Origin of the sequence: Halorubrum sp. BV1 (assembly GCF_000746205.1) — an archaeon.
In the GTDB taxonomy this organism is placed as follows: Archaea; Halobacteriota; Halobacteria; order Halobacteriales; family Haloferacaceae; genus Halorubrum.
On record NZ_JQKV01000008.1, the window covers coordinates 1 to 57,206 of the forward strand.

The window sequence follows — 57,206 nt, forward strand, 5'->3', positions numbered from 1 at the left end:
CTGCGACTTCCAGGCACAAATCGGTCCGGCGTCGTTTCTTCACCTGTTCGCTCCGCTCACAGGTTCAGAATATGCCGCCTCCCCGATTTGAACGGGGGACAGCTCGATCTTCAGTCGAGTGCTCTCCCAATCTGAGCTAAGGCGGCGCGCATTCGGAGTAACGCCGATTCGAGACAAAAGGATTTCGAAAGGCGGCAGGCGGATCGAGGGGTCCGCACGTCATCCTCGCCGCTCCACACTCTGCTTCGAATCCGATTCACGACTGCGGCGCTCGCGCCGCAGAAGTGGGACCGCCCGGATTCGAGCTCGATAGTGAGACTCGTTCCGCTCGTCTCGCGTAGTTCGATCCCGAAATCTATACTCGCGGCTCACGGGACTGTTCGCCGCGAGAAGTGGGACCGCCCGGATTCGAACCGGGGTCACGGGCACCCAAGGCCCGGAGTATACCACTAACCCACGGTCCCACACCTATATCTATCCGCATCGGCCGCTAAAGCGTTTCGTTGCGTCTCGACCCGCGTGGACGGTTCGCACGCATCTCCCGTCGGTTCGCCGCGGGCTCACTCCTCGTCGTCGCGCAGTTCGAGATCGGCGACGATCTGGTACGGATCGGTCCCCTTCCGGATCGCATCGAGGATGAAAAAAGCCTCGTCGGGTGCGAGAAAGTGCCTCGTGATCCCGCGACCGAGCGGCGTCGGATCGAACCCGTCGATGAACTCCCACTCCAGCAGCTTCCCGATCGCGTGTTTTGTCGGAACCTCGCCGATCATCCGATCGTTGAGGCGCTTGGCCTTCTTGCCGGCGACGACGACGTTTGCGAGCGTCTCCTCGACCGCCGCCGTCTCGTCGTAGTGCGTCGAGACGTCTTCCATCTCGCCTTTGAGCAGGGTAAAAGCGACCTCGTCTTCCGTGCGCTCCATGGAGTTGTGGTAGACGCCGTCGGGCTCGACGAGGAGGTACACTCGCCCGCGGTCGTGATAGTCCGGTCGCCCGGCCCGACCGAGCATCTGGGAGAACTCCTGTACGGAGAGCCACTCGATCCCCATCGCCAGCGAGTCGAAGATCACCTGCGAGGCGGGAAAGTCGACCCCAGCGGCGAGCGCCGCCGTCGTAACGACCGCGGACAGATCCTGATTTCCGAACTGTCGTTCCACCTGCTTGCGGCGTTTATAGTCGAGGCCGGCGTGGTACGGCGCGGAGTCGTACCTGAGCTTCCGGCTGATCTCGTGGCATCGGCGGCGGGAGTTGGTGAAGATGATCGTCTGCCCGCGGTACCCCTTCGACGACTTCTGATCGAACTCCCGCTTGACGAGCTTGTCGGCGATGTCGGCTTTCTCCCGGCTGTCGGCGAAGGTGACGTGGCGCTCGATCGGGACGGGCCGTTCCTCGAACTCGATCAGCGTCGCCCGCAGCTTCTCGGCAAGCCACTCGGGATTCCCGACCGTCGCCGAGAGGTAGACGAACTGCGTGCCGTCGTACCCCGAGTGCGTCTCCATCCGGTCTTCGCTGTAGTACTTCAGCCGCGAGATGAGCCCGTCGAGCCGGTGGCCGCGCTCGCCTTCCTTCAGCGTATGGACCTCGTCGATGACGACCGTCCCCACGTCGCCGAGGTCCTTGCCGGTCCGGAGCGCGTGGTCTATCCCCTCGTAGGTGCCGACGATCACGTCGGCGTTCGGGTCGAATCGGTTGCCGTCATCGTTCACCCGGGAGGATCCGACGCGGATCGAGACGTCGAGCAAGTGGCCGTAGCGGTCCTCGAAGTCCTCGTGCTTCTGGTTGGCGAGCGCGACGAGCGGGACTAAAAAGAGGAGCTTCCCGTTTCCCTTCAGCGCGCGGTCGATCCCGGTCAGCTCGCCGACGAGCGTCTTCCCCGTCGCGGTCGCGCTCACGACGAGCTGGTCGTCGCCATCGAGCAGACCGTTCCGCACCGAGAGGCTCTGTACCGGAAGCAGTTCGTCGAACCGTCCCTGGACGTGGTCCGCGAGATCGGGGTGGAGATCCAGATCGGCGGTCGACACCGGCGAGACGTCGTCGACGTTCGCAGACACTTCGTCGTACTTCGTGAGGTCGGGATCGAGCCCGCCCTGTAGCAGATTGACGATCCGGTCTAAATCACCGGACTCGTACAGCAGTTCTTCGAGACGCTCCTCGGCCGCGCCCGTGAACTCCCCTTTGTACGACAACTCCCGCTCCAGTTCCCGCCGAGCACAGTCTTGACAGATCAACTCGTCGTTGTGCTCGATCGCGGTGTCGGCCGTGATCGGGCCGTACCGCCCGTCGTTCGCACACCGCCGACAGGTTCGCACGGTGAGCGACTCCAGCTGGTAGCCGTCAAACATCGCTTCGAGGCGCTCGCGGTTCTCCGGGGCAGTCTGCTCTGATATCCGAATTCGATCGGCCGCACGCGCGAGATCGACGAACTCGTCGGGGCGGCGGGGATGGTCCTCCCCGTCGCGAACGACGCGGAACTTTCCCGGTCGGGGGCCAGCCGACGTCTCCTTGAGTTCGAGCCGCCCGCGGAGCACGCGGCTCCCGTCGCGGGTGGCGACAACGGTGTAGTCGCTCCGCGCCTCGTGGAGAAAGAGCGTCTCGACCTCGGCCAACTGCTGTGACACTACTCGCCGGTACGCGAGCGAGGTATTTCAGGAGTTCGGCTCGTCGTCTCTCCGCCGTCGCCGCCGGCGCGTCGTCGCCGCGAGCGCGGCTCTGGCGGCGCGGCTGATGACGTTCGAACTAGTCTGGAAAACGCCGCGCGGTCGTCTACGAGACGAGCAGCTTCTCGCCGCGTTCGACCGTGATGCGGCACGGCGGCGAGAGCTTGTTGTACGCGCGGCGGAAGGCCTCCTTTACGACGGGTGCCTGCTCGACGTCGCAGTAGGCGGTGAAGACGATGTCGTCTTTGTTCAGTCGCGCGGCGGTCCCGACCGGCTTGCCGAACGCCTGTCGCATTCCGTCGGAGACACGGTCCGCGCCAGCGCCGGTCGCCTGCTTGTTCTCCCGAATGACTTGGTGGGGGAACTTGCGCAGCGTCATCTTGTAGTTGCCCTCGCCGAGCTCTTTGATGAGGTGGCGGTTCGCGGAGAGGCGCGCGCTCTCTAGGGACCCGTGTCGGATCTGAAGCTCCTCTTCGACGCGAAGGCTGATCTGGACGGGGTAGTCGTCCGGCTCCGTGGAGAGGTCGCCCATGTTGTGCTGTGCGATCTTCGAGCCCGGGATACCCGTGATGTATTCGCGGCGGGTGTAGGACGGCTTGTCGATCGTCCGATACATAGAGGCGGGTTTATCAGACATGGTTACTTGTCCGATGTAGCCTCCGCTGCGTCGATAAAGCCTTCGATACGGCGGCGTCGCCCCCGTCAGACCGGTCGGTCGCGGATACCGCCGTGCTGGCGTCACTCCGGCGACGGATCGAGGGCGACGTGGTCGAACCGCCTCTCTGCCAGCCGCTCTGCGGCCCGGTCCGTTACCGACGGCGCGACGAGAACCCCGCGAACCGCGAGATCGCGCTCTTCGGCTTCCACCTCTTCCTCTAGCGCCCGCACGTACCGCGCGAGCTGTCCGACCGCGTCCGGGCCGACCCGCCGCCGCTTCAGTTCGACGACGACTGGCGTGCCGTCGGCGTCGACGCCGAACACGTCCATCGGGCCGGCGCTGGAGGGGCGTTCGGTCGCTTTCGGCTCGAATCCCTCCTCGACGAGGTCGGGGCGTTCCAGAATTCGCGTTCGGAGGTCTTCCTCGCTGCCGTGGAGGGTGAGGTCGCGCCCGCCGGTGACGGCCATCGCCGAGAGCTGTTGTACGTCCTCGAAGGCGACGGTGAGCGTCTCGGCTGGATTGGTTCTCGCAGAGACCACGCGGAGCCGCCCCTCGCGCACCGCGGCGCGGTGCTCCGAGCCCGGCGGCTGCCAGTTAACCGGCTGGCGTCCCTCGTCGGTGTGGACCAAGGCGGCCCCGTCGGGTTTCAACACGAGAAGTCGGTCGCCCGCACCGAGGTCGGAGGCGGCGCGGCCCTCGTAGGTGACCGAACAGCGCCCGAACAGGCTTATCAGGTCGCCGCGCTCGAAGGCGTCCTCCAGTTCCCACAGCGCCTCGCGGTGGCTCGGGTCGTGGACGCTGGTGACTGTCACTGCTCCCCGTACGCGTCTGTCGTTCAAAAAGGGAGCGCGTGAGCGCCGGTCGCGTCGGTCGCGCGGTCGACGTTTATACTATCCGGGAGCGGATCGGCGGAGAACGTCTCCAAAGCCCCAGTCTTGAGTCCCGCCCGCGCAGCACCGCCCCGAACCTCACGCCTCCCCAGCCTCGTCAGTCGCCTCCCCTTCGCTCCGTCGACCGACTCCAGCGAGAATCGAAGATTCTCTGGCAGCCGGCGCTACGCGCCGGCGACCTCGCGGGCTCCTCGCGGCCGCCGGTGGCGGCCGCTCGGAAGCGCGCCACTGCGTCTGTCGAATAGATACACCTGTTCAATAAATGCACAAAACGTCCGATCGACCGCTTAGGTCCCGTGCTCCCAGCTGTCCATGTACTCGCGCTGTTCGTCGGAGAGCGTGTCGTGTTCGACGCCCTCCGCGGCGAGTTTGATCTCGGCGACCTCCCGGTCGAGTTCGTCGGGCACGTCGTGGACGCCGGGCTCGTACGTATCGCCGTTCTCGGCCAGTTCGCGCACCACGACCGCCTGCACGCCGAAGCTCTGATCCATCACTTCGACCGGGTGGCCGAGGGCGATGGGCGCGGCGAGGTTGACGAGCCGCCCCTCCGCGATGACGTTCAGCACGCGGCCGTCCTCCATCTCGAACCCCTCGACGCCGTCACGGACCTCGTAGCGGTCCACGGCCAGATCGTCGAGGTCCTCCAAGTTCACCTCCACGTCGAAGTGGCCGGCGTTCGCGAGCAGCACGCCGTCTTGCATCTGTTCGAAGTGCTCGCGGGTGATCACGTCGCGGTTGCCAGTGGTCGTGATGAACACGTCGCCCGTCTTCGCGGCTTCGGTCATCGGCATGACCTCGTACCCCTCCATGTGCGCCTCCAGGGCCTTCCGCGGGTCGACCTCGCAGACGATGACGTTCGCGTTCTGGCCTGAGGCCTTCTTCGCGACGCCCTTCCCGCACTGCCCGTACCCGCCGACGACGACGTCCTTGCCGGCCCACGAGAGGTTCGTCGTCATCGCGATGGTCGCGAGCGACGACTCCCCGGTGCCGTGGACGTTATCGAACAGCTGTTTCATCGGCGTGTCGTTCACGGCGAAGACTGGGTAATGGAGTTCGCCGTCGGCGTCCATCGCGCGCAGGCGATCGACGCCGGTGGTCGTCTCCTCGGCCCCGCCGACGATCGAGTCGATCAGGTCAGTGTACTCCTCGTGAACGAGTTTCACCATGTCCATCCCGTCGTCGACGGTGATCGTCGGATCGTGGGCGAGACAGGCGTGCATCGCGTCGTAGTACGCCTCGTCGTCGACGCCGCGCACCGCGTACGAGGTGATCGACTCGTGGGTGTCGAGCGCGGCCGACACGTCGTCGTGCGTCGAGAGGGGGTTACAGCCGGTGATCGCCACCTCGGCTCCGCCGTCCGCGAGAAGTTCGACGAGGTTCGCCGTCTTCGCCTCGACGTGCATCGCCATCGCGATCGTCTCGCCCGCCAGCGGCTGCGCCGCCTCGAACTCCTCGCGGAGCGCGGCTAAGATCGGCATGTGCTGGAGCGCCCAATCCATCTTCCGGCGTCCCTCCTCCCGAGCCGCCTCCACGTCTGAGAGGTGCTGTGATACCGGCGCGTACGCGGTTTCGCTCATACCCGCAGTTCGCTCACGCCGCACTAAACCCTGCCGACAGGAACCTGATAAAACGAATCTGCTCCGCCCGCGATCGCAGTTCTATTTCTCAGGCCGCTCCGAACTCCTGTCTACGGCGGTCCGTTTCCGTTTCCGTTTCCATTCCCGTTTCCGCTACTGGAGCCGCCGTCGTCGTCATCGTCTGCGTCGCTGTCGTCTTCATCGCTATCGTCCTCGTCCGCGTCGTCCTCATCGGCGTCATCCTCGTCCGCGTCGTCGTTCTCGTCGCTCTCATCGTCCTCATCGGCGTCATCCTCGTCCGCGTCGTCGTTCTCGTCATCCGCGTCGTCCTCATCGGCGTCATCCTCGTCCGCGTCGTCGTCCTCGTCGTCCGCGTCGTCGTCACGATCGGGTCCGGCGTGATCCGGCGGCCCGCGCTCGTCGTCTGCGTCATCGTCCTCGTCTGCGTCATCGTCCTCATCTACGTCGTCCGCGTCGTCGTCACTGTCCGGTCCGACGTTCTCGGGCGGTCCCTGATCGCCGTCGTTTCCGTTCCCGTTACCTGCACGGTCCGGCGCGTTGCCGGGGCCGTCGCTCGCGTTCCCGTCCGCGTCGTTCGGGCCGTCGGGAGCACCGGCGTCATCCGGCGCGTTGCCGGGGTTGTTCTCCCTGACGAAGTCCGAGACCGCGGCACCGATGCCGCCCTCGCGGTCGCCGATGCGGTCGATGAAGTCACGCACCAGCTGTCCGAACGGGCCTCCGGAGGCCGGCTCCTCTTCCACCGGTTCCTCGACCTCCTCGACGGTCAGGTCCACCGTCGCCGCGATAGAGTCATTCCCGACGGTCGCGGTCACGTCGACCGTGACGGTCTCTTCGGGTGCGGGCAGCGGCACCGTGCCGTTCTCGTCTGTCTCGTAGTCTCCGTCGCCGGCGTACGTGACGTTCTCTCCGTCGGCCGTGGTGACGGTGACCGAGGCGTTCTCGACCGCGTCACCGCCGTCGGTCACTGTGACGACCGGCTCGCCGTCGTCGATCGCCACGTCGAGCCCGAGTTCGGACTCGGCCGTCGCTTCGAGGTCGACCGTCGTCGACGCGCTCCGGTTGTCGGCCGTCGCGGTCACGTTGACCGTGACCGTCTCTTCGGGCGCTGGAAGTCCGACCGTGCCGTTCTCGTCGGTCGTGTACTCGCCCGCTCCGGCGTACGATTCGTTCGCCGGATCGACGACGGTGACGGTCACCGTCGCGTTCTGGAGTGCGGTGTCGTTTTCTGTCACCGTCACCGTCGGTTCGTCGTCCGTGTCGTCGACGCTCACGCCGAGTTCGCCGGCGGCGGCCGCGCCCCCGGCCACCGCGCCGAGCGCGATGAGCGCGACCACAAAGAGCGCAACCGGTTTCGTCCAAATCGTTCTGTCGCTCATGTCCACTCGGGTGATGCCGCCGGTACCACATAAAAAGGAAACTCCGTTAACGCGGTTTAATTCGTTTTGCGTCCCGGTTAACGCGGCTGTACTGGAGTTTTTTGATATCGCCGTCTGAGTCGGGAAATCCCCACCGTTTGGACGCCGATACGCCCCGATCGGCGTCGCGTCACCCCGGCTCGCGGTCCAGTCGGTTGTCGCGACCCCACCACCATCGGCGTCTCCGCGGCTCGGCCTGCGTCTCGCTGTGCGCCCCGACGACCGTCACACGCCCGCTTCGAGGCGTTGGTATCGGTCGCGGAACCGGGACAGACAGGAGGAACAACAGAAGTGGTACACCTCACCGTCGATCCGAGCCGTCTCGCCTTCGCTGTCGACCGTGTTCGAACACTCCGCACAGGTCAGCGCAAACTCGACCCCGTCGATCGAGGGCGTCCACTCGACCTCGTCCACGAGCGTGACGGTCCAGTCGTCGATCGAGAGTCCCTCGAAGATCCCCCCGAGCCACTCCCGGACGGCTCGCCCCCCGACGCGCGCGTAAAATCGGAGGTCGCCCTCGGCGGTGACGAACACGTGCTCGACGGCGTCGGCCTCTCGAAGGCGTTTTCGGGCCGTCTCCAGCGTCTCCGAGTCCGGTCCGGCGGCGACCGCGAGGTCGACGTCGACCATGACGGGGACGCCACCGCGGAGCTTCGTTCGATCGACGTCGACCGTGAACCCCTCGATGACGCCGGTCTCCTCCAGCCGGGTGACCCGATCGGAAACCGCCGGCCCGGACAACCCCACCCGCTCCCCGATCTCGCTGAACGGCCGGCGGGCGTCCGCGGCCAGAAGCGAGAGGATCTCCACGTCAGTCTCGTCTAGATCACGCATACCCAATTCGAGACGCGGATGACACAAGAATGTTGCTCGAAACACTTTCGAACCAAAACTCAAACGCACACTTGAGTGGTGACATCGAAGCAACAATCCACAAAGTCTTGGCTCCCCTATCGAACGACGTCATGGAGATGACCATCGCTGTCGAGGGAATGTCGTGTGAACACTGTGAGCAGAGCGTCGAGGAGGCGCTGTCGGGCGTCGCCGGCGTCACGGCCGCGCGCGCAAACCGCGAACGCGACGCCGCGATCGTCGAAGGGGACGCCGACGCGGACGCGCTCGTGCGTGCGGTCGAAGACGCCGGATACGAGGCGTCGACGTAGCCCACCCCGGTTGCCGGCTCGGCGGATGCCGGCCCGCGGACTAGCGGCCCGGATGGCACGCCGCCCAACGGGCTAGCGGTTCAGCGTGTGTATCGCCTGCCCGCGGGCGTTCTCCGCGGCTTCCATCACCGCCTCCGCGAGCGTCGGGTGGGTGTGGACCGTCGCCGCGACGTCTTCCAGCGTCGCGCCCATCTCGATCGCGAGCGCGACCTCCGCGATCAGCTCTGACGCCTCCGGTCCGACGATCTGGCCGCCGAGCACGAAGCCGGTCTCTTCGTCCGCGACGATCCGAACGAACCCCTCGGTGTGGCCGGTCGTCATCGCCCGGCCGGAGGCGTTGAACGGCATCTCGCCAACCGCGGGGTCGAACCCGGCCTCCGCGGCCTCGCTCTCGGTCATCCCGACCGTGCCGACTTCGGGGTCGGTGAAGACGGCGGCGGGAACGGCCTGCCGGTCGAGCGCGGCCGGCTCGCCCGCGATCACCTCGGCGGCGACGACCCCCTCGTTCGAGGCCGCGTGCGCGAGCATCGGGTCGCCCGCCACGTCGCCGACGGCATGAATGTGTTCGACCCCGGTACGCGTCCGATCATCCGTCTCGATGAACCCGCGCTCGTCCGTCTCGACCCCCGCGTTTTCGAGGTCGAGTCCGTCGGTGACGGGCCGGCGGCCGACCGCGACGAGAACTTTGTCCACGGGGTACGAGGACTCTTCTCCCGCTTCCGTCTCGGTGTGAAGCAGATAGCCGCCGTCGCCGCCCTCCGACCACTCGCTCGCACCCTCGCCGAACTGGAAGGTCACGCCGAGTTCCTCGGCGCGCTTCCGGACGATCCGCTTCACGTCGTCTTCGTAGGGGTCGAGGATTTCGTCGAGCATCTCGACGACCGTCACGTCGGCCCCGAGCTTGGCGAACGTCGTCGCAAGCTCCATGCCGATGTAGCCGCCCCCGACGATCCCGAGCCGGTCGGGCACCGCGTCGGCGTCGAGCGCGTCGGCGGAGCTCCAGACGTGGTCGTCCGCGAAGTCGAAGCCGGGGATCTGGATCGGCCGCGAACCGGTCGCGACGACCGCGTGCTCGAACTCCAGCGTCTCCGAGCCCTGCCCGTCGCCGCGGTGTGCGACGCGGACGGTCGTCTCGTCGACGAACGACGCCGTGCCCTCGATCAGGTTCACGCCGTTGGCCTTACAGAGCTTCTCGACCCCGCCTGTGAGCCGGCCGACCACGCCGTCTTTCCACTCGATCATCTTGCCGAGGTCAACGGCCGGGTCGGCGTGGACGCCCATGAACTCCGCGTTGCCGGCCTCGTGGGCCAGTCCCGCGCCCGTGATGAGCGCCTTCGAGGGGATACACCCGCGGTTGAGACAGGCACCGCCGTAGGCGTCCTTCTCGACCAAGGTCGTGTCGAGTCCCTCCTGTGCGGCGCGGATGGCGGCGACGTAGCCGCCCGGTCCAGCGCCGATGACCAGTACCTCCGTTCCCGTCGTGACGTCTCCGACTACCATTGTTCGTTCAAGAGCAGCAGGGGTTCTTTCAACTGTTCCATGACTGTGTTCGCGAACTCGGCCGCGACCGCGCCGTCGACGACGCGGTGATCGATAGACAGCGACAGCGGGAGCGTCGGGGCCGCGACCACCTCACTGCCGTCCCCGCGGCCGATCGCGTCGCCGCCGGCGAGCCCGTCACCGCCGACACCACCGCGGTCGCCCGTTCCGTCACCGCCGCGCTCGCGTACGACGGGACGCTTCTCGATGGCTCCGAGGCCCATGATGGCCGTCTCGGGGTAGTTGATGATCGGCGTGGCGTACTCGCCGCCGATAGCGCCGAAGTTGGTGATCGAGAACGTTCCGCCCGTCATCTCGCCGGGCTTCAGCGTCCGATCCCTCGCACGGGCGGCGAGGTCAGAAATCTCGTCGGCCAACTCGAAGAGCCCCTTCTCGTCGACGTCCTCGACCACGGGCACCATCAGACCGGCGTCGGTCGCGACGGCGATCCCGAGGTTGTACTCGTCTTTCAACAGGATCTCTCCGTCGTCCTCGCGCAGTTCGCTGTTGAGGACTGGGTACTCCCTGAGCCCCGCCACGATCGCCTTCATCACGAACGGCATGTAGGTGAGCTTCACCCCGCGCTCCTCGGCGACGGGTTTCAACCGCTCGCGGGCCTCGACGAGCCGGTCGACCCTGACGGTGTCGTGGTGGGTGACGTGCGGCGCGGTGTACTTCGACCGCTCCATCTGCTCGCCGATCGTGCGGCGGACGCCGCGGTAGGGAATCGTCTCCGCGCTCTCGACGGTGTCTGCAGTGTCGACGGCGTCGGCCGAACTGCCGGACGCCGAGCCCGTCTCGCTCGCCGCCCCGCCGGCCGGAGCGGTCGCCGAATCGGTCGCGTCGATATCGACCGCGCGGGGCGAGGGCGTCTCAGACCCCGTCATCGCCGCGTCGGTCCCACCCGTCGGTCCGTCCCCTTCTAGTGCGTTAGCGTACGCCCGCACGTCGGCCTCGGTGACGAACGCCTCTCCATCGCGGGTCTCGTCCGTGGGCACGTCGTCGATGTCGACGCCCAGTTCGCGAGCGACCTTGCGGGTCGCCGGCGTCGCGAGCGTGGTCTCGCGGCCGGCCGGCTCCGGTGCGGCCTCCGCTGTCCCGGCGGCTCCCGTCTCGCTCCGCTTCGCGACCGCTGTCTTCCTCTCGCTCGCGTCGCCGGGGGCAGACCGCGGCGTCGGGGCGTCGTCGGGGTCGCCGACGACTACGCCTCCGTCGTCTGCTCCCGAACCGCTCTCGGCGTGGGCTCGCACGTCGGCCTCAGTCACTCGTCCACCGGGGCCGCTCCCGTCGACCGCCCCGATCGCGACGCCCAACTCGCGGGCGAGCCGGCGCGCGGACGGCGGCGCGAACGTCCGGCCGCCGGCGACCGTGGGCTCGGCATCGGATTCCGGCTCGGCATCGGATTCCGGCTCGGCATCGGATTCGCCTTCGCTCGAATCCACCCTCTCCCCGTCGCCTCCTGCCTCGTCCTCGCCGCCGCTTTCGCTCGTGGCGGGTGCCGATTCGTCGTCAGTTGCGTCTTCCTCGTCAACGCGGAACGAGATGATCACGTCGCCGACGGGGACGACGTCGCCCTCATCGACGAACAGCTCCTCGACGACGCCGTCGTACCGCGACGGCACCTCCACCAGCGCCTTGTCGGTTTCCACCTCCGCGACCGGTTGATCTTCCTCGACCCGGTCGCCGGGCGAGACGAGCCAAGTGACGAGTTCGCCCTCCGCGACACCCTCGCCGACATCGGGTAGTGTGAACTCTTTGAGTGACATACTCAGAACTCAACCGCCTCCCTAATACCGTCCTCGATGCGCGCCGCCGTCGGGAGGTAGTAATCCTCCAGCGCGTACAGCGGGTACGGCACGTCGAACCCCGTCACGCGCCCGATCGGCGCTTCCTGATACAACAGCGACTCCTCCTGAATGATCGCGGTGATCTCGCCGGCGAGCCCGCCCGTCTTCGGCGCCTCGTGGACGACGACCGCGCGGCCGGTCGCCTCGAACGCCTCGAGTATCGCCTCCCGGTCGAGCGGCGAGACGGTTCTGAGGTCGACGACCGTGCAGTCTATCCCCTCCTCGGCGAGCGTTTCGGCCGCCTCCAGGGTCGGCCGAGTCATCGCGCCGTAAGTGAACACGGCGACGTCGTCGCCCTCGCGCCGCGTGACCGCCTCGCCGATCGGAACGGTGTACGGCTCCTCGGGCACCTCCTCGCGGAACGCCCGGTAGATGAGTTTCGGTTCGAGAACGACCACGGGGTCGGGGTCGCGGATCGACGCCGCCAAGAGCCCCTTCGCGTCGTGCGGTGTCGAGGGAATAACAACCTTGAGACCCGCCTCGTGGGCGTACAACGCCTCTTTCGACTCCGAGTGGTGTTCCGGCGCGCGGATGCCGCCGCCGTAGGGGGCTCGCAGCGTCAGCGGCATCGTGAACTGTCCGCGAGTGCGCGCGCGGAATCGGGCCACATGCGAGACTATCTGGTCGAACCCGGGATACATGAACCCGGAGAACTGGATCTCAGGAACCGGACGAAGCCCCATCGACGCCATGCCGACCGCACAGCCGACGATGCCCGACTCCGCGAGCGGCGTGTCGACGACGCGGTCGCCGCCGAACTCGTCGTACAGGCCTTCCGTCGCCCGAAAGACGCCGCCGTTTTTCCCGACGTCTTGGCCCAACACGAGCACGTCGTGGTCCTCGCGCATCTCGGTGTACAGTCCGTCTCGTATCGCCTGCACCAGGGTGAGATTCTGTGTCTCGGTCATTTACTCCTCCAAGAAGGCCGCGTCGCCGTGCGACTCGCGAACCGCGGCGAGTTCGCCGTGCTGTCGTTCGAGTTCGGTCGGAACCGCCGCGTAGGCGTGTTCGAACAGTTCGCGCGGCTCCGGTCGCGGCGCCGACTCGGCCGCCTCGATGGCGTCGGCGACCCGCGACTCGACCGCCGATTCGATCTCGGCGACGCGCCCGTCGTCGAGTACCCCCTCCGAACGGAGATACGCCTCCAGCCGCGGGATGGGGTCTTTCTTTTGCCATCGCTCGACGTCGTCGTCGTCGCGGTAGGCCGTGGGGTCGTCGGCGGTCGTATGCGCGCCGAACCGGAACTGTACCGCCTCGATGAGCGTCGGCCGCGGGCGGTCCGTCTCGGGGTCGCGCGCCTTCTCGACGGCCGCCTCCGTGACCCGGTACACCGCGAGCGGATCCATTCCGTCGACCTGCACGCCGTCTATCCCGTACGCCTCCGCCTTCTGTGCCAGCGTCGCGCTGCGCGTCTGCCGCGCCCGCGGAACCGAGATGGCCCACTGGTTGTTGTTACAGAAGAACACCGTGGGAGTGTCGAACACGCCGGCGAAGTTGACCCCCTCGTGGAAGTCGCCCTCACTCGTGGCCCCGTCGCCGAAGTAACAGCAGACCACCTCGTCGGTTCCCCGCAGCGACGCCGCCCACGACGCGCCCGTGGCGTGGAGGATCTGCGAGGCGATCGGGACGGCGAGGGGAAAGACCTTGACGCCGTCTGCGACTCGGTTCCCGTCCGGGTGGCCCATCCAGTAGAGGAGGGTCCGCTTCAGCGAGCGTCCCCGAACGAAGCCGGCGGCGTGCTCGCGGTAGGACGGAACGACCCAGTCGTCGTCGCCGAGGGCCGCGGCTGAGCCGACCTGCGCGCCTTCCTGTCCCGACAGCGGCGGGTACGTCCCCACCCCCCCCTGTCGTTGGAGGCTCACCGCCCGCGCGTCGAAGTGCCGCGCGAGTCGCATTTGTCGATAGACGTCGACGAGCGTCTCGTCGTTGACGTCAGGGACCTCGCCGACGACCGCGCCGTCCTCGTCGAGCACGCGGACCGGATCGTCGTACGGCCTGTCGAACACGCTCACGGCCGAACCCTCCTGTTCATACGTAAATCGTCCACCGCCCGGGTATTATTGGTTTCGTACGCAGTTTAGGATGGTCAGAAATCGACCACTGAACTACGGACCCGTCCAGCGTATTTCGACATAATCGGACGAACTCAATCGATTCGTGCCCGACTCGCCAGACTTTCTGCTGCCGTCAGCGGCGCTAGCAGGTTCCCGCCCGACCACGCGAGCGAGCCTCTGTCGGCAGTGCCGGCAGCGACTCACCCGAGTCGGAAAGAGGGCTCGTCCGGCTCGCCGTCGAGGTCCTCCAGTTGGATCACCTCTTCGTCGCCGTCCTCCAGCTGCTCGCGGAGGTAGTTGACGTAGCGTTTGTGCTCTTCTAACTGCTCACGGAGGTGATCCGCTTCCAGCTCCAGCCGCTCGTGCTCGCGGACGAAGCTCTTCGGCACCTCGATCTTCGGAGGGAACGACTCGCCGCTCTCGCCCATGCTGTCCAGTTCAGCCTCCGGAACGACCCGGACCTGTCCGTCGTGGGCAACCAGCGTATCCACGTAGTCCCGGAAGACCGCCGAAAGCGATATGTCGCGCTCCTCGGCGATGTCACGGAGGGTCTCGAACGCGTCCTCGTTGACGCGGAACGAGATCGTCTTGTTTTTGTTGCCCATTACCGGACCATTCGTCCCGCAGAATACTTAAACGTTTGTCAGACGATCGCAGGATCCGTGTCGGAACCGACCGGAGAGCGGTCTAACTCCCGATCTCTCCGCAGCCGCGCTCGATCGGCCGCCGGTCACAGACCGATCGACGCGACGATTCCGCGCTACAGATCCGGCGTCTCTGTCGGCTCGTCGGCCGCGGAACCGTCAGTTCCGTCGCCGGCCGCGGAACTGTCGCCGGCCAGCTCGTCGCCGGTGCTCTCGTCTAAGTCTTCGAGCGCAGACAGCGCCGCGGCCTTGTACGTCTCGGGGTCGACGTCGTACTCTTCGCGAGCCATCCGCGCGTACTCGTTCCCGTCGTCGTCGAAGGCGGCGACGCGCTCTATGGTCCGGTTCGCGGTCTCTACGACCCACCGATCGCGGGTCGCGGCGTCCACTTCGGTGATCGACTCGGGGCGGACCGACACCCGGACGGTGCCGTCGTCGGTCTCGTACGTCCGGGGCTTCCCCACGACTGCGACGTAGGCGGGGGCGTCGAGTTCACGGAGCTTCGAGGCGGCCTCCGGCTGATACTGGCCGGCGTACACGAAGAACGTGCCCGTCGGGTCGACGATGCGGCCGCGCCAGTACTCCGAGTCCTCGCCGACGTCCTCCTTCTCGGTCAGCGTACCGACGAAGAACACGCGGTTCGCCGACTCGCCCGTCGGTAACAGCGCGTACACGGGCGCGCGCTCGTCGTCGGACTCGGTGAACGTGAAGCCGGCGTCGTTGAACTCGGTCGCGAACACGCGGCGGGCGACCTCTCGGGTGGGGGCTGATTGGCTCATTTAAATCGACCTCGCTTCGATCAGCGCGCTCTCCGTATCCACGCTTCCGGGCTCTTCCATCTCGTCGACCAAAACGTACCGGCGGAACGTGGGGCCGGTGACGCGGTAGTACCGACCGAGCACGTCGTCGGCCATCTCCTCCGCGACGACCGTGGTGTCGAGCGCGTCCATCGCCATGTCCTTGGCCGCTTCGAGGGTCATGCCGGTGAGGTCCTCAGTCGCCTCGCGGTCGAAGATGACCTCGGTGACTGTTTCGCCGTCGTCTAACACGCCCTTGATCCGGAGGTCGAACTCCCCGTCGACCTGGCCGTGTTCGGAACACCGCCCGTTCTGGAGGACGCGGGTGCAGTCGTCCTCGGGACAGCGCTTGATCAGCCCGGAACCGGACTGGATGTCGACCAGCGCCCCTTCGACGGTCTCGGCGTTGTCGCCGACCTCGATCGCCTCGTCGATCTCGGTGATCTGGGTCGTCCGGTTGAGCTTCACCGAGTAGCTCCCCTCGTACTCGTCGGTGACGACGTTCGAGAGCTCGTAGCACGCGCCCTCGTCGAGTTCGGGGAGCTCGGAGGTCTCGAAGGCGACGAACTTGATCGTGCCCGACTCGTCGCCGAGGAGCCCGACCTGCGAGATCGAGTCGCTGCGGGGTTCCCAGAGGTCGACCAGTTTCACGCGTACGTCGACCCACTGTTCGTCCGCGTCGATCTCGTTGACGAGGACCGACTCGCTGCCGCCGCGGCCGAGTTCGTCGCGCTCCATCCCGGCGTCTTCGAGGTAGCTGTTGGTGACGCTCCGGCTCGCCTCGTCGAGCGGCACGCGGTACTCGTCGACGAGCGTCTCTAGCCGTTCTTCGACGTCGGCGGGTGCCACGTCGAGGTGGTCCGAGAACTGTTCCGCTATCGCTTCCGCTTCCTGTCGCAGTTCGCTCATGGGTGTCTCCGCCTCCGGTCTGGTTTCACTGGGAGGCGTACGGCGGTTGGGTCCTCTTCGTATTAAAACGACCGCCACCGCGGTGAAAGTGAACAGAACGGCGCGTTTCCGGCGTATCACGGCTGTTTCGCGATCCGCCTCGAAGCCTCCTCGCCGTTCCCCGCGCCCGCGTCAGACGCCCGTCAGCCAGACGCGGGCTCCGTTTCAAGTGGAACCGTACCACGCGAGACGATCACAGGTACCCGTCGCGCTCGGCCAAGAGCAGTCCTTCGAGCGTCGCGTCGTTCGTCGGGGGCGAACGCGCGAGCGACAGCGCCTCGTCGATCGGCACCGCTCGCGGTTCGAGAAACTCGTTGCTGTCGGCCTCGACGTCGACCGGTTCGAGCCCCTCGGCGACCACGTAGCCGCGCGTGTGGCGGAGCACGCCCGTCGAACACCACACCTCCTGTACGAGTGTGGTCGAGTCGGGTGCGAACCCCGTCTCCTCGGCGAGTTCGCGCGCTCCAGCCTCGGTGTACGTCTCACCGGGCTCGACGATCCCCGCCGGCAGCTCCGACTGGGTGTTTCGCACCGTCGGGCGGTACTGATCGACGAACAGCACGTCGCCATCGGCGATCGCGATCACGACGGTCGCGGGCGACAGCTCCGCCCAGTAGTACTTTTTCTCCGATCCGTCAGGCTGCTCGACGCGGTCGTAGCCGCCGACGAACCACCCTTCGTCGTACTCGACGACGACCTCTCTCACCGGCCACTCCGGCGCGCCGGGCAGCGAGTGCGTGCGGCCGTCCGCGAACGCCGGGAGGTCACGGAGGTCGGAAGCGGGCTCGCGGCGGTCGCGTGCGACCGAATCGCCGCCGCCGTCGTTGCTGTTCCCGCCTCCGATCGCTCCGTCATCGCCGTCGGTCACGCTCGGACCACCTCCACGCGGTAGGTCTCGCCCTCGTACCGGACCCGCGCCGTCTCCGTCGTCGCGGCTTCCGGCCGCTGCTGGACGAGCGATCCCATCTCGTCGAAGGGGCTGTGCGTGAACGGCTCTTTGATCCCGTACGGATCCGTCTGGTACCCCGTAGACCGACGGTCATCGCTCGTGAGCGCGCCGACGAGGTACGGATACCGGCGCTCGGAGACGTTTGTCACGTCGATCGCCGGCTCGTCGGTTTCTATCGGCTCGGCAGTGAGGTAGTAGGGGTCGCCGGTGCCGAGGTAGCTCGGGAGCGCGCCCAGCGCGAGCAGCGCGACGACGACCAACGCGACGGCGACGACGAGGTTCCGGGTGACCCGGCGCATACCCACCGTTGGCACCCCCGAGGAATACCGGTTTCGCCGTCGGCGGCACCGCCGCGGAACATCTGCTTCGCCGCCGTCTCGTCACGATTCGCCCCCGTCCCCGATGCGTTTTAGCCGCCGGCCCTCCTCCCCGTGGACATGGAATACCGGTTCGAGCTGGCGCTTTGTGCCGCGCTCGAATCGCCCGACTCGGTCGTCGCGAGACAGCTCGGTGCCGGCGTCACGAACCCCGGCGGTCGGATCGTCGACGTCTGCGTGCTCACGCCCGGTCCCGGATTCGACCGCCGCGCGTCGATCACCGCTGACCGCGTTCCCGATCCCGCGATCGAGGCGGCCGTCGGGCCGGGAGAGGCGGTCCCCGTCTCGGCGGCGTTCGACCTCCCGGCCGACCGAGCCGCCGCGATAGTCGACCGCGCGGTCGAGGTCGGCTACCTCGAACGCGAGCGGCGCGACGGCCGGCCGGTCGTCCGCGCGACCGCCCGCTATCCCGACGACTGGATCGGCTCGCTGACGGCGATCGAGAACAAGCCCGACCTGTCGACGCCCGGCGATCTGACCGCGCAACTGCGCTACGACGTCGCGCTCGGCTTATTCGACGAGGTCGTGCTCGCGACAGGCTCGTACGTCACGGGTGCCCACCTCAATCGAATCCCGGAGGCCGTCGGCGTCTGGCGGTTCGATCCCGAGGATGGCGACCGCGAGGTGATCCGCGAACCGACCCGTCTCAATCCCGGTGCGTCGGGCGTCGAGATCCGTGACGAGCGCGCGCTCCGGACGGACGTCGCGCTCGTCGGTCCGACCGAGAAGGCCCGCAAGCGACGCCGGATCGCCGAGCGCGCCTACGGGAAGGGGTGGCGGCCGAACCCGCCACGGTGCGTGCACGCGCAGACGACCGACGACGGTCGCCCCCACTGCGGCCACTTCGACCGCGTCGTCGACCCGGGCCGCGACTGCGGTACGGCCTGCGCCGCGTTCGAGCCGGCCGACCCGCCGGCGCTCGATCGCGATCGGCTGCGCGACAGCCGAACCGCGTGGGTCGCAGAGCCCGACGGACCGGGACCACGCCGACAGGCGAGCCTCTCGCGGTTCCGGTAGCGGTCCGCGTCGCTCTCTGGAACCGCGTTCCCGACCACCGCACTGGCCGAACGAGTACCGCGGTACGGTGTAACGTGAGAACGCTTATACGTCGACGGCGGGACTCTCTGATATGGACGACATCGATGACGTGTTCGTCGCACGATTGATGACGAGCGACCTCCACACCGTGACTCCCGACACACTCGTCGAAGACGCCGCGGCCGTGTTGCTCGATAACGACGTCAGTTCGGCGCTCGTCGTCGACGACGGGACGCTCGTGGGTATCCTCACGACGACCGACTTCGTCGACATCGTGGCCAAGAGCCAGCCGAAAGCCGAGACGACGGTCGAACGGTACATGACACCCGACCCGATTACGACGGGTGCACAGGACTCCGTCGCGGCCGTCGCGGCGACGATGATCGAACACGGCATCCACCACGTACCCGTCGTCGACGGTGGTACCCCGATCGGCATCATTACTACCTCTGATTTCGCCGCGTACGTCTCTTCTCCGGAGGCCCCGTCGCCATAGTCCCCGAACTCCCGTCTATATTGCCGATATCTCTGACGCTAAGACTGCCGCCCCCGGCATATTTAAGTACACTCACCCGCTTTCGTCAAATGACGCTTCGCTTGGAGGGCCGAAGCGTCAGCGGGGACCTACTGAACGACGCGGCCGTGCCACTTTTTCCGGCACGGCCGCGCCGTTCGTTCCTTTCGACCGCCGAGCGATGCGGCCGTCGTTCGCCGTTTCTCGATCCACCGGATATCGTCTCTTCAGAGGTTCTCTCCTTGGTACGCGCCCCCGTACGTCTCCTCGTGGGCTGCCTCGGCCAACACCAACTGCGCGATCCGCGCCCCCGGTTCGATAGCTATCGGGTGTCCCACGTCGAGGCGTCCCTCGCCGATTCCCTCGTAGCCTGCGTCCCACACCGCAGTGTCGAGCGTACACGAGTTCCGAAGCAGCGTCGACCGCGGGAGCACGAACCCGATCCGCTCCTCGGGTATTCGCACCGGCTCGCCGTACCGTACCACGTACGTCCCCGCGTCCAGCCGATAGACTCCGTCGTCGTCGCTCAGCTCTTCGCGTTCGCCGACGCGCTTCCCGTCGCGGCCGACGAGTCCCGCTTCGGTCTGTTCGAAGACCGCACCGAGCGTGAGGTCGACGCCGTTCGGCTGCCGCTGTGTGTCGTCGAGGTCGGCGTCGCCCGCTTCGAGCGCCGCCGCCACCGCCGCGCCTGAGTCGAACATACCCGCCCGAATCCGCGGGCGAGACTAAACCGTGTCGACCCCTCGACCCGTCGAACGCGGGACCGATCACCGCCGCCCAGCTGACGGCTGAGACGCCGATATTAGCCTTTATCGGCCTTAAACACTCGTTACGACTATTCCTCTCACGGTGTGTGATACCATACGAATTTCGGGTCGAAAATTGCTGGACCGGTCGATCTAACACGGTCGATCTCCCGGAAAACTCGCGGGTTTTATATCCACGGGAAAGCCAACTCCGGATGATATGGGACAAACGATTACCGAGAAGATCCTCGATGAGCATCTCGTCGAGGGCGAACTGACGCCCGGCGAGGAGATCGGCATCGACATCGACCAAGTGCTGACCCAAGACACCACGGGTACGATGGTGTGGCTCCAGTTCGAGGCGCTGGAGATGGACGAGGTCCAGACGGAGCTGGCCGCGCAGTACTGTGACCACCAGACGTACCAGTTCGACTTCAAGAACACCGACGACCACCGCTTCCTCCGCTCTGCGGCCGGCACCTACGGCGCATACTTCTCTCGGCCCGGCAACGGTATCTGTCACCAGGTCCACAAGGAGAACTTCGCCGCCCCCGGCAAGACGCTCCTCGGTTCCGACTCGCACACCCCGACGCCGGGCGGGCTCGGCCAGCTCGCGATCGGCGCGGGCGGCCTCGACATCGCCGTCGCGATGGGCGGCGGCCCGTACTATGTCGAGATGCCCGAGGTCGTCAACGTTCACCTCGAAGGCGAGCTTCCCGAGTGGGCGACCGCCAAGGACGTCGCGCTCCACCTGCTCGGCGAGCTGACCGTCAAAGGCGGCGTCGGCAAGATCTTCGAGTACACCGGCCCCGGTGCCGAGAACCTCACCATCCCCGAGCGGACGACGATCACGAACCTCGGGACGGAGCTCGGTGCCACCTCCTCGATCTTCGGTACCGACGAGAAGACGAAAGACTGGCTGGCGCGCCAGGACCGCGAAGACGAGTTCGTCGAGCTCTCGCCCGACGACGACGCGGAGTACGCGGAGACGATCGAGGTCGACTTAAACGAGCTCGAACCGCTCGTGGCCGCCCCGTCGATGCCTGACAACGTCGCCCCCGTCAGCGAGTACGAGGGCACCGACGTCGAGCAGGTCATCGTCGGTTCCTGTACCAACGGTGCCTACGAGGACATCCTCCCCAGCGCGAAGATGCTGGAGGGCCGCGAGGTCGCCAAACAGACCGAGATGATCGTCGCGCCCGGCTCCAAGCAGGCCTCCGAGATGCTGGCCCGCGAGGGCTGGACCGCGGAGATGATGGCGGCCGGCGTCAACTTCTCCGAGGCGACCTGCGGTGCGTGTATCGGTATCGGTCACGTGCCCGCCTCCGACTCCGTCTCGCTGCGCACCTTCAACCGCAACTTCGAGGGTCGCTCGGGAATCGAAGACGACTCCGTCTTCCTCTGTTCGCCCGAAGTCGCCACCGCGGCGGCCATCACGGGCGAGATCGTCGACCCGCGTGACCTGGCCGATGACCTCGGCGACCTCGAAGCGCCCGGTCTGGAGATGGGGACGAAGTACGGTCCCGGCATGGGCCAGGACGACTCCGACATCATCTCGCCCGACGAGGCGATCGACGACGGTCTCGTCAAGGGCCCGAACATCGGCGACGTGCCGCTGAAAGACGGGATCGACGTGGACGGCGGCGAGGCCCTCCTCAAGATGGAGGACAACATCACCACCGACCACATCATCCCGGCGACCGCGGACATCCTGAAGTTCCGCTCGAACATCGAGAAGCTCTCCGAGTTCACGCTCTCGCGCGTCGACGATACGTTCGCGCAGCGCGCGCTCGACGCCGACGGCGGCGTCCTCGTGGCCGGCGAGAACTACGGGCAGGGCTCTTCGCGTGAACACGCCGCCCTCTGTCCGATGTTCCTCGGTATCGAAGCGGTCTTCGCACAGAGCTTCGCCCGCATCCACAAGGCGAACCTGTTCAACTTCGGTATCGTCCCGCTCGCGATCGACGCGGAGACGTACGAACAGATCGACCAGGGAGACGACATCGAGATCGTCGACGACGTGCCCGCCGGCGTCAACTCCGGCCAAACGGAGTTCACCGCGCGCGTGAACGACGACTGGGAGTTCACCGCCGAACTCGACGCCTCCGAACGCGAGCGCGAGATCCTCGCCGCCGGCGGCAAGCTCTCGTGGGTCAAACAGCAGCACGCCGACGACGGGTCCGGCGCTGCCCCGGCCGACGACTAAGCACGCGGCGCGGATCTGCGGACTTCTCTCTATTCTCTCGCACGCAGAGCACCGCCGCTCTCCGTCGCAATGGGAGCGCCCTGCCATCGCCGTGTTCGAAGCGCCGTCGCTCACGAAGCGGGTCTGCAAAAACAAAACACGGCTGTCGCCGGTACAGCGCCGGAGCCGACCTCAGCGGGCGGCGGCGGCGACGCGCTCGCGCTCCTCCTTCTGTGAGATGGAGTAGGAGCGCTCGGGGTCGTAGTCGGCGGCAGCGACCAGTTCGTTCGCGAGCGCGTCGGCGGCGGACGTGCTCGATTTGTACGTCGCGCTGGCGACGCCGTCGGAGATGAAAAGCAGCGCCTGATCGACGCGGCGCTGCGGTGCGACGTCGACCGCTTTCGGGACGGAGATGCCGCCGTACTTCAGGCGGACGGTCTCCTCGCGAGGCGCGGCGTTCTCCACGGCGCTGACGAGGATCTGGACCGGATTCTCTTCGGTGCGCTCGTGGACGACGTCGAAGGCGTCACGGACGATCCGCGTCGCCTGCTGTTTCTTGCCCGTGTTCTCTTCGGTCTGCATCAGGCGGTTGATCAGCCGCTCGACTAAGGAGATCTCGGACTTCTTGAACTGCTTGGACGCGTGGCGACCCATCGTGTGCGCGATGGGCGTCACGGTCATGTAGCGCTTCGTCGAGGGGTCGTCGTAGGCGATCTCGGTGACGTCCCACACGCCGAACAGCTTCGCGTTCTCGTTTGCGGCCTCGCTCGACGCGGGCGCGTCCGGGTCCGGCTCGTCGGCGGCGACGTCCTCTGCGGACGCCGCCTCGGACTCCTCTCCGCTCATCGGACGGGCTTCTCCGCGTTACCGCGTACCAGTTCGATCATGGAGACGCCGTTGACCTTTTCGACCTTGTAGTTGACACCGGAGAGGTCGCCCATCGCGCGACCCTTGGCCCCACCGATCCCGGCGATCGTGACCTCGTCGTGCTCGTCGATGAACGAGATAGCGCCGTCACCGGGACAGAACGCGGTGACCTGCTTCCCGTTCTTGATGAGCTGGACGCGGACGCACTTTCGGATCGCCGAGTTCGGCTGCTTTGCCTCGATGCCGACCTTCTCCAGTACGATCCCGCGCGCCTGCGGGGCACCTTCGAGGGGGTCGGACTTCTTTTTGAGCCCGCGCTCGCGCCGAGCGTACTCGGAGTCGGACCAGCGGCGTTTCTGCCGGTCCTGCTTGAGCTTACGGGCCGCGTACTTGCCGTTCGCCATCGTACATCCACTTCCAAACGAAGGTACTTAAGCGTCGTCTTTCGACTCGGAGAAACGCCCGCAGATCGCTCGAACGGTACCTCTCGCCGGATCTGAGGCTGTTTCGTGACAGAAGGACGGTCGCACAGAATCGCTGAGCGGATAAGCGGCGGCGAGAACGCGTCGTTTCCGCCTCCCTGACAGCCGGGTTGACGGTCAGGTCAACTGGATGTCGTCGATGTCGTGGTGACGGTCCGCCAGCCGGCGCGCCGTTTCGATGTTCGTCCCGTCCGCGCCGATGGCCACGCCGCGGTCGGCGTCTTGCACCTCGACGTACGCGACCCGATCGTTCTGTTCGGAGATCGTCACCGCGTTCACCGCCGCCGGTGCGAGCGCGTTCGCGACGAACGCCTCCGGCGTGTCGGCGTCTTCGACCAACTCGATCGACGCATCAAGCCGTCGCTCGGCTTCCTCGACCGTCTCTCCCGCCTGTCCGATCGCCGAGGCCATCTCGCCGGCCGGAACGAGGAACACGAGCCGGTCGCTCTCCACGAGGCAGTCGGTCGGTGCGACCCCGGTCAGTTCGTCGAACCGACCGATGTAGCGCCGCGCCTCGTCGGAGAGTTCGACGCGCATCAGTCGTCGCCGACGACCCGCGAACCCATCCGGAGGTCGACGTCGCCGGTGCCAAGCGAGATCGGCTTGCCGGCGATGACGTTCTCTATGACCCCGTCGAGCTCGTCGTACTCGCCGTGGACCGCGGCGTCGAGCAGGTGGTTAACCGTCACCTCGAACGCCGCGCGCGCGAGTACCGAGTCTTTCGACCCGGAGATGCCGTGGCGACCGATGGACTCGATCTCGCCGTTGTTCGTCATGATGTCGGCGACGAGCATGAGGTGTCGAACGTTCACGTCGTCGAGCCCCTGCTCTTCGAGCGTGTTCTTCGTCTCGTCGATGATCGTCTCGCGGGCCGCCTCCACGCCGAGGTTGCGGTACACCTCGTGGATGTTGTTACACGTGGTTCGTGACGCGTCGACGCCCTCGATGGAGAGCGTGTCGCCGAACGCCGAGCCCTCGGTGTAGAGGACGAACTCCTCTCGGCCGTCGATCTCCTCTTTGCGGATGACGACGCGCTCGATCTCTTCGATACCCTTGAAGACGATGTCGCGGAGCCGCTCGACGAGCTGGAGCAGCTCGCGGTAGCTCGGCTCGTTCGGGCCGAACTCGATCACCGTTCCCGACTGTCGGGTGTCGACGCCGAGCGAGTCCTCGATCGTCTCTGCGATGATCTCCGCGACTTCGGACGGGTCCGAGTGCGTCGGCCACCGCTCCAAGAGGGTGTCGTCGTTGAGGTCGATCCGCACGAGCATGTCCGCGACGTTCGTCGACACGTCGCCGAGCGCGAGGATCCTGGTGGCCTCGATCGACCAGACGACCTCGTGGGCCTTCTGTCGGTCCGTCGCGTACTCGCCTTCGAGGTGGACCGTCATCATCGGCGTGTCCGGCGTCTTCCGGGCGTCCACCAACTCGATGAGCCGGGGGAGCCCCTGCGTGACGTCGATCTCCGCGACGCCGGCGTAGTGGAACGTGTTCATCGTCATCTGCGTTCCGGGCTCACCGATCGACTGCGCCGAGACGGTCCCGACGGGGTCGAGGGGGTCGACCCGCGTGTCGAGATAGCGGTTCTCGACCCCAGTCGCGATGTCGGTGGCCTGTTCGATGGTGACCTCGCCGTTTTCGGCCGCCTTCCGGTCTATCGCCTCGTACACCTCACTTTTGAGGCGCGGCGGAAGCTCGGTCGCCTCCACGACCGCCTCAATGTCGTCGGTGACGTGGTCGTACTCAGTCATCGGACTCCACCCCCGTGCCCGCGGCCTTGTTCAGGCCGGGGCCGGCGTGCTCCGAGAGGTTCGTCGGCGGCGCGCGCTCGCCGAGGAATCGGTCCTTCTCGTCGTTGGAGTCGAACTCCGCGTCGACGACGCGGTCGACGATCTCGTCGACGTCGATACCGTCGCCCTCGCCGGAGGAGACTTTCACCGGAGAGGTGCCGTCCTCGCCGAACTCGAACTGGACGATCCGGCCCGAGGTGTCCCGAACCGTTCCGTCGTACTGCGCTTCGAGTTCCGAAAGCGCGTTGATGAGCCGCCGCTGCAGGTAGCCGGACTTCGAGGTCCGGACCGCCGTGTCGACGAGCCCCTCGCGTCCCCCCATCGCGTGGAAGAAGAACTCCTCCGGCGTGAGACCGCCTCGATAGGAGTTCTCCACGAAGCCGTGCGCCTCCGCGGAGAGGTCGTTCTCTTTGTAGTGTGAGAGCGTCCGGTCCTCGTAGCCTCGATTGATTCGCTCGCCGCGAACCGCCTGCTGGCCGACGGAACCGGCCATCTGCGTGAGGTTCAGCATCGACCCACGCGCACCGGAGCGGGCCATCACGACCGCCGGGTTGTCGTCGCCGAAGTGCTGGTCTGCGATCTCGCCGGCCGAGTCGCGGGCCTTCCCGAGCGTCTGCATGATCTTCATCTCCAGCGTCTCGTCGACGCCGCGACCGGGCAGCGACTCCAGTTCGCCGGCCTCGTACGTCGCGATCAGTTCCTGAACGCGGTCGTACGCGCTCCCGATCGCGTCGTCGACTTGCTCTTCGGCCTCCGGCGGGATCGACTCGTCGTCGATCCCGATCGAGAAGCCGAAGTGCATGATCGCGCGCATCGCGAGCGAGGCGATCTCGTTGATGAACACGCGCGAGCGCGTCTCGCCGTACTCCTTTGTGAGCGTGTCGACGACCTCGCCGCCGAACGCGCCCACCGCGTCCTCGTCTATCGTTCCCTCGACCAGCTGGCCGCTCTCGATGACGACCTCGTCGCCGGTCGACGACGTAAAGTGAAGCGACAGGTCTTCCGGAAGCAGCTCCGAGAACAGCGTTCGGCCCGTCCAGAACTCGTTGCCGTCGTCGTCGACGCCGTCGGCGTCTGGCAGTTCGTCGACGCGCGTGGCCCGGAGCAGGTCGAGCGCCTGCGTCTCCGTGAACTCTGGGTTCGTGTGGGTGAGCAGGTACGTCCCGGAGATGTGGTCTTGGATCGCACCGATGATGTTCCCGCCGAACCGCGGCGAGAGGATCTGTTCTTGCACGCGCATCAACACGCGCGCCTCGGCGCGGGCCTCCTCGTTCTGGAGGGCGTGCATGTTCATCTCGTCGCCGTCGAAGTCGGCGTTGTACGGCGGACAGACGACGGTGTTGAGCCGGAACGTCTTGTACGGCATCACCACGACCTCGTGGGCCATGATCGACATCCGGTGCAGCGAGGGCTGCCGGTTGAAGATCACGATGTCGCCGTCGACGAGGTGGCGGTTCACCTCCCACTCGGCCTCGACCTTCTCTGCGAGCTCCTCGCAGTTCTTCTCGGTCACCTTCAGCCGCCGCCCGTCGGGGCGGCGCACGTAGTTCGCGCCGGGGTGTGCTTCCGGTCCGTTCCGGACGTACTGACGCGCTTCATCGACGTTACGCTCGGTGACGTTGAGCGTCTGGGTCATCTCCTTTGCAACCCGGTCCGGAACCCCCACCTCGTTGAGCGAGAGCGTCGGATCCGGCGAGATGACGGTTCGGGCGGAGAAGTTGACGCGCTTCCCGGACAGCGAGCCGCGGAAGCGGCCCTCCTTCCCCTTCAGCCGCTGGCTGAGGGTTTTCAGGGGGCGGCCGGAGCGGTGACGCGCCGGCGGCGTCCCGCTGATCTCGTTGTCGACGAAGGTGGTCACGTGGTACTGGAGGAGTTCCCAGAGGTCCTCGATGATGAGCTGTGGGGCTCCAGCCTCGCGATTCTCCATGAACCGCTGGTTGATCCGGATGATGTCGACGAGCTTGTGGGTGAGGTCGTCCTCGGAGCGCTGCCCGTTGTCGAGCGTGATGGATGGACGCGTCGTCACCGGCGGGACGGGAAGCACCGTCAGGATCATCCACTCCGGCCGGGAGTGCTCGGAGTCGATGCCGAGCACCTCCAGATCCTCGTCCGGGATGTCCTCGAACCAGTCGCGGATGTCCGAGGGCATCAGCTTGTTCATGTCCTCTTCGGTGAGGTCGATGTCGAGCGCCTTCTCGATGGCGCGTCGGTCCTCCTTGCGGGGACGGAACTCACCGGCCATGATCTCGTTGATCCGGTCGACGGCGATGTCCGTCTTCTCGGCGAGTTCCTGCGGTGAGGTGCCGGGATCGTCCTCCTCCTCGTCGGGCTGCATCGCGGCTGCGATGCGCTCCGAGTACTCGCCCGAGAGCACGTCCTGGACCTCGTAGTACGTGGTCGGCTTCTCGTGTTTGATGTCCGCCTGCGGCTCGCCGCAGAACGGACAGGTGCTCGCCTTCCGCGCCTGCCGGACCGCGGCCTTCAACACGTCGTGTTCGTCGTCGCCGAGTTCCTGTGCCCGCTCGTAGCGGTCGCGGAACTCGTCGCGCTGCGCCTCGTCTAGGGCGAGCCGTCCGCACTCGCGGCACGTCGAGCGGAGCAGCCGCCGGATGAGCTTCGTGAACCCGACGTGGATCACGGGGGCCGCCAGTTCGATGTGGCCGAAGTGGCCGTTACAGGAACCGGAGTGCGAGCCGCAGGTCCGACACTCCAAGCCGGGGTCGATGACGCCGAGCCGCGGGTCCATGAGCCCCATGTCGATCGGATAGCCGTCGTCGTCGTACGTGTCGGCCGTAATCACCTTCGTCGCAGACATGTCCCGGTACGTCTCCGGGTCCATGAGGCCGAAGTCGATGCCGCCGAGCACTTTCGGTGTTTGCATTGACATTTAAATCGCGTCCTCCAGTTCGAGTTTCGGTCGGATGCCGAGGGCGATCATCTCGTCGAGCAGCAGCTTGAACGCGTAGCTGACCTCAAGTTCGTGGATGTCGTCCTCGTCGCCGGTGACGGGGTCGTACACGCGGCGTTGCTCTCTGTCCTCGACCGCGACGAGGCCGGTTTCGGCCGAGACGTGTACGGTCTCCGCGTCAGACGATTCGAGCAGCCGCTCGTTGAGAACCATCGACGCGCCGTGGCCGATGATCGTGTCGCGCTCCATCTCCCCGACGCGCAGGCCGCCCTCGCGGGCACGCCCCTCGGTCGGCTGGCGCGTGAGCACCTGCACCGGCCCGCGCGAGCGGGCGTGGAGCTTGTTCGACACCATGTGGTACAGCTTGTGATAGAAGATCGTCCCGACGAAGATCTCCGCCTCGATCTTCTCGCCGGTGACACCGGAGTACATGACCTCTTTGCCGGAGGACTTGAATCCGTGCTCTTCGAGTCCGCCGCGAAGTTCCTCCTCGTCTTCGCCCTGGAACGGCGTTCCGTCGACGCGCGAGCCGCGCAGCGAACCGACCTTGCCGCCGAGCATCTCCAGTACGTGGCCGACCGTCATCCGCGACGGCAGCGCGTGCGGATTCATCACGAGGTCGGGGACGACGCCCTCTTCGGTGAAGGGCATATCCTCCTGCGGTGCGAGGTGGCCCACGACGCCCTTCTGGCCGTGACGGGACGCGAACTTGTCGCCCAGTTCGGGGACGCGCTGGTCGCGTACTTTCACCTTCGAGAGTTTCGACCCGTCTTCGCCCTCCATCAGCGTTACCGTGTCGACGACGCCGTCTTCGCCAGACCGCATCGTCACGCTCGTCTCCCGCCGCTTCTGTGGCGAGAGACCGCCCATGTCGTCGGGCTCTTCGAGGAAGCGCGGCGGGCTCGTCTTGCCCAAGAGCACGGACGACTCGTCAACCTTCGTCTCCGGGTTGACGAGGCCGTCTTCGTCGAGGTGCGTGTACGCGTCCTCACCGCGTGCCCCGCGGACGTCCTGATCGGGAATCTCGAAGCGGTCTTCCTGGCCGCCGGGGTACCGCCGCTCTTCGCCCTCGTACGTCCGGAAGAAGTGCGACCGCATCAGCGCGCGGTCCACGGAGCCCTGATTCATCACCAGCGCGTCCTCGATGTTGAATCCCTCGTAGCTCATCACGGCGACGACGAAGTTCTGTGCCGCCGGACGCTTGTCGAAGCTGATCTGGTCGGACGTCTGCGTCTTCACCATCGCGAGCTGGGGGTAGTGCAGCAGGTGCTGACGGGTGTCTGGCCGGATCCGGTAGTTGGCCGAGGGAAGCCCGAGCGACTGCTTCATCATCCCCGCTCCCATGGTGATGCGGGGGCTCGCGTTGTGTTCCGGGTACGGGATCATTCCCGCGCCGATACCGAAGACGAGCTGCGGGTCGATCTCGAGGTGGGTGTGGTCGTCGGTCACGTCCTCCTCGTCGACCGCGACGAGGATGTCCTCCTCCTCTTCGGCGTCGATGAACTCGACGTAGCCGCGGTCGACGAGGTCTTCGAACTCGACGTCGCCGCGTTCCAGCGCCTCGATCTCCTCGTCGCCCAAGAGCGGTTCGCCGTTCTCGACGACGATCAGCGGGCGTCGTGCGCGTCCCGCGTCCGCGTTGACGATCACCTCCTGTGTTCGGTCTTTGACCGAGACGTTCACCATCTCCGAGACGTCGCCGCGTCGGCGCGCCTCGCGGATCTGTTCGGCGAGAGCCTCCGGGTCCGCGTGCGTACCCACGAGACTCCCGTTAACGTACACCTTCGCTTCGCGTTCTGCCTGAGCCATGTTAGTCGTCCGCCGTCTGTCGTTCGACGCCCTCGATGCCGGGGATCCCCTCGACACCCATCGACGCCAGTTCTCGTTTCAGCCCCTGTTCGTCCTCGACGGTCTGTGAGAGTTCCATCGCCTGCGCGAAGTTCTTCACGAGCCCGCAGTTCGGTCCCTCCGGCGTTTCGGAGGGACAGATGCGACCCCACTGGGTCGCGTGAAGGTCCCGCGCCTCGAAGTGCGGCTGCGACCGCGACAGCGGCGACCGCAGACGGCGCAGGTGCGAGAGCACTCCCATGTAGTCAGTCCGGTCGACGAGCTGAGAGACGCCGGACCGGCCGCCGACCCAGTTCCCCGTCGCGATCGGGTGTTCGAGCCGCTCTGTCAACACGTCGGAGCGGACGACCGTGTTCACCGTGAGCTGCCGGTTCCGCATGTTCGCGCGTTCGAGCTGGTACTTCACGTCGCGCGCCAGCTTGTTCAGGGCGGTCCGGAACAGATCGCGCATCAGGTCGCCGGAGACCTTCAGCCGCTTGTTCGAGTAGTGGTCCTTGTCGTCGGCCTCTCTGCGTTCCAAGGCGAGTTCGAAACACGCCTCGGCCATCCGGCAGAGGTAGTACGCCTTGTTTATCCGCACGTCCTCCTCGTCGACGCCTTCCTCGTGGAGGTGCGGAAGGAGGTAGCGGTCGATGACGTAGTTCGCCCGCTTGAGCTGGTAGTTTTTCCCCTGACCGCTGGCGACCCGCTCGCCGAGCGTCTCGATGGCCTCCTCCGTCGTCTGGACCGAGGCCTCCTCCAGATTCTCCAGCATGAACTTCACTATCTCCGGGTCGTCCGAGACGCGGTGGACGATCTCTTCGTCTGACTCGAGCCCGAGCGCGCGGACGAGCGTGACGAAGTCGATCGAGCCGGAGACGGACGGGAACGACACTTCGAGCAGCCCTTCGCGGTTGCGCTCACAGAGCACGAGCGCGCGGTAGCCGCGCCGTTGGGAGAACGTCTTCGCGACTTGGATCTCGTCGCCGTACTTGGAGTCGTACTCGGCGAGGATCTTGTTCGGTGCCAGGTCCTCCGAGGTCATCAGCACGCGCTCGGAGCCGTTGACGATGAAGTAACCGCCGGGGTCGACGGGGTCCTCGCCGATGTCGATGAGTTCCTCGTCGGAGAAGCCCGCCATGTTACACTTCTCGGAACCGACCATGATCGGCATCCGACCGACCTTGGTCTCCGTCGTGTCGACGACCTGTTCCGGCTCCTCTTCGCCGCCGCGCACGATGGACATCTCCATGAAGACGGGAGCGGAGTAGGTGATGTTTCGCAGCCGCGCCTCTTGGGGGTACAACAGCTCCTCGGAGCCGTCGGCCTCGCGGACGCGCGGGGTGACCATCCGAACGTCGCCGAGTTCGACGTACACGGGCTCTTGGCCCTCCTTGTCGCCGATGTCGGTCTCGATCCGCTCCTTCTCGTCGACGACTTCCTGCATGCCGCGGTCGAGGAAGTTGTTGAACGATCGGAAGTGGTGTTCGGCCAGCCGTTCGTCGGAGAAATACTCGCGTGACACCACGCGTCGGTCTTGCCTGTTCATGAGACGACTAATCGGTATACGACGGCCTTCTCAGTTGTTCGGGAGTTCCGTGTGATCTTCACCACGTCGCCGACCTCGGCCTCGTCGGGAAGCGCGGGATCCGTGCGTTTGATTTTCGGGAGTTCCGTTCTCTTCACATCGTACTCCGCCAGAACCTCGTCGATCTCGTCTGCGTCGAGAAGGACGTGGTCCGGGACGAGTTCGTGTTGGCTTACGTCTACCATGGGTGGTGGTTATTGAGAGAAGCTATCACGAGATACTACAGTTTCGTATATGCGCCAACGTCATAAGGCTTGCCAACCGGCTCCGCCGTGCGCGGCTCACGACGACGGGGCGTGCGATACCCCAACCCATGCGGGACGCACACAAAAGGGTACCGCCGGGGTGGTCGTCTCGTCTCCCGCCGACTCGGTCGGCTCTCGGCTGCCGCGCCGCGGTGTCAGCCCCACCGGTCTCCCTGTCATCCGTCCCCATCCCCGCCGCCGATGACAAGTCTTATTTGCCAGACAGGGGTACGAATGAGTGCGACAAGCCCGGATGGTGTAGTGGCCCATCATACGACCCTGTCACGGTCGTGACGCGGGTTCAAATCCCGCTCCGGGCGTCCCCCGTTTCGGGGCGCTGTCGCTTGTTTGCCCGGATGGTGTAGTGGCCCATCATACGACCCTGTCACGGTCGTGACGCGGGTTCAAATCCCGCTCCGGGCGTTTCTGTCGCCGCCAATCGACGAGCGAGGAGCAACGCGACGAGCGATTTCGGCGTCGACGAATCGTTTCAGAGGGATGTGAACCCGCTCAGTCGCGCGCGGCGGTCACCGAGTGAGCATATCTGCTCCGGGTTCACATCCTGTTCGAGCGCTTCCGCCGTTCGCAGTGCGAGGTGCGAGTCTCATCTGGGCGACCGCGTCCTATAGGCCCAGAAGCGACCGCGATTCCGCGACGATCGACTCCGTCTTTTCGTCGGGCTCGTCGTCGCCGCCGACGGGAGTCCGCCCGTCGTACGTCTCGTGGACCATCGAGACCCCTTCTGCCAGCGTGTCGAGGCCGTACCCGCCTTCGAGCACGTAGGCGTCGGCGGCCCCGACCTCGTCGGTGATCGACCGAACGCGGTCGGTCATCAGCGCGTACCCCTCGGAGGAGACGCGCATCCGCGAGATCGGGTCGTGGCGATGCGCGTCGAATCCGGCCGAGACGATCACGAGATCCGGATCGAACCGTTCGAGCGCCGGCGCGATCGCTTCGTCGATGGCGTAACAGTAGTCGGCGTCGCCGGCACCCGCGGCGAGCGGAAGGTTCACCGTCGTGGCGTCACCCTCTCCCTCGCCGGTCTCTTCGAGCGCTCCCGTGTCCGGGTAGAGCCCGTCTTCGTGTATCGACGCGTAGAGGACGTCCCCCCGATCGTAGAAGATGTCCTGTGTGCCGTTGCCGTGGTGAACGTCCCAGTCGAAGATGGCGACGCGGTCCGCGACGCCCTCATCGAGGACGGTCTGGGCCGCGACGGCGGCGTTGTTGAAAAAGCAAAATCCCATCGCGTCGTCGGTGACCGCGTGGTGTCCCGGCGGCCGGCCGATCGCGAACGGCGTGTTTCGGTCTCTCGCACCGTCGAGCGCCGTCTGCGCCGCCCACTGCGCCAGTCCGGCCGCGGTGAGCGCGGCGTCCCACGTTCCCTCGCTCGCGACGGTGTCGGGGTCCCAGCTCCCTCCGCCGTCCGCGAGGAACGCCTCGAGATCGTCGACGTACTCCTCGTCGTGAACGGCGACCACGTCCTCGCGGACGGCGGGCTCGGCGTCGACGTACTCGACCCCGTGTCGCTTCGTCAGTCCGCGGCGGATAGCGCAGAGCCGGTCCGGGTTCTCGGGGTGTCTCTCACCCGTGTCGTGTTCGAGACACCGCTCGCTGTAGCCGAACCGCATCTACTCGAACAGTGCGAAGTACGTCTCGATATCCTCGGCCTGTACAGTTCGCCGGTCGGCGTGGCGCGCGAGCGTGGCGGCCGCGCTCGCGACGTTGTCAGCGTAGTCCTCCAGGATGTCCGCCAACGCGATCCGCGCGTCGACGCCGACTCGATATCGCTCCTCGATCCGCAGCCGCGCGATTCGGTCGATGGGCGCGACCGGCAGCGTGAGATCTTCGCGGTCGATCACCTGTTCGACCCCGAAGTCCGACGCCATCAGCGTTTTTCGTCCGTCTTCGGTTGCTCGCTCGGCCGCATCGATCGCCAGATCCGCGCCGTGTGACTGGATCCGACGGGCCAACTCTTCGGCGGCATCCGCGCTGACGCGGAGTTCCCCCGCGTTCCGCCGGATGATGCCGTCGATCGGCGCGAACGGCAACTCGACACTCATACACACAGTCGCGTCCGTGGACGGTATAACGCTTTCCGTTACCGGTGTCTCCCGCGGTCGGCGTTGAACCGCTCCCATCGGCTCATCTCACCGACCGATCAGAACACGTCCTCACTTTGGATCGTCCCGTCTCGCTCCGTGCCGCGGACGGTGATCTCCTCGCCGAGCCGGAGATTCGCATCCGTCTCGATGCGTTTGGTCTGTTGGCCGTCGTCTACCACGACCGGATCCCCGGTCTGGACTACCGTCCCGGTGAATTCGACCTCGTCGCCGTCCCCGCGCTCTGCTGTCGCCGCCGCCGCACCGCCGTTGACGGCCGCACCGTCTGTAACGCTCCCTGTGTTCTCACCGGCGTCGCCCTCGTCGGCAGCGCCGCCGAACGCGTCGAGACCGGTTTCGTTTTCACCCGAACGGACGCCGCCGGCTTCCGACCCGCTCGACACACCGTCCGCCGTCGCGCTCGCGTCTCCGTCGAGCACGGCGACCGTTGACCGCCAGTTTGCCGACGCTTCGAGATCGTCTTGCCACCCGTCTTGGATCTCGACGTCGGTGAAGACGACGCGGTCGGCCAGATCGATGTCGCGGTCGGCCTTGTCGCCCCAGAGCGCGACGCGGATCTCGCCCGTCTCGTCTTTGATCCGGACGTTCCGGACCTGTCCCTCGCTGCCGTCGTCGCGGTCGAACGTCCGCGTCGGGTCCGTCTCGATGACCCCGCCGCCGATGTCGACGGTCTGTCCGATCTCCACGTCGGCGATGTCGACCGTCTCCGGGACGTACTCCACGTCCTCGTCGACGCGCTCGACGGTGCCGCGGTCGCCGACGTGTAGCTCCAAGTCCCCGTCGCGCTCGCGGACGTAGCCGTCGCCGACCTCGACGACCTCGCCGGCCGCGAACTCGTCTGCGAGGTCGGCTTTGCCGTCCCACAGGGTGACGCGCACGCGGCCGGTCTCGTCGCCGACGGTGAGATTGGCGACGCGCCCCTCGCTGCCGTCGTCGCGGTCGAACGTCCGGACCGCGTCCGTATCGAGCACCTGCCCGACGAGGTCGACGTCGGAGGCTCCGAGCGAGAGGTCCTCGACGTGGTAGGTGTCGAGCACCTGCACGTCGACCTCGGCGTCCTCGTCGGGCTCGACCTTGTCCGCGCTCACTTCGAGCCCGCTGTACCCCTCCTTCGGCCGGCCCATCACGCGGAGGACCTGCCCGACTTCGAGTTCGTCCTGCGCCGCCGCCGCCATGTCGTCCCAGAGCGCGACCCGGACCGACCCGGACGCGTCCGCCACGTCGATGTTACAGACGCGCCCCTCATCGGCCTCTTCGTCGTCGCGGTCGAACGTCCGGACGTCGCCGATAGATGTCACCTTCCCGAGGAATTTCACGTCGTTCATGCCGGGTTCGATGTCGGCTATCGTGTCGGCCTCCTCGTCGCGGAGTTCGTGGGCGATGAGCATCGCGGCGGTCTCATCGTCGGCGAGCCCGCCCATCTGCTCGACTTTGTCCTCGACGGCCGCCTCGAACTCCTCGAACTCGACGTCGGTGTCGAGATCCTCGTAGACGTCCTCTATCACTCCCATACGCGTACCTCCTCGGTTGTCGAGCCCGCCGATAAGCGTTGTCCTTGCCGGGGTCTCGCGGCCGAACCACTCCCCGGTCTCGGTCGCCTCCGCGGCGGCGTTCTCGCGGGTCGAACCTTCGTCATATCCGTTCGTGGTCCCCGCCGATACAAAAGGTGTGCAGTCCGGCTCGACGACTCGTGCCTGCCGGCTGCCGCACCGGTCTCCGCCTCGGACAGCGCGCCGACCCACGGCGCGTGCGACCGTTCGCCACAGGACACACGGACCGTAACCGTCTTAAGTTCCACCGCGGTACGTCGTATTGAGTCCTGGTAGGGTAGTGGACTATCCTCTTGGCTTGCGGAGCCAGGGACCGGAGTTCAAATCTCCGTCAGGACGTTCACTTTGCGGCTGTCTCACTTCGTTCGACAGCCGCTGCGTTCACGCCCTGACGTGCCCTGCGCTCGCTCGTTCGCGGCTTCGCCGCTCACCTTCGAGGGCTCCCTTCGGTCGCCCTCGCACCGCTCGCGCAGGACTCCGCGGAGATTTGAGCAGAAACGTCGCAGCTAGGAGCGAACGCAGTGAGCGACCGGATCGTCTTTGCGAGTTCAAATCTCCGTCAAGACGCTCACTTCATGCAGACGCTCCGCTCTGCGGACCGCCTGCTTCGCCGTTCACGTCTGACGTGCCCCACGCCTGTGTGTGTGGGCGCACGTCAGGCTGTTTTCAGGGACCAGTGTGTCCTACATGCTTCCTCGTAGGGCGTTCAGAAATCAGGCAGAGTGGGGTGGGCCACTCACCGAATGACCGTCACAGGCACTTGTGAACGGCGAGTGACCGACTCGGCGACGCTTCCCAACAGGACGCGAGTTGCTCCGCTCCGGCCGTGGCTTCCAATGACGACGTGGTCAATATCGTGGTCGTCGATGTATTCCACTATCGAGCGGTCAACATCTCCGACGACGTACTCCGTCTCAATGCTCACGCCGCGTTTGGCGACCCGTTCGCTCATCTCGGCGAGCAACTCTTCGGCAGTGTCCTCGTGACTCTCAACCACGTCGCTGTACGTGGCGGCCCCCTCGATGCCCATGGCGGCGCTAAATTCTGAAGGGTCGACGACGTGCAACGCCGTGATGCTGGCATCGGGATAGTTCTCGACTGCGAAGTCAAGGGCGTCGATCGCCGGATCCGAATCGTCTACCGGAACTAGGATGTGTTCCACCATGTGCGTCGATTGACTCCAATCTATCATATAAATTGGTTAACTTCTCAGCATTCGGGAATTGGTGGCTTGGATGCGACACACGCTCCGTCTCTTGTATGTGGCCCCTGACAGCGCGTGGTGAGAACGTGCGTGTGTCGTATCCTATGCCGCGCTAGACAGACCAATCGGCGAGCACCGCGGATCGCGTCTCTAATCGTGCGGGTGGAACCGGTTCATTGCTTTCCTGACTGCGTCAGCGTCGCCCACAAAGGTGACGTGGTCGCCGCGTTCGATCACGCGGTCGGCCGACGGGACGTGGTTTTCGCCGTCTCGGCTGACGACGGCGACGAACGCCCCGTCGGGGATCTCCGAGTTGAGGTCTCGGATCGTCTTGCCGGCGATGCCCCCGGCGGTCACGGCGACTTCCTGTACGTCGTGGTCGTCGCCGAGCTCGTTCATCCAGTGAGCCAGCGCCGGCCGCTCGATCTCGTCGTCGATCGCCACCGCCGTCGCTGTCGCCGAGTCGATCGGCGTCACGCCGACGCTCTCGAAGGCGTCGACGTTCGTCGGGTCGTTCACTCGGGCGTACACCGCGTCGACGCCGAACTTCGTCTTCGCGAGCTGACACGCGAGCAGGTTGATGTCGTCGTCTGCCGTCGTCGCGACGAACCGCTTCGCCTCGTCAACGCGCGCGCCGTGCAGCGTCTCCGCGTCGCTGCCGTCGCCCTCGTACACGGTGAACCCGTCCGCCCGCGTTCGTTTGAGTTCGTCACCGTCGCGTTCGACGATGACGACGTACTCGCCGCGATTCTCCAGTCGTGTGGCGAGCGCCCGGCCGACCCGACCGCCGCCGACGATTATGGTGCGCATTGGTGTCACTCCGAGAGTGTCGCCGATCTGTCGCGCGAGCCCGGCCTCGATCGCGACCGTCGCGAAGATGACGGCGAACACCGTCCCGACGAGCAGCTGTCCCGCCGCGAGGTTCCCCGCCAACTCCAACTCGATCGCGAACAGTGTGGCCACGCTCGCCGGGATGATTCCCCGAGGCCCGACGCTCGCGATGAACAGCCGCTCGGCCCGCGTGAACCGCTCGACGCCGGCGGTCGCGATGAACGCGCCCAGCGGACGGAGAACGAGCATGATGACGGCCACGAGCGCGACCGCGCCGAGGCCGAGGCTGCGGATCGCGGCCACGTCGATAAGCGCGGCCAGCGAGATGAAGACGAACGACAGCACGATGAGCGTCGTGTTCTGTGCGAACCGCTCTATCTCCTCGCGGTTGTCGATATCGAGGTTCCCGAGCAGCATCCCGCTCGTCGCCGCGGCCGCGATCCCGGCCTCGGCGGCGACGACTTCCGCGGCCGCGAAGGAGCCGACCGCCGCCGCCAACACGAGGAACTGCGAGGCCTGCACGTCCCGTTCGGGAACGAGATCGCTTTCCAAAAGCAGGTAGATGCTCGCCGTCGCCAGCACGCCCGCCGCCACGCCGACGCCGAACCGCTGGAGGAACGCGCCGATCGTCGCTTGGATTCCGAGGTCGTCGAGAAGCAGCGTCTCGAAGATCACCACTGCGACGATCGCGGCTGTCACGTCGTTGATTATTCCCTCCGTTTCGAGCGCCGTCGCGACGTGGTCTCTGACGCGGACGACGTCGAGGATCGGCGTGATGACTGTCGGCCCGGTCGCCACGAGCAACGCGCCGATGAGCAGTGCGATCTCCCAGCTCGCCCCCTCGAAGGTCCGGACCGCGACCGCCGTCCCGATGAACATCACGAGGGCGCTGACCGTCACGAGCCGGAGCGACACCGTCGACGCGCGGCGGATCCGGTCGAGTTCGAGGGCGAACGCGCCCTCGAAGACGATGACCGCGACGCTGAGCCCGACGATGATCTCCAAGCCGCTCCCGAACGTTTCGAGCGTCACGATCCCCAGTACCTCCGGTCCCAACACCACGCCGATGGCGAGATAGAAGATGACACTCGGAACCCGCAGGCGGTGCGCGAGCAGTTGCACCGCGAGCCCCGAGACCAGTATCGTCGCGATAACCGGCAGTAGGCTGCTCGACACGTCTACGTCGAATACGCTTTCCCGGTTAGGTGTACTGGTTGGGTACTTCCTCCTCCGAGACGATCCCGATCGTTGGGCTAGTCGGATATCGTCTCGCCGGCCGAACCGTCTCGCCGGTGTTGGTGTTTTCGCATAAAAACACACGTTCAGACGGTATATCCTCGGATCGGTGCTCGTCGTCCGAACGCGCGACGAGCCGAATCGCGGTGGTCCCGACGACGCGACCGCCGAGTCCGTGACCCGATCGATTAAAGTTCGCTTGTGCTAATCAGTCGCTAGTAGATGTACTCGACCCCACCGCGGGCGACGGCCGTGGACGCCGGACGCGGGCGTTGCCGGCGCGGCAGCGGACTCGGAGGTGCGGCGTGTCCGGCGTGACTCTCGTCGTCGTCGCCGGGACGACGGAGACGGCCGCGATCGACGGAATAAGCGCCGCGGGTGCCGATCCGGAGCTGCGGACGCACACGCCGAGCGCCGACCTCGAGATCGTCGCCGACGGTCGTCCCGCGCCCGACTCCCCCGTCCCGGTCAGCCCGTCGGGGTGTCCGACGCCCGCGGTCGTCACGCGGGCGGTGAGAGAGCGAGTCGGATTCGACGTCGTCGGCGTCGACGCCGGCCTCGAAGTTCCGACCGACGCGCCGGTCCGCGGCGTCGGAGCCGTCCCCGGCGGCGACGTGCGCGATCGCGAGCCGGTTCCGGACGCCGCCGCTGTCTTCGAGAACGCACGCGAGCTGGCCCCCGAGGTCGCTACCGGCGGGGACGGCGCGGGGGCGACCGACGAGCTCCTCGTCGCCGAGACGATCCCGGGCGGCACGACCACCGCGCTCGGCGTGTTGACCGCGCTCGGCGAGCGCCCCGTCGTCTCCTCGTCGCTCGCGGCCAACCCCCTCGAACGGAAGCGCGCAGCCGTCGAGGCGGGGCTCGCCGCGAGCGACCTCTCGTCCGGCGACGCCGCGGGCGACCCCCTCGACGCGGTGCGGCTAATGGGTGACCCGGTGCTCGCCGCCGCCGCGGGGCTCGTGGTCGGCGCGCTCGACGCCGGGCGAGACGTGACGCTCGCGGGCGGCACCCAGCTCGCCGCCGTCGCGGCGCTGGCGCGGCACGCTGGCGTCGACCGGCGGCTCCCGCTCGCGACGACGTCGTTCGTCGCTGACGATCCGACCGCCGACGTGGCGGGACTCGCCGCCGACCTCGAGTTGTCGCTCACCGCGACGGACCCCGAGTTCGGGTCGAGCGACCACCCCGCGATGGCGGCGTACGCCCGCGGCGAGGCGAAGGAGGGCGTCGGCATGGGCGGCGCGTTGGCGCTCGCCGACCGCGCGGGCGTCTCGACTGCGGCCGTGCGAGACCGCGTCGCGGCGATCACCGACCGGCTGCTGGCCGAGCGAGAAGCGGCGGACGCGGCCGGGGGCACGCGATGAGGGGCGTCGTCCTCGGCGGCGTCAGTTCGGGGGTGGGCAAGACCGTCGCCGCGCTCGCGGCGATCCGCGCGCTCTCCGCCGCCGGCCACGCGGTCCAGCCGGCGAAGGCGGGCCCGGACTTCATCGATCCGAGCCACCACGCGCAGGTGGCGGGCCGGCCCTCGCGCACGCTCGACCTGTGGCTGCAGGGGGAGGCGGGCCTCCGTCGGAACTACGCCCGCGGCGAGGGAGACATCTGCGTCGTCGAGGGCGTCATGGGACTGTACGACGGCGACAAATCGAGCACGGCCGCCGTCGCCGAGGCGCTCGACCTCCCGGTGGTGCTCGTCGTCGACGCGAGCGCCGGCATGGAGAGCGTCGCCGCGACCGCGCTCGGCTTTCGGACGTACGCGGAGCGCGCCGGCCGCGACGTCGACGTCGTCGGCGTGATCGCCCAGCGCGCCCACGGCGGCCGGCACGCCCGGGGGATTCGTGAGGCGCTCCCCGACGAGCTGACGTACTTCGGTCGGATCCCCCCCCGCGACGACCTGGAGATCCCGGAGCGGCACCTCGGGCTCCACATGGGCGAGGAGTCGCCGCTCTCCGAGGACGCGCTCGACGCGGCCGCCGCGGAGATTCGAACCGAGCGGCTCGTCGACGTCGCTCGGGAGCCGACGGTGCCGGCCGATTCGGGCGACGCGGACGCCACCCTTGAGGAGCCACCGACGGCCGCCGGCGACCGTCCGCGCGTCGCGCTCGCCCGCGATGAGGCCTTCCGGTTCGTCTACCCGGCCACCGTCGAACGGATGCGCGAGCACGCGACCGTCGTCCCCTTCGAACCCACCGCCGGCGACCCGCTTCCCCCCTGCGAGGGCGTCTACCTCCCCGGCGGCTACCCCGAGAATCACGCCGCGGCGCTGGCCGAGGGGCCGGCGCTCTCGGACGTCGCCGACGCGGCCGCGGACGGGACGCCTGTCCTCGGCGAGTGCGGCGGGCTGATGGCGCTCGCCGAGTCGCTGACCACCGTCGACGGCGACGCACACCAGATGGCGGGCGCGCTCCCGGCTGACGTGACGATGCGCGAGCGGTATCAGGCGCTCGACCACGTCGAACTGCGCGCGACCCGGGACGCGCCGACCGCCGCGTCGGGCGAGACGCGCCGCGGCCACGAGTTCCACTACTCGTCGGCCGAGGTCGCCGCCGATGCGCGGTTCGCCTTCGAGGTCGAGCGCGGAACCGGCGTCGACGGCGACCGCGACGGGCTGATCGAACATCGAACGCTCGGAACGTACTGTCACCTCCACCCCGAGGGCGGAGCGTTCGACGCGTTCCTCGACGGACTGTGACGATGTCCGCCGTCTCCGCGCTCGGTCTCGCGCTCGCCTCGTCCGGCCCCGCGCTCGCCTCGCCCCCTTCCGCTCTCCCGCTCGCTCCGGTTCGCTCCGGAGTCGCCTCCGCGATCGCCGCGCTCGGGCTCGCCGTCGCGGCCGACCTCGCGGTCGGCGAGCCTCCGACCCGTCTCCACCCTGTTGCGTGGTTCGGCTCGCTCGTCGGCCGAGTCGACCGCGAGTGGGGTCGGCCTCGCCTCGTCGGCGTCGCGGTCGCGGTCGCGTTCCCGCTCGCAGCCGCGGTCGCGCTCGGCGGTCTCGTCGCGGTCGCGGCGGAGTTCGGCCCGCGGACGGCCGGGAGTTCGGTCCTCGCTATCGTCGTCGCGGCCGGTATCCTCTCTGCGAGCGCGAGCCTCCGGATGCTGCTCGACGTCACGGCGGACGTGGTCGCCGCGACCGAGACGGACCCGGCGGCCGCCCGCGAGTCGGTCCGCGCGCTCGTCGGCCGGGACTTGGCAGCGCTCTCGCCCGCCCAGATCCGGAGCGCGGCCGTCGAGAGCGCGACGGAGAACCTCGCCGACGGGTTTGTCGCGCCCCTGTGGTGGTTCGCGGTCGGGACCACCCTCGGCGCGGTTCTCGACGCGCTTGCCGCGCCGGTCGGCACCGTCCCTTCGACCTCGCTTGCATCCTCGACCTCGCTTGCATCCTCGACCTCGCTTGCATCCTCGGCGTCGCTCGCGCTCCCGACCTCGCTGGTCCTTCCGCTCGGGGTCGCCGCCGCGGTCTGGATCAAGGGAGTGAACACGCTCGACTCCATGCTCGGCTACCGGACGAAGCCGATCGGCTGGGCGAGCGCGCGGCTCGACGATCTCGCCATGTACCTCCCCGCCCGCGCGAGCGCCGGGTGTCTCGCGGTCGCCGCGCTCGCGGTCGGCGGCACCCCTCTCCGCGACGTGCTCAGACGCGCCCGGTCGTGGGCGCGAGAGCCTGCCTCGCCGAACTCGGGGTGGCCGATGGCGGTCGGCGCGGCCGCCCTCGACGTGCGGCTCGAAAAGCCCGGGAACTACGCGCTGAATCCCGCCGTCGACCCACCGACCGCGGCCGACGGCGAGCGCGCGGTGCGGCTCGTCGGCGCGGCCGGCGGCGTCGCGGTCGCGGCGACGGCCGGGTGGCTGCTCGCGCTCGCGGGGGTGACGGCGTGGCTCTGACCGGCGCTCTCGCCGCCCTGCGAGACGCCGCCGCCGCGCTCCGAGGCGCGCTCGGCTTCCTCACCCGGATCCCGGTCGGCAGCGACGCCGCCGCGTGGGAGTCGTTCGCCCGGTCGCCGTGGAGCCTCCCGGCCGCCGGCTACCTCGTCGGCCCGCTCGTCGCCCTGCCGCTCCTCGCTCCCGTGCCCGCGCCGACGGCGGCGCTCGGGTTCGTCGCCGGTATCTACGCGCTGACGGGGATAACACACCTCGACGGGGTCGCGGACCTCGGCGACGCCGCGGTCGTCCACGGCGACGCCGACGCGCGCCGTGAGGTGTTGAACGACGCCGCGCTCGGCGTCGGCGGCACCGTCGCGCTCGCGCTCGTCGTCCTCGCGCTCGCGACCGCGGGACTGTCTCTGGCCCGGATCGCCGGGGCGTCTCCCCCGGCTCCGGTCGCCGGATCGTCGCCCGCCCCCTCGGCCGCCCCGGCCGCCGCGGTCGCGATCGTCGTCGTCGCCGAGGTGGGCGCGAAGGCCGCGACGGCGACGCTCGTCTGCGTCGGCGACGCCGCCCACGAGGGGCTCGGCTCGGCGCTCGCCGACGGGGCCACTTCTTCGGACGCGCTCGCCGTCCTCCTCGTCGCGACGCCCGCGGCGCTTCTCGCGCGGCCGGCCATCGGATCCGCTGCCCCGGTGCTCGCGGCTGCCGCGTTCGCCGCCGCGTTCGCGACCGCCGCCGCGTTCCGCCGGTGGAGCGCGCGGCGGCTCGGCGGGATCTCCGGCGACGTGCTGGGCGCGACGACCGAGCTGGCGCGTGTCGCCGCGTTACACGCGGGGGTGATCGCGTGGACGCGCTTCTGATGTGTGGCGGCCGCGGGACGCGTCTCGGCGGCGACGCGGAGAAGCCGCTTGTCACGGTCGCGGGGCGGCCGATGGTCGGCCGCGCGCTCGCGGCGCTGGCCGAGAGCCGGATCGAGCGGGTACACGCCGTCGTCTCGCCGCACGCGACCGCGACGCGGTCGCACCTCGCGGAGCGCACCGCGGCGCGCGGAGACTCGGATACCGACCTCCGGATCGTCGACGCTCCGGGCGACGGGTACGTCTCCGACCTCCGGTACGCGCTTGGCGTGGGCGACGCCGCCGACGCCGAGACGGCCGCCGACGCCGAGACGGCCGCCGATCCCCCAGTTCTCACCGTCGCCGCGGACCTTCCGCTCCTCGACGGCGAGGCGGTCGACCACGTTCTCGACGCCGCCGAATCGGCCGCATCGCCCTCGCTTACGGTCTGCGTGCCCGCGGCTCGAAAGCGCGACCTCGGGGTCAGCGCGGACGGCCCGTTCGAGGTCGAGGGACGCGCCGTTATCCCGGCGGGGATCAACGTCGTCGGCGGCGTTCGCGGCGTGGCTGGCGACGGTGCGGACGCGCCCGACGCGAGCGAGACCGACGTCGCGCCCGACGACAGCGCGGACGCGCCGGGCGACGAGTCCCTCGACGACGAGATCTATCTCACCGACGACCGTCGACTCGCCGTCAACGTCAACTACCCGTCGGACGTGCGGATCGCAGAGGCGCTCCTCGCGGAGGAGCCGACGACTCGCTGACACGCCGTTTCCACCGACTGACTCACCATCCACGCCATGCACTTCGACCGAGCCGCCGACCTCGACCGCGCGCCTCACGGGAGCAGCGACGACCCCGACCTGATCGACTTCTCGGCGAACACGAACCCGCTGGTTCCCGACGGCGTCGAGGCCGTCTACCGCGAGGTGTTCGACGCGGCGCGGAGCTATCCACAGGAGCCACCCGAGGCGTTCCGGCGGACGGCGGCCGGGTACGTCGACTGCGACCCGAACGCGGTGGTGCCGACCCCCGGCGGGCTCGCGGCGATCCGGCTCGCCATGTCGCTCGCGGTCGGAGATGGCGACACCGCCCTCGTGCCCGCGCCGAGCTTCGGCGAGTATGCACGCGAGATCCGGCTGCAGGGCGGTGACCCCGCCTTCGTCTCGGCGGATGCTGTCTTGGAGGCCGACCCCGCGGACCACGCGCTCGCCGTCGTCTGCGCGCCGAACAACCCGACTGGGGCGGACTACGACCCCGCCGCGCTGGAGCGGTTCGCGGCCCGCTGTCGGGCGGCCGACACCCCGCTTCTCGTCGACGAGGCGTTTCGGGGATTCACCGACCGCCCTTCGCTCGCGGGGACCGACGGCGTGATCGTCGCCCGCTCGCTCACGAAGCTGTTCGGGCTCCCCGGGATCAGAGCGGGGTTCGCCGTCGCGACCGGCGACCTCGGCGCGGCGCTGCGCGGCGCGCGGCGCGCGTGGAACCTGAGCGCTCCGGCGCTCGCGACCGGCGCGCACTGCATGCGACGAACCGAGTTCGTCCGAGAGACCCGCGAGCGCGTGCGGACTGAGCGTGAGCGGCTTCGCAACGCCCTCCGAACGCGCTACGCGGTCGCGCCCTCGAACGCCCCGTTCCTGCTCGTCGACGTCGGCGGTTGCGGTCGGTCCGTCGACGCGGTCGTCGCGGCCGCCCGAGAGCGCGGGGTCGCGGTCCGCGACGCGACCACCTTCCGCGGGCTCGACTCCCACGTCCGCGTCGCGGTCCGTCGCCCGGGAGAGAACGACCGACTGCTCGCGGCGCTCGGGGTCGACGCCGACTACGACGATGATCGCGACGCCGACGCCGTCGACTGGGGCGACACCCCGTCTCGGGAGGTGGACGACGGTGTTTGACGCGACCGTCAGCGAGGGCGTCCTCCGACTGCGTCGGTCGGGGACACGCTGGCTCTCGACCGGCTGGGCCGGTGGGCGCTCGCGCGGCGACGCCGCCTACAACGTCTCGGTGCCCGAGGGGTTCGACCGGACCGACCTCGCGGCGTACCGCGACGAACGGTTGGCGAGCGCCGGGTTCGGTGGAGAGGCGATCGGTGTCGACCGCGACGCGGATCGCGACGCAGACCGCAACACCGATCGCAACGCCGACCGCGACGACGGACCGACTGCCGACCGCCCCGCCCCGCCGACGCTGTTCACCGGTGTGGCGATGGAGCACGCGCGCGGCGCGCGGCGCAGTCCGGTCGTCGCGTACGCGACCGCCGGGCTCTCGAACCCCGCGACGCTGCCGCTGAATCCCGGGGGCGAAGCGACCCCTTCGACCGCTCACGCGACCTCGACCGAGCCGTCCCCGCACGGTCCCGGCACGGTCAACCTGATCCTCGGGACGACGCGACGCCTCGCGCCCGGAGCCGCGGCCAACCTCGTCGCGGTCGCGGCCGAGGCGAAGGCGGCGACGCTGCTTTCGACGGCCGGCGTGCCGGGAACGACGAGCGACGCCGTGGTCGTCGCTGACGACCCGGACGGGGAGCCGGCGGCGTTCTCGGGCAGCGCGACGCCGGTCGGTTCGGCGGCCCGCGTCTGCGTCCGCGAGGCGGTTTGCGCGAGCCTGCGGTCGCGGTATCCGGACGACGAGTTTCCCGGCCCGCCGGCCGACGCCGAACACGGCGTCGTCGCCGACGGCCGAGCGGAGGTTTTCCACCTATGACGACTGAGACACACGACGACGGTACCGACGGAGAGGGATCGACGGACGACCGATCGACGGACGACCGATCGACGGACGACCGATCGACGGACGACCGATCGACGGACGACCGATCGATGGACGAGGACGCGAGCGGGACCGCCGGCGGCGGCCGGCGCGCCCGGACGCCCGGGGGCGGCGCGGCTCCGGAGCCGGAACCGATCTCGCCGGCCGCGCCCGAGGAGTTCGGACTCGTACAGGCGTGGTGGGGCGACGGGAAGGGGAAGACGACGGCGGCGATGGGGATGGGGTTCCGGGCCGCCGGCCACGGCTACCGCGTCCACATGGTCCAGTTCATGAAAGGCGGGGCCGACAGCGTCGACGCCGTCCGCGGCGAGTACAACGCCATCGCCGCGATCCCGGGCTTCTCTTACGAGAACACGGGCCACTACGGCTGGCACGGACTGCTCGACGGCTCCGCGGACGATGACCACGAGGCGAAAGCGCTGGCCGCCTTCGAGCGCGCCGAGGCGATCGTCTCCGGCTCGCGCGAGGCCGACCTCTCGACCCCGTTCCCGCTCGACGGCGACCCCGACGCGGGCGTCCACATGCTGATTCTCGACGAGATCCTGTACGCGGCCGACCGCGACCTCGTCGACCCGGACGCGGTCGTCGACCTCGTCGAGTCGAAGCCCGACGGGCTCGAACTCGTCGTGACCGGCAGTCACGCCGAGCCGACGTACCTCGACGGCGTCGCCGACCTGATCACGAACGTCCGGAAGGTCGCACACCCGTTCGACGAGGGACAGCGCGCGCGGCGAGGGACGGAGTTCTGACTGACGGTGACCCCCTGATGTCCGACCGCGACCCCGACGCCCGAACCGTCCTCGTCGCCGGCACGGCGAGCCACGCCGGCAAGAGCACGCTCGCGGCCGGACTCTGTCGGCTCCTCGCGCGCCGGGGCGTCTCTGTCGCCCCGTTCAAAGCGCAGAACATGAGCAACAACGCTCGCGTCGCGCTCGCGCCAGACGGCGAGTGGGGCGAGATAGGCGTCTCCCAGTACGTGCAGGCGCGCGCCGCACGAGTCCCGGCGACCACCGACATGAATCCCGTCTTACTCAAGCCCCGCGGCGACGGCGAGAGCCAGATCGTGATCGACGGCGAGGCGGTCGCGACCGTCGACGCCGGCGCGTACTACGACGACCACTGGGAACGCGCGCGGGCGGCGGCGGTCGACGCGCACCGTCGGCTGGCCGCCGACCACGACGTGATCGTCGCGGAGGGCGCGGGCAGCATCGCCGAGATCAACCTCCACGACCGCGACCTCGCGAACGTCGAGTGCGCGCGGTTCGCCGACGCCGACGTCCTGATCGCGGTCGACATCGAGCGCGGCGGCGCGTTCGCGAGCCTCTACGGCACGCTCGAACTGCTGCCCGAGGACGTCCGCGAGCGCGTCGCCGGCGCGGTGATAACGAAGTTCCGCGGCGACCCCGCCCTGCTGGAGCCCGGCATCGCCGAGATCGAATCGCGCACGGGCGTCCCGGTCATCGGCGTCGTTCCCCACGACGATCCCGGCCTTCCCGCCGAGGACAGCCTCTCGCTGCCGGACGAGGCGGATACCGGAAGCGGTGACGGCATCGCCGGTGCCACGCGGGGAGACGACGACGGCGTTCCCGATGCCGAGGCGGTCCGGATCGCCGTCCCGCGGCTCCCCCACATCTCGAACTTCACCGATCTGGAGCCGTTGGCACGCGAGCCGGGTGTCCGGGTGGCCTACGTCCCGGTCGACGCTGCGGCGACTCCGACCGACGCCGACGCGGTCGTGATCCCGGGATCGAAAAACACCGTCGACGACCTGCTCGCGCTCCGCGACGCGGGCCTCGACGAGTCGATCCGGGCGTTTTCGGGGCCGATCGTCGGCCTCTGTGGCGGGTACCAGATGCTCGGAGAGCGGCTGACGAACGCGGAGATCGAGGGGACCGGAGCGGTCACAGCGGTCGACGGCGTCGGCGTCCTCCCGATCGAGACGCGCTTTTCCACCGACAAGCGCGTCGAGCGGGTGACTCGAGATGTCGACGCGCAGGAGGCGGGTCCGATAGCGGGCGCGACCGGGACCGCGACCGGCTACGAGATCCACATGGGTCGGTCGTCGCCGACGAGGGCAGTCGCGCGGCCGTTCGGCCCGGAGAGCGCGGCGACGGACCGCGTTCTCGGCACGTACCTCCACGGTCTCTTCGAGAACGCGAACGTCCGGGACGCGTTCGTCGAGGCGGTCTTCGACGCGGCGGGACGGTCGCGTCCGGCCGGTCCCAACGCCGCCGACGCGCCGAGCCCGTACGACCGCGCCGCTGATCTCGTCGCTGACCACGTCGACCTCTCCGCTGCGGGGCTAGATCTCGGGTCACCGTGACCGGTTGCTTCGCCTCCGGAAGGTATATTGTCTACACTACCCAATACTCTCGCATGAGCGACAGTGCAGACGCGGCGAGCGGTGAGAGCGAGCTGAGCGAACGAGAGCGCATCCGCGAACGGAAGCTTCGGGAGCTTCGCGAGCGCGAATCGGAAGACGACGCCGACGAGGGAACCGGGGCAGAGACGCCGAACCACCCGATCGACATCGACGGGCCGGCGGCGCTTCAGCGCACGGTAGACGAGTACGACGTGGTGCTCGTCGACTGTTATGCGGACTGGTGCGGGCCGTGTCAGATGATGGAGCCGACGATCGAGGCGCTCGCGCGCGAGAGCGACGCCGCGGTGGCGAAAGTCGACGTGGACGCGAACCCGGAGATCGCCCAACAGGTGGGGGCACGCAGCATTCCGACGCTCCTCGTCTTTGCGAACGGCGAACCGGTCGAGCGCCTCGTCGGCGCACAGGACCGAGCGTCGCTGGAGTCGGCGATCGACGCGGCCGCCTGAGTCGCTCGCGGCACTCTTCGCCACGCTCGTGTTCGACCGTGGCGAGGACGGCCGGTCACGGAACCCCTAAGAACGGAGCGACCTCACGTTCGCTATGCACATCGCGATACTCGGTGGCACCGGTGACATCGGGCAGGGGATCGCGCTCCGGCTCGCGGCCGACACGGCTCACGAGGTCACAGTCGGCTCGCGCGAAGCGGAGCGAGCAGAGACGAAAGCCGAGGAGTACACAACCGAACTCGACAGCCGCGGGATCGACGCCGCGGTCGCGGGGGCCGAGAACGCGGTCGCCGCAGCCGATGCGCGCATTATCGTCCTCGCGGTGCCGCCGTATCACGTCGGCGACACCGTCGAGGCGATCGCGGACGCCCTCGATCCCGGGGACGTACTCGTCTCCCCGGCGACCGGCATGAAACGCGACGACGAGGGGTTCCACTACCACAAGCCGGGTGCCGGCTCGGTGACGAAGATCGTCGCCAACGCCGCGCCCGACGGCGTCGCCGTCGTCGGCGCGTTCCACAACCTCGCGGCCGGGCGGCTCGCGAACCTCGACGCCGACCTCGGGATCGACACGCTCGTGATCGGCGACGACGACGACGCGAAGGCGACGGTGGTCGACGTCGCCGAGGGAATCGAGGGACTGCGCGCGCTCGATGCCGGCGGAATCGCCAACGCCCCCGAGATCGAGGGGCTCACGCCGCTCCTGATCAACGTCGCGTCCAACAACGACGGGCTCCACGACCTCGGCGTTCGCTTCGAGTGAGCAGATAGCGGCCGAGACGGCCGTCGATCCGACCCGTCTAGACGACCGACGGGGGACGTCTGGACGACCGGCGATCCGACCCCGCCTGCGTCTTCTTACGCGACGATCTCGTCTATCAGCTCCCGCGCGCTCCGACGGACGGCGGCGTCGCTCTCGACGGACGGCTCCCAGCCGAGTGCGGCCAGCTTCTCGATCGAGAGGCGCATCTTCGGCACGTCGCCGGTCCAGCCGCGGTCGCCGCCGGTGTAGCTGTACTCGGGGTCGACGCCGAGTTCGTCGCTGACGATGTCGGCGATGTCCGTGACGGAGGTCGTCGTCCGCGTCCCGAGATTGTAGATGTTGAGGTCGTCGGTGGCGTGCTCGACGACGAACTCCATGGCGTCGACGCAATCGGTGACGTGCATGTACGACTTCTCTTGTCGGCCGTCCCCGAGGATCTCCAATTCCGTCGGATCGGCGTCGAGCTTCTCGATGAAGTCCGGGACCACGTTGCCGCGCTGGCGCGGGCCGACGATGTTCGCGAAGCGGAACACCCACGACTGGATCCCGTACGAGTGCGCGTGCGTGGAGATGAGCGCCTCGTCGGCGAGCTTCGAGGAGCCGTAAATCGAGATCGGTTCGAGCGGACCGTAGTCTTCGGGCGTCGGTCGCGGGGCCTCGCCGTAGACGGTCGACGAGGAAGTGAACGCCAGCCGATCGACGCCGACTTCGCGCATCCGCTCTACGACGTTGTAGGTCATCTCGGCGTTCTCTTCGAAGAGGACGCGGTCGTCGTCGTAGTTCGTGTCGGTGTACGCGGCGAAGTGGAAGACGACGTCGAGGTCCGCGGTGACCGCTTCGGCGACGTCGTCGGCGTCGGTCATGTCCGCCTCGACGAAGTCGGCTCCGTCGGGAACCCGGTCTCTGGTCCCCTTCGAGAGGTCGTCGGCGACGCGGACGGTCGCGCCGCGGTCGAGCAGGCTTGCGGCGAGGTGGCTCCCGACGAGCCCCGCACCGCCCGTGACGAGAACGTGCGAGTCGGTCAGATCCATACGCCTCCGTGCGGCGGTGTCGGATAAGTACGTATGGAATCGGACCGGGGTGCGGTCCTGAGAGGTCGTCGATACGCTACTGCTGGCGCAGCGACCGGCTTCACTACGCCAGACCCGTGGGTCTCGTCGTCTCCGAACCGACGACGACTGTCAACTCCGCACAGCACCTCACGCCTCCCCACCCTCGCCGCGACGGCGTTCAAAACGCCGTCGCGGGCTCCCTCGCGGCCGGGTTCGTCCCCTCCGGGCGCTCACCGGCGCGCCACAGCGAATGACCACTCTTGTAGTCCCCTCAGAGTCCCTCTTTGCCGCCCTCCTGCGTGAGGATGACGACCATCGAGAGGCCGGAGATGACGAGCAGGATGAGCGTGGGGACGACGGCGTACTGGTACAGCGCGGTCTCCTGTGCGCGCCAGATCTGCGTCACGATCGTCTCGAACTCGGAGGGGCGAAGCACGAGGGTGACGGGCAGTTCCTTCATCGTCGTGAGGAACACGAGCGCGGCACCGGCGACTATCCCCGAGCGCGTGAGCGGGAGCGTCACGCGCTTGAACGCCCCACCGGGGGACTCACCGAGAGTGCGTCCGGCCTCGACGAGCTGCTGGTCGACCTGCAGGATCGCGGTCCGGCTCGACCCGACCGCCTGCGGCAGGAAGCGGACGACGTACGCGAACACTAGGAGCGGGAGCGTCTGGTAGATCCACGGCAGGTATCCCGACCCGAAGTAGACGAGCGCGAGCGCCAACACGATTCCGGGGACCGCGAACCCGACGTACGTCGCCCGCTCGAAGACCGCCGCGAGCGGCGAGTCGTGGTTCGCGGCGAAGTACGCGATCGGGATCGCGACCATCGCGGCGACGACGGCGGCGGCCGCGGAGATCGACACCGAGTTCAGCACCTGCACCGGCTCGAACGCCATCGACGGTCGGCGGCCGGTCTCCGAGCGGATCAGCCAGAGCCCGAGGATCCACAGCGGCACGAGCAGCGCGAGGCCGGACACGGCGGCCGGAAGAAGCGTCGCCGGCCAGCGCAGCCGCCCGAGCGACACCCGGTTCGTCGTCTGGCCCGCGTCGTCGCCGCCGCCCGCCCGCTCGGACCGGACCGCCCACTCGAGCGCGAGCACGACGAGCACGACAACGAGGAGCTGCATGGAGAGCAGCGCGGCGTAGTCGCTGCCGAAGGCTCTGTACTCGGCGTAGATCTGCTGGGTGAACACCGGGAGCCGCATGATAGACGGCGTCCCGAAGTCTGAGACGGCGTACAGCGCCGCGAGCAGGGAGCCCGCCGCGACCGCGGGGCGGATCGTCGGAAGCGTCACCCGCCGGAACGCCGCGAGTCGGCCGTGGTTCAGCGTCCGAGCCGCCTCCAAGAGGGTCGTGTCGAACGACAGCAGCGCGGCGCGGGTCGTTAGGTAAACGTACGGATACGTGTACAGAGTGATGACGAGGATGGAGCCGGAGAGTCCGTGTATCTCGGGAACCCGCTCGACGCCGAGCGGCGCGAGCACGTCGTGGAACTCGCCGCGTCGCCCGAACGCGGAGACGAACGAGAAGGCGCCGACGTAGCTCGGCACGACGAGCGGGAGGGCGGCCGCGACGGACCAGAACCGACGAAACGGCAGGTCCGTCCGGACGGTGAGGTACGCGAGCGGCACACCGAGCACGATCGAGAAGGCCGTGACGCCGCCCATCAACAGCAGGCTGTTGAGGAGGATGTCCGCGGTGTTGGGGCTAAAGAGGAGATCCAGCGCGCGGTCGCGCTCGACGGTCGTCGCCTCGATGACGAGCCACGCCAGCGGGAAGACGAGCGTCGCCGCGATCGCCGCACAGACCAGCGTCAGCCCGAGGGGCAACTGCCCCTCGCCGTCGGTCAACACGTCGCGGATCCGGTGTCTCAAGCTCATTGTCCGGGAACGAATCGCTCGCTTCGAGCGAGAGCGCGCCCGCCGTTAGCAGTTCCGATTCCCGTCGCGAGCGCGCTCCGACGGATATATTAGTTTAGGGCAACCTAAAGAATTTCATGGAACTGACGCGACGCGACGCGGCGGCCGCGCTGGCCGCGCTCGGCGCGACGGGCGGCGTCGCGCTCGGCGTCCGGCGAGCGGGGGCCAACGGTGACGGCGACGCGTCGGGCGACGGCAGCGTGGACGGCGAGTCGGCGACCGGCGAGGGGCTTCCCGACGACGAGGCGGTCCGCGAGACGATGCGCGCGGTGGCGACGGTCGTCTACCCCGAGGCCGTGTCGGGCGTCGACGCGTTCGTCGACGGCTTCCTCGACGGTCGCCTCGACGGGTCGGCACACGACGCGGGGATCCGAGCGGCGGTCGCCGACGTCGAGTCGGTGGCGCGGTCGTGGTACGACGCCCCACTGACGGGCCTCTCCGCGTCGGACCGCGAGTCGGTGCTGCGGGAACTCGGCGTGGACACGGCCGAAGAAGACCCGCACGGAACGACGGCCGAGCGCGTCCGGTACTACGTCGTCAACGAACTGCTCGTGGCGCTGTACGCCTCGCCGACGGGCGGGGGACTGGTCGGCATCGAGAACCCGCAGGGGTACGCGGGCGGTGCCGAAAGCTACACCCGGGGGCCGCCGTGAGCGGCGCGGAGAGCCTCGGAGACGAGCCCGCCGACGCCGAGGCAGTCGACCGCACCCCCGTCCCGACCGCGGACGTCTGTATCGTCGGTGCAGGGCCGGCGGGAGCGCTCGTCGCCGACCGGCTCGCCGGCGATCACGAGGTCGTGGTGCTCGACGCGGGACCGCGGTTTGACCCCGCGGATCGGCTCGCGAGACAGGAGCGCGCCGTCCGCCCGTTCTACGACCGCCCGGACGTGTGGGACGTCGGCGGCGCTCGCGACGCTCACGAGAACGCGGGGGAGCGGGCGTATCCGCTGAACCACGCCCGCGTGAAGGGGATCGGCGGGTCGACGCTCCACTGGCAGGGGATGGTGATGCGCCTCCACGAGGACGACTTCGCCTCCGAAACGGCTCGGGGAGTCGGCACCGACTGGCCGATAGCGTACGCCGACTTGCGGCCCTACTACGCGGCGGCCGAGCGCGAACTCGGCGTCGCCGGCGCGTCGGACAACCCCTACGCGCCGCCCCGCGAGGAACCGCACCCGATGCCGCCGTTTGAACCCTCCTACAGCGACTCGCTTTTCGCCGAGGCCTGCGAGGCGCTGGGGATCGACATGCACTCGGTGCCGAACGCGCGCAACTCCGAGCCGTACGACGACCGGTCCCCCTGCGTCGGCTACGGCACCTGCCAGCCCGTCTGTCCGAGCGGTGCGAAGTACGACGCGACGGTCCACGTCGAGCGTGCGGAAGCCCAGGGCGCGACCGTGATCGACCGCGCGAGCGTCGGGCGGCTCGAACACGACGACGAGGATCGGGTGACCGCCGCCGTCTACGCGACGCCGGAGGGCAACGAGCACAGACAGGAAGCGGAGGCCTTCGTCGTCGCCGCCGGCGGCGTGGAGACGCCGCGACTCCTCCTCCTTTCCGCCTCTGACCGCTACCCCGACGGGCTCGCGAACGGGAGCGGTCGCGTGGGCGAGTGCTTCATGGACCACCTCTTTGCGGGCGCGGGCGGCACGCTCGATGAACCCACTCGCCAGAACCACGTCGGCTTCTACACGAGCGCGTGCGACCAGTTCTACGACGAGGCCGACGAGACGCAGGCTCCGTTCAAGCTGGAGTTTTTCAACTACGCCGGTCCCTCACCGGTCGAGATGGCGCTATCGGGCGATGACTGGGGCGACCCCCTCTTGGAGCGGCTGCGCGACGGGTACGGCAACCACGTCGCGATTGGCGGGCTCGTCGAGCAGCTCCCCGACGCCGACAACCGGGTCACCCTCGCCGACGACCGCACCGACGACCACGGCAACCCGGTCCCGCAGATCGAGTGGAGCGTCGACGACCGCGCGCTCGACACGGTTGAGCGCGCGAACGAGATCCAAGTCGAGATCTTAGCGGAACTCGGCGCGGACGTGGAGTGGGTCGCCGGCCCCGACGCGACCGGCCCCGCCTACCACCAGATGGGGACGACGCGGATGAGCGCTGACCCCGAGCGGGGCGTCGTCGACGCCGACTGCCGGACGCACGACCTAGAGAACTGTTGGATCGCCTCAAGTTCCGTCTTCCCCACCAGCGGCGCGATGAACCCGACGCTCACCATCGCCGCGCTCGCGCTCCGCGTCGCCGACGACGTCGACGCGCGGCTCGCGGGGACGTGAGGCGACTGCACGACTCGCGCGGCTTGCGGAGGGCGTGACACCGGCCCTCGCCTGTTTTAGGCAAACCTAAAAATTCAAGTGCGTGCGACGTGAGGTTCGGGTAATGAGCGACTCAGCGCATGCGACGAACGGGTCTGTGAGCGCCGTGGACGCGGATCCGAGCGACGACGAGGCGACCGACCGGCGCGACGGTGCGGCCGCCGACACGACCGCCGCCCGCAGCGACGACGCGGCCGACGCCTACACCTTCGACGACCTGAGCGTCGTGATGGGGACGTACAACGAGGCGGAGGCGATCGCCACCGTCCTCTCCGACATCGACGAGGTCACCGACGGCCGCGCGGAGGTCGTCTGCGTCGACGGGTCCTCCGATCGGACGCCGGAGATCGCCCGCGAGCACGGCGCGCGCGTCATCGAGCAGGAGCCGCAGGGGTACGGCGTCGCGGTCCGCGAGGCGATCTTGACGCCGGACCGGCCGGTGGTCGTCACGACCGACTGCGACGACACCTACCCCATGGAAGCGCTCCCGGAGTTTCTCGCGGCGATCAACGACGGGGCCGACGTGGTGAGCGGCGACCGGCTCTACCACGGGGCGACGGCGATGCCAGCGTTCAACCGCCTCGGCAACCACGCGTTCGCGGCGGTCGCGAGCCTGCTCATGGGCGAGCGCGTCCACGACACCACCACCGGGATGCGGGCGTACCGCCGGGAGGTCGTCGAGGAGATCAGTTGGACGGAGAACACGGGGCTGTCCGCGGAACTCCTCATCCGCCCGCTGATGCGCGGCTACGACGTGCGCGAGCGACCGATCGCCTACGCCGAGCGCCTCGGCGAGACGAAGCTCGACCCGATCGGCGGCGGTGCCGCTATCGCGAAGTCGATAGTCACCGTCTGTCTCGAAGAACAGCTCCGACGGTTCTGAAGGGGCTTCGACGCGGACGCGGACACCGAGCGGCGGTCCGGACGTACGCTGTGGGCACAGTGGACCGCCGCCGCCGCCGGGTTTTCCCGAGAGCGACGGCGGGGGGAGCCGTCACTTCGACAACGGTGGCGGCCGAGCGCTCCGCGCGCTAGCCGCTCGCCTCGGCGGTCGTCTCGAAGACGACCCACTCGGGGTGAGCGTCAGGTTCCTCGGGGAGGTACGTTCCCTCGTTGCCGCAGTCGGTGACGAGCCGGCAGGTCGAGCGCTCGGGGGGCCAGACGGCCTCGACCCGCTCGTCGCCGACGCCCGCTTCATCGCCCTCCGTCACCCGCACCGTCACCTCCTGCCGATAGGTGTACGTCGCGCCCGCGGGATCGACGAGCGTCACCGTCACGGCGACCACGTCGCCCTCGTGGTCGACGGGTACCGGCTCAGCCGAGCCGTCGGCCGTGTCTGCTGTCGCACCTCCCACACCGGACAGCCGCACTCCCTCCGGCGTCACCACCCAGTCGACCGTGAGCGAACCGTCGGGGTCGGTCACGGTGTCGGAGACGTGGCCCGGGCCGCCAGCGTCCCCCCGTCGCGGATCCACGCGCACTCGCGCGCGGTCAACGCGGTCTGGAACGCCGACCGTCGTCTCGGCGTCAATCCGGTCACCCGACCGCCGGTCGAGCGGTTCCAGCTTCGGCGTGACGCGGGCGTCGGGGTCCGCGGTCCAGACGCCGCGGTAGCCGTAGCGGTACAGCGTCCGGTCCGGGTAGGCGTCGACCACCGCGAAGTCCTCGACCGGATCCCGATCGAGCGCGTACACCACGTCGCCGTCGAGCCCCGGCCCATTCCGGAGGTACTGGAACGGGTGGTTCTGCCACTCGCCGTACGGCGTCGGCACGAACACCAGCCCGTCCTCGAACTCGGCCTCGTCGAACGGGGCGTACGCCGCCTCGTGTTTCGCGTCGACGGCGGCGTTCCGCTCTATCGGCTCCGAGGCCGCGTCCACGGCGGCGACGCCCGCAACGACGACCGCGCTCGCGACGGCGACCGCGAGCGCGACGCGGGTGACTCCGGAGGGACTCCCCCGGCTCGCGAGCCGCGCGCGCACCGACCGGAGCGTCCGCCACCCGGCGACGACGCCGACTCCGCCGAATATCGACAGCGGTACGAGGAGATCGAAGTGATAGAACGGACCGAAAAGCGCCGCGAGCCCGTCGGTTGGGTCCGAGAGGTCGGCGAGCGCGTTGTGCGTGCCCCAGAAGAACAGGTTACCGGCGACTACGGCGACTCCGACGCCGCCGAGGAGCAGGC

General features: G+C 68.2%; 50 protein-coding genes and 5 tRNA genes (1 of these 55 running past the window's edge). 21 read left to right on the plus strand and 34 right to left on the minus strand.

The annotated features are described in order from the left end of the window. Window positions 1-72: 72 nt before the first annotated feature. The 8 genes from EP28_RS10670 to EP28_RS10705 form a co-directional block, all read right to left on the minus strand. Window positions 73-146: transfer RNA gene (locus EP28_RS10670), tRNA-Phe, on the minus strand. Between the two features lie 247 nt (window positions 147-393). Further along, window positions 394-464: transfer RNA gene (locus tag EP28_RS10675), tRNA-Pro, on the minus strand. 96 nt (window positions 465-560) lie between these two features. Next, window positions 561-2,615 (minus strand): DEAD/DEAH box helicase, encoded by a 2,055-nt coding sequence (locus tag EP28_RS10680; protein WP_049984024.1) that lies wholly within the window; start codon window positions 2,613-2,615, stop codon window positions 561-563. A 145-nt stretch (window positions 2,616-2,760) separates the two neighbouring features. Next, window positions 2,761-3,291 carry a 50S ribosomal protein L16 gene (locus EP28_RS10685; RefSeq protein WP_049984025.1) on the minus strand — a complete coding sequence of 177 codons (531 nt, stop codon included), beginning with the start codon at window positions 3,289-3,291 and terminating at the stop codon, window positions 2,761-2,763. A gap of 101 nt (window positions 3,292-3,392) precedes the next feature. Then, complete coding sequence (nucS, locus tag EP28_RS10690) at window positions 3,393-4,124, minus strand: endonuclease NucS (RefSeq protein ID WP_049984026.1); 732 nt, start codon at window positions 4,122-4,124, stop codon at window positions 3,393-3,395. Window positions 4,125-4,489: 365 nt separating this feature from the next. Further along, the gene (locus tag EP28_RS10695) at window positions 4,490-5,779 is read right to left on the minus strand and encodes an adenosylhomocysteinase (protein WP_049984027.1); all 1,290 of its coding nucleotides are present in this window, start codon (window positions 5,777-5,779) and stop codon (window positions 4,490-4,492) included. 110 nt (window positions 5,780-5,889) lie between these two features. Next, entirely contained in the window at window positions 5,890-7,176 is a 1,287-nt protein-coding gene (locus tag EP28_RS10700) for a hypothetical protein (RefSeq protein WP_049984072.1), read from the minus strand. A gap of 264 nt (window positions 7,177-7,440) precedes the next feature. Continuing rightward, complete coding sequence (locus tag EP28_RS10705; RefSeq protein WP_049984028.1) at window positions 7,441-8,049, minus strand: AsnC family transcriptional regulator; 609 nt, start codon at window positions 8,047-8,049, stop codon at window positions 7,441-7,443. 131 nt (window positions 8,050-8,180) lie between these two features. Here EP28_RS10705 and EP28_RS10710 point away from each other — a divergent pair, with 131 nt between their 5' ends. Next, complete coding sequence (locus EP28_RS10710) at window positions 8,181-8,378, plus strand: heavy-metal-associated domain-containing protein (RefSeq protein ID WP_049984029.1); 198 nt, start codon at window positions 8,181-8,183, stop codon at window positions 8,376-8,378. 72 nt (window positions 8,379-8,450) lie between these two features. On the opposite strand, the gene lpdA is transcribed toward EP28_RS10710, so the two are convergent. From lpdA to EP28_RS10755, 9 genes are all read right to left on the minus strand, one after another. Then, entirely contained in the window at window positions 8,451-9,878 is a 1,428-nt protein-coding gene (gene lpdA / locus EP28_RS10715) for a dihydrolipoyl dehydrogenase (protein ID WP_049984030.1), read from the minus strand. Continuing rightward, window positions 9,872-11,683: a 2-oxo acid dehydrogenase subunit E2 gene (locus EP28_RS10720; RefSeq protein WP_049984031.1), complete on the minus strand. Its 1,812-nt coding sequence runs from the start codon at window positions 11,681-11,683 to the stop codon at window positions 9,872-9,874. Before EP28_RS10720 ends, lpdA begins: the two co-directional genes overlap by 7 nt. A 2-nt stretch (window positions 11,684-11,685) precedes the next feature. After that, entirely contained in the window at window positions 11,686-12,672 is a 987-nt protein-coding gene (locus tag EP28_RS10725) for an alpha-ketoacid dehydrogenase subunit beta (protein WP_049984032.1), read from the minus strand. After that, window positions 12,673-13,776: a pyruvate dehydrogenase (acetyl-transferring) E1 component subunit alpha gene (gene pdhA, locus EP28_RS10730; RefSeq protein WP_049984033.1), complete on the minus strand. Its 1,104-nt coding sequence runs from the start codon at window positions 13,774-13,776 to the stop codon at window positions 12,673-12,675. It abuts the gene before it with no gap. Between the two features lie 242 nt (window positions 13,777-14,018). Further along, window positions 14,019-14,423 carry a DUF8146 domain-containing protein gene (locus EP28_RS10735; protein ID WP_004048800.1) on the minus strand — a complete coding sequence of 135 codons (405 nt, stop codon included), beginning with the start codon at window positions 14,421-14,423 and terminating at the stop codon, window positions 14,019-14,021. Window positions 14,424-14,578: 155 nt separating this feature from the next. Next, window positions 14,579-15,241 (minus strand): RPA family protein, encoded by a 663-nt coding sequence (locus EP28_RS10740; RefSeq protein WP_049984034.1) that lies wholly within the window; start codon window positions 15,239-15,241, stop codon window positions 14,579-14,581. Then, complete coding sequence (locus EP28_RS10745) at window positions 15,242-16,168, minus strand: replication factor A (protein WP_049984035.1); 927 nt, start codon at window positions 16,166-16,168, stop codon at window positions 15,242-15,244. Window positions 16,169-16,400: 232 nt separating this feature from the next. After that, a complete protein-coding gene (locus EP28_RS10750; protein ID WP_049984073.1) occupies window positions 16,401-17,051 on the minus strand; it encodes an NUDIX hydrolase in 651 nt (216 codons plus the stop codon). A gap of 20 nt (window positions 17,052-17,071) precedes the next feature. Beyond that, on the minus strand, window positions 17,072-17,455 hold the full coding sequence (locus EP28_RS10755; protein ID WP_049984036.1) for a hypothetical protein: 384 nt from the start codon (window positions 17,453-17,455) through the stop codon (window positions 17,072-17,074). A 138-nt stretch (window positions 17,456-17,593) separates the two neighbouring features. Between EP28_RS10755 and EP28_RS10760 the strand changes: the two genes are divergently transcribed. Continuing rightward, window positions 17,594-18,550, plus strand: a complete 957-nt coding sequence (locus tag EP28_RS10760) for a DUF5787 family protein (RefSeq protein WP_049984037.1) — start codon at window positions 17,594-17,596, stop codon at window positions 18,548-18,550. A 112-nt stretch (window positions 18,551-18,662) separates the two neighbouring features. Next, window positions 18,663-19,067, plus strand: a complete 405-nt coding sequence (locus EP28_RS10765; RefSeq protein WP_049984038.1) for a CBS domain-containing protein — start codon at window positions 18,663-18,665, stop codon at window positions 19,065-19,067. Between the two features lie 245 nt (window positions 19,068-19,312). Here EP28_RS10765 and EP28_RS10770 read toward each other — a convergent pair whose 3' ends face one another. After that, window positions 19,313-19,786: a deoxyuridine 5'-triphosphate nucleotidohydrolase gene (locus EP28_RS10770; RefSeq protein ID WP_049984039.1), complete on the minus strand. Its 474-nt coding sequence runs from the start codon at window positions 19,784-19,786 to the stop codon at window positions 19,313-19,315. Between the two features lie 265 nt (window positions 19,787-20,051). Between EP28_RS10770 and EP28_RS10775 the strand changes: the two genes are divergently transcribed. Further along, on the plus strand, window positions 20,052-22,037 hold the full coding sequence (locus tag EP28_RS10775; RefSeq protein ID WP_049984040.1) for an aconitate hydratase: 1,986 nt from the start codon (window positions 20,052-20,054) through the stop codon (window positions 22,035-22,037). Window positions 22,038-22,208: 171 nt separating this feature from the next. Here EP28_RS10775 and EP28_RS10780 read toward each other — a convergent pair whose 3' ends face one another. The 8 genes from EP28_RS10780 to EP28_RS10815 all read right to left on the minus strand — a co-directional run bounded on the left by EP28_RS10780 (window position 22,209) and on the right by EP28_RS10815 (window position 31,663). Then, a complete protein-coding gene (locus EP28_RS10780; protein WP_049984041.1) occupies window positions 22,209-22,862 on the minus strand; it encodes a 30S ribosomal protein S7 in 654 nt (217 codons plus the stop codon). Further along, window positions 22,859-23,287 (minus strand): 30S ribosomal protein S12, encoded by a 429-nt coding sequence (locus tag EP28_RS10785; RefSeq protein WP_004048726.1) that lies wholly within the window; start codon window positions 23,285-23,287, stop codon window positions 22,859-22,861. Before EP28_RS10785 ends, EP28_RS10780 begins: the two co-directional genes overlap by 4 nt. Window positions 23,288-23,482: 195 nt before the next feature. Continuing rightward, window positions 23,483-23,902 (minus strand): NusA-like transcription termination signal-binding factor, encoded by a 420-nt coding sequence (locus EP28_RS10790; protein WP_049984042.1) that lies wholly within the window; start codon window positions 23,900-23,902, stop codon window positions 23,483-23,485. After that, window positions 23,902-25,116, minus strand: coding sequence for a DNA-directed RNA polymerase subunit A'' (gene rpoA2 / locus EP28_RS10795; protein WP_049984043.1), 1,215 nt, complete (start codon window positions 25,114-25,116; stop codon window positions 23,902-23,904). Before rpoA2 ends, EP28_RS10790 begins: the two co-directional genes overlap by 1 nt. Beyond that, complete coding sequence (locus EP28_RS10800; RefSeq protein WP_049984044.1) at window positions 25,109-28,036, minus strand: DNA-directed RNA polymerase subunit A'; 2,928 nt, start codon at window positions 28,034-28,036, stop codon at window positions 25,109-25,111. Before EP28_RS10800 ends, rpoA2 begins: the two co-directional genes overlap by 8 nt. A gap of 6 nt (window positions 28,037-28,042) precedes the next feature. Then, window positions 28,043-29,872, minus strand: a complete 1,830-nt coding sequence (gene rpoB, locus EP28_RS10805; protein WP_049984045.1) for a DNA-directed RNA polymerase subunit B — start codon at window positions 29,870-29,872, stop codon at window positions 28,043-28,045. Between the two features lies 1 nt (window position 29,873). Beyond that, on the minus strand, window positions 29,874-31,439 hold the full coding sequence (locus tag EP28_RS10810) for a DNA-directed RNA polymerase subunit B'' (protein ID WP_049984046.1): 1,566 nt from the start codon (window positions 31,437-31,439) through the stop codon (window positions 29,874-29,876). Next, window positions 31,436-31,663 carry a DNA-directed RNA polymerase subunit H gene (locus EP28_RS10815; protein ID WP_049984047.1) on the minus strand — a complete coding sequence of 76 codons (228 nt, stop codon included), beginning with the start codon at window positions 31,661-31,663 and terminating at the stop codon, window positions 31,436-31,438. The genes EP28_RS10810 and EP28_RS10815 overlap by 4 nt, the downstream gene beginning before the upstream one ends. 307 nt (window positions 31,664-31,970) lie before the next feature. On the opposite strand from EP28_RS10815, the gene EP28_RS10820 reads away from it, so the two are divergent. Further along, window positions 31,971-32,043 (plus strand) — tRNA-Asp (locus EP28_RS10820). A gap of 30 nt (window positions 32,044-32,073) precedes the next feature. Further along, window positions 32,074-32,146: transfer RNA gene (locus EP28_RS10825), tRNA-Asp, on the plus strand. Between the two features lie 200 nt (window positions 32,147-32,346). On the opposite strand, the gene EP28_RS10830 is transcribed toward EP28_RS10825, so the two are convergent. The 3 genes from EP28_RS10830 to EP28_RS10840 form a co-directional block, all read right to left on the minus strand. After that, window positions 32,347-33,351, minus strand: a complete 1,005-nt coding sequence (locus tag EP28_RS10830; RefSeq protein WP_049984048.1) for a histone deacetylase family protein — start codon at window positions 33,349-33,351, stop codon at window positions 32,347-32,349. Then, window positions 33,352-33,783, minus strand: coding sequence for a histone (locus EP28_RS10835; protein WP_049984049.1), 432 nt, complete (start codon window positions 33,781-33,783; stop codon window positions 33,352-33,354). It lies immediately after the preceding gene. 98 nt (window positions 33,784-33,881) lie between these two features. Then, window positions 33,882-35,354, minus strand: coding sequence for a single-stranded DNA binding protein (locus tag EP28_RS10840; RefSeq protein ID WP_049984050.1), 1,473 nt, complete (start codon window positions 35,352-35,354; stop codon window positions 33,882-33,884). A 305-nt stretch (window positions 35,355-35,659) separates the two neighbouring features. On the opposite strand from EP28_RS10840, the gene EP28_RS10845 reads away from it, so the two are divergent. Beyond that, window positions 35,660-35,732 (plus strand) — tRNA-Arg (locus EP28_RS10845). A 397-nt stretch (window positions 35,733-36,129) separates the two neighbouring features. On the opposite strand, the gene EP28_RS10850 is transcribed toward EP28_RS10845, so the two are convergent. Continuing rightward, window positions 36,130-36,558, minus strand: a complete 429-nt coding sequence (locus EP28_RS10850) for a universal stress protein (RefSeq protein ID WP_049984051.1) — start codon at window positions 36,556-36,558, stop codon at window positions 36,130-36,132. A 189-nt stretch (window positions 36,559-36,747) separates the two neighbouring features. Next, complete coding sequence (locus EP28_RS10855) at window positions 36,748-38,589, minus strand: cation:proton antiporter domain-containing protein (RefSeq protein ID WP_049984074.1); 1,842 nt, start codon at window positions 38,587-38,589, stop codon at window positions 36,748-36,750. Window positions 38,590-38,969: 380 nt separating this feature from the next. Between EP28_RS10855 and EP28_RS10860 the strand changes: the two genes are divergently transcribed. The 11 genes from EP28_RS10860 (at window position 38,970) to npdG (ending at window position 49,719) form a co-directional block, all read left to right on the plus strand. After that, window positions 38,970-40,025, plus strand: coding sequence for a nicotinate-nucleotide--dimethylbenzimidazole phosphoribosyltransferase (locus tag EP28_RS10860; protein ID WP_049984052.1), 1,056 nt, complete (start codon window positions 38,970-38,972; stop codon window positions 40,023-40,025). Beyond that, on the plus strand, window positions 40,022-41,350 hold the full coding sequence (locus tag EP28_RS10865) for a cobyrinic acid a,c-diamide synthase (protein WP_049984053.1): 1,329 nt from the start codon (window positions 40,022-40,024) through the stop codon (window positions 41,348-41,350). The genes EP28_RS10860 and EP28_RS10865 overlap by 4 nt, the downstream gene beginning before the upstream one ends. Window positions 41,351-41,352: 2 nt before the next feature. Continuing rightward, a complete protein-coding gene (locus tag EP28_RS10870; RefSeq protein WP_080506138.1) occupies window positions 41,353-42,540 on the plus strand; it encodes a CobD/CbiB family cobalamin biosynthesis protein in 1,188 nt (395 codons plus the stop codon). Continuing rightward, window positions 42,531-43,382 carry an adenosylcobinamide-GDP ribazoletransferase gene (locus tag EP28_RS10875; protein WP_230455339.1) on the plus strand — a complete coding sequence of 284 codons (852 nt, stop codon included), beginning with the start codon at window positions 42,531-42,533 and terminating at the stop codon, window positions 43,380-43,382. The genes EP28_RS10870 and EP28_RS10875 overlap by 10 nt, the downstream gene beginning before the upstream one ends. Beyond that, complete coding sequence (locus tag EP28_RS10880; RefSeq protein WP_230455341.1) at window positions 43,367-44,122, plus strand: NTP transferase domain-containing protein; 756 nt, start codon at window positions 43,367-43,369, stop codon at window positions 44,120-44,122. The genes EP28_RS10875 and EP28_RS10880 overlap by 16 nt, the downstream gene beginning before the upstream one ends. Window positions 44,123-44,158: 36 nt before the next feature. Then, entirely contained in the window at window positions 44,159-45,253 is a 1,095-nt protein-coding gene (locus EP28_RS10885) for an aminotransferase class I/II-fold pyridoxal phosphate-dependent enzyme (protein ID WP_049984054.1), read from the plus strand. Further along, window positions 45,246-46,061 carry an adenosylcobinamide amidohydrolase gene (locus EP28_RS10890; RefSeq protein WP_049984055.1) on the plus strand — a complete coding sequence of 272 codons (816 nt, stop codon included), beginning with the start codon at window positions 45,246-45,248 and terminating at the stop codon, window positions 46,059-46,061. Before EP28_RS10885 ends, EP28_RS10890 begins: the two co-directional genes overlap by 8 nt. Before the next feature lie 116 nt (window positions 46,062-46,177). Then, on the plus strand, window positions 46,178-46,876 hold the full coding sequence (locus EP28_RS10895) for a cob(I)yrinic acid a,c-diamide adenosyltransferase (RefSeq protein ID WP_049984078.1): 699 nt from the start codon (window positions 46,178-46,180) through the stop codon (window positions 46,874-46,876). 17 nt (window positions 46,877-46,893) lie between these two features. Next, window positions 46,894-48,450, plus strand: a complete 1,557-nt coding sequence (locus EP28_RS10900) for a cobyric acid synthase (RefSeq protein WP_155118472.1) — start codon at window positions 46,894-46,896, stop codon at window positions 48,448-48,450. A gap of 53 nt (window positions 48,451-48,503) precedes the next feature. Further along, window positions 48,504-48,956, plus strand: coding sequence for a thioredoxin (gene trxA, locus EP28_RS10905; protein ID WP_049984057.1), 453 nt, complete (start codon window positions 48,504-48,506; stop codon window positions 48,954-48,956). 94 nt (window positions 48,957-49,050) lie between these two features. Continuing rightward, window positions 49,051-49,719 (plus strand): NADPH-dependent F420 reductase, encoded by a 669-nt coding sequence (gene npdG, locus EP28_RS10910; protein WP_049984058.1) that lies wholly within the window; start codon window positions 49,051-49,053, stop codon window positions 49,717-49,719. Window positions 49,720-49,814: 95 nt separating this feature from the next. On the opposite strand, the gene EP28_RS10915 is transcribed toward npdG, so the two are convergent. Next, window positions 49,815-50,750, minus strand: a complete 936-nt coding sequence (locus tag EP28_RS10915; protein ID WP_049984059.1) for an NAD-dependent epimerase/dehydratase family protein — start codon at window positions 50,748-50,750, stop codon at window positions 49,815-49,817. 292 nt (window positions 50,751-51,042) lie between these two features. Then, entirely contained in the window at window positions 51,043-52,653 is a 1,611-nt protein-coding gene (locus tag EP28_RS10920; RefSeq protein WP_049984060.1) for an ABC transporter permease, read from the minus strand. A gap of 116 nt (window positions 52,654-52,769) precedes the next feature. On the opposite strand from EP28_RS10920, the gene EP28_RS10925 reads away from it, so the two are divergent. The 3 genes from EP28_RS10925 to EP28_RS10935 all read left to right on the plus strand — a co-directional run bounded on the left by EP28_RS10925 (window position 52,770) and on the right by EP28_RS10935 (window position 55,904). Then, window positions 52,770-53,345 (plus strand): gluconate 2-dehydrogenase subunit 3 family protein, encoded by a 576-nt coding sequence (locus EP28_RS10925; RefSeq protein WP_049984061.1) that lies wholly within the window; start codon window positions 52,770-52,772, stop codon window positions 53,343-53,345. Next, window positions 53,342-54,982 (plus strand): GMC family oxidoreductase, encoded by a 1,641-nt coding sequence (locus EP28_RS10930; RefSeq protein WP_049984062.1) that lies wholly within the window; start codon window positions 53,342-53,344, stop codon window positions 54,980-54,982. The genes EP28_RS10925 and EP28_RS10930 overlap by 4 nt, the downstream gene beginning before the upstream one ends. A 268-nt stretch (window positions 54,983-55,250) precedes the next feature. After that, window positions 55,251-55,904, plus strand: a complete 654-nt coding sequence (locus EP28_RS10935) for a dolichyl-phosphate hexose transferase (protein WP_230455344.1) — start codon at window positions 55,251-55,253, stop codon at window positions 55,902-55,904. A gap of 148 nt (window positions 55,905-56,052) precedes the next feature. Here EP28_RS10935 and EP28_RS10940 read toward each other — a convergent pair whose 3' ends face one another. Then, on the minus strand, window positions 56,053-57,206 hold the 3' end of the coding sequence (locus EP28_RS10940) for a DUF7846 domain-containing protein (RefSeq protein WP_049984064.1). The gene runs 1,162 nt beyond the window's last position; 1,154 of the gene's 2,316 nt are visible here — the last part of the coding sequence; the start codon falls outside the window, past its right edge; the stop codon is at window positions 56,053-56,055.

Excerpts from the sequence above, each read along its gene's own strand:
- EP28_RS10685 (WP_049984025.1), bottom strand. The coding sequence starts at position 3,291 with ATGTCTGATAAACCCGCCTCTATGTATCGGACGATCGACAAGCCGTCC.
- EP28_RS10695 (WP_049984027.1), bottom strand. The coding sequence starts at position 5,779 with ATGAGCGAAACCGCGTACGCGCCGGTATCACAGCACCTCTCAGACGTG.
- EP28_RS10700 (WP_049984072.1), bottom strand. The coding sequence starts at position 7,176 with ATGAGCGACAGAACGATTTGGACGAAACCGGTTGCGCTCTTTGTGGTC.
- EP28_RS10705 (WP_049984028.1), bottom strand. The coding sequence starts at position 8,049 with ATGCGTGATCTAGACGAGACTGACGTGGAGATCCTCTCGCTTCTGGCC.
- EP28_RS10710 (WP_049984029.1), top strand. The coding sequence starts at position 8,181 with ATGGAGATGACCATCGCTGTCGAGGGAATGTCGTGTGAACACTGTGAG.
- lpdA (WP_049984030.1), bottom strand. The coding sequence starts at position 9,878 with ATGGTAGTCGGAGACGTCACGACGGGAACGGAGGTACTGGTCATCGGC.
- EP28_RS10720 (WP_049984031.1), bottom strand. The coding sequence starts at position 11,683 with ATGTCACTCAAAGAGTTCACACTACCCGATGTCGGCGAGGGTGTCGCG.
- EP28_RS10725 (WP_049984032.1), bottom strand. The coding sequence starts at position 12,672 with ATGACCGAGACACAGAATCTCACCCTGGTGCAGGCGATACGAGACGGA.
- EP28_RS10735 (WP_004048800.1), bottom strand. The coding sequence starts at position 14,423 with ATGGGCAACAAAAACAAGACGATCTCGTTCCGCGTCAACGAGGACGCG.
- EP28_RS10740 (WP_049984034.1), bottom strand. The coding sequence starts at position 15,241 with ATGAGCCAATCAGCCCCCACCCGAGAGGTCGCCCGCCGCGTGTTCGCG.
- EP28_RS10745 (WP_049984035.1), bottom strand. The coding sequence starts at position 16,168 with ATGAGCGAACTGCGACAGGAAGCGGAAGCGATAGCGGAACAGTTCTCG.
- EP28_RS10755 (WP_049984036.1), bottom strand. The coding sequence starts at position 17,455 with ATGCGCCGGGTCACCCGGAACCTCGTCGTCGCCGTCGCGTTGGTCGTC.
- EP28_RS10760 (WP_049984037.1), top strand. The coding sequence starts at position 17,594 with ATGGAATACCGGTTCGAGCTGGCGCTTTGTGCCGCGCTCGAATCGCCC.
- EP28_RS10765 (WP_049984038.1), top strand. The coding sequence starts at position 18,663 with ATGGACGACATCGATGACGTGTTCGTCGCACGATTGATGACGAGCGAC.
- EP28_RS10770 (WP_049984039.1), bottom strand. The coding sequence starts at position 19,786 with ATGTTCGACTCAGGCGCGGCGGTGGCGGCGGCGCTCGAAGCGGGCGAC.
- EP28_RS10775 (WP_049984040.1), top strand. The coding sequence starts at position 20,052 with ATGGGACAAACGATTACCGAGAAGATCCTCGATGAGCATCTCGTCGAG.
- EP28_RS10780 (WP_049984041.1), bottom strand. The coding sequence starts at position 22,862 with ATGAGCGGAGAGGAGTCCGAGGCGGCGTCCGCAGAGGACGTCGCCGCC.
- EP28_RS10785 (WP_004048726.1), bottom strand. The coding sequence starts at position 23,287 with ATGGCGAACGGCAAGTACGCGGCCCGTAAGCTCAAGCAGGACCGGCAG.
- EP28_RS10790 (WP_049984042.1), bottom strand. The coding sequence starts at position 23,902 with ATGCGCGTCGAACTCTCCGACGAGGCGCGGCGCTACATCGGTCGGTTC.
- rpoA2 (WP_049984043.1), bottom strand. The coding sequence starts at position 25,116 with ATGACTGAGTACGACCACGTCACCGACGACATTGAGGCGGTCGTGGAG.
- EP28_RS10800 (WP_049984044.1), bottom strand. The coding sequence starts at position 28,036 with ATGCAAACACCGAAAGTGCTCGGCGGCATCGACTTCGGCCTCATGGAC.
- rpoB (WP_049984045.1), bottom strand. The coding sequence starts at position 29,872 with ATGGCTCAGGCAGAACGCGAAGCGAAGGTGTACGTTAACGGGAGTCTC.
- EP28_RS10810 (WP_049984046.1), bottom strand. The coding sequence starts at position 31,439 with ATGAACAGGCAAGACCGACGCGTGGTGTCACGCGAGTATTTCTCCGAC.
- EP28_RS10815 (WP_049984047.1), bottom strand. The coding sequence starts at position 31,663 with ATGGTAGACGTAAGCCAACACGAACTCGTCCCGGACCACGTCCTTCTC.
- EP28_RS10830 (WP_049984048.1), bottom strand. The coding sequence starts at position 33,351 with ATGCGGTTCGGCTACAGCGAGCGGTGTCTCGAACACGACACGGGTGAG.
- EP28_RS10835 (WP_049984049.1), bottom strand. The coding sequence starts at position 33,783 with ATGAGTGTCGAGTTGCCGTTCGCGCCGATCGACGGCATCATCCGGCGG.
- EP28_RS10840 (WP_049984050.1), bottom strand. The coding sequence starts at position 35,354 with ATGGGAGTGATAGAGGACGTCTACGAGGATCTCGACACCGACGTCGAG.
- EP28_RS10850 (WP_049984051.1), bottom strand. The coding sequence starts at position 36,558 with ATGGTGGAACACATCCTAGTTCCGGTAGACGATTCGGATCCGGCGATC.
- EP28_RS10865 (WP_049984053.1), top strand. The coding sequence starts at position 40,022 with ATGAGGGGCGTCGTCCTCGGCGGCGTCAGTTCGGGGGTGGGCAAGACC.
- EP28_RS10870 (WP_080506138.1), top strand. The coding sequence starts at position 41,353 with ATGTCCGCCGTCTCCGCGCTCGGTCTCGCGCTCGCCTCGTCCGGCCCC.
- EP28_RS10885 (WP_049984054.1), top strand. The coding sequence starts at position 44,159 with ATGCACTTCGACCGAGCCGCCGACCTCGACCGCGCGCCTCACGGGAGC.
- EP28_RS10895 (WP_049984078.1), top strand. The coding sequence starts at position 46,178 with ATGGACGAGGACGCGAGCGGGACCGCCGGCGGCGGCCGGCGCGCCCGG.
- EP28_RS10900 (WP_155118472.1), top strand. The coding sequence starts at position 46,894 with ATGTCCGACCGCGACCCCGACGCCCGAACCGTCCTCGTCGCCGGCACG.
- trxA (WP_049984057.1), top strand. The coding sequence starts at position 48,504 with ATGAGCGACAGTGCAGACGCGGCGAGCGGTGAGAGCGAGCTGAGCGAA.
- npdG (WP_049984058.1), top strand. The coding sequence starts at position 49,051 with ATGCACATCGCGATACTCGGTGGCACCGGTGACATCGGGCAGGGGATC.
- EP28_RS10915 (WP_049984059.1), bottom strand. The coding sequence starts at position 50,750 with ATGGATCTGACCGACTCGCACGTTCTCGTCACGGGCGGTGCGGGGCTC.
- EP28_RS10920 (WP_049984060.1), bottom strand. The coding sequence starts at position 52,653 with ATGAGCTTGAGACACCGGATCCGCGACGTGTTGACCGACGGCGAGGGG.
- EP28_RS10925 (WP_049984061.1), top strand. The coding sequence starts at position 52,770 with ATGGAACTGACGCGACGCGACGCGGCGGCCGCGCTGGCCGCGCTCGGC.
- EP28_RS10935 (WP_230455344.1), top strand. The coding sequence starts at position 55,251 with ATGGGGACGTACAACGAGGCGGAGGCGATCGCCACCGTCCTCTCCGAC.